This is a genomic window from Micromonospora sp. NPDC047465 (assembly GCF_040643125.1).
Lineage (GTDB): Bacteria > Actinomycetota > Actinomycetes > Mycobacteriales > Micromonosporaceae > Micromonospora.
Window position 1 is genome coordinate 55185 of sequence record NZ_JBEYTP010000025.1, and the last position, 50792, is coordinate 105976.

61 protein-coding genes and 1 riboswitch are annotated in these 50792 nt (G+C 70.9%); of the genes, 58 read left to right on the top strand and 3 right to left on the bottom strand.

The features are described 5' to 3' along the window. Window positions 1-196: 196 nt before the first annotated feature. The 48 genes from secE (at window position 197) to truA (ending at window position 38120) form a co-directional block, all read left to right on the top strand. A complete protein-coding gene (secE, locus tag ABZ793_RS22125) occupies window positions 197-589 on the top strand; it encodes a preprotein translocase subunit SecE (RefSeq protein WP_357460218.1) in 393 nt (130 codons plus the stop codon). A gap of 38 nt (window positions 590-627) precedes the next feature. Further along, window positions 628-1350, top strand: a complete 723-nt coding sequence (gene nusG, locus ABZ793_RS22130; RefSeq protein ID WP_357460220.1) for a transcription termination/antitermination protein NusG — start codon at window positions 628-630, stop codon at window positions 1348-1350. 184 nt (window positions 1351-1534) lie between these two features. Further along, the gene (gene rplK / locus ABZ793_RS22135) at window positions 1535-1966 is read left to right on the top strand and encodes a 50S ribosomal protein L11 (RefSeq protein WP_350711556.1); all 432 of its coding nucleotides are present in this window, start codon (window positions 1535-1537) and stop codon (window positions 1964-1966) included. Between the two features lie 80 nt (window positions 1967-2046). Further along, a complete protein-coding gene (gene rplA / locus ABZ793_RS22140) occupies window positions 2047-2763 on the top strand; it encodes a 50S ribosomal protein L1 (protein WP_357460223.1) in 717 nt (238 codons plus the stop codon). 80 nt (window positions 2764-2843) lie between these two features. Beyond that, window positions 2844-3677: an ATP-binding cassette domain-containing protein gene (locus ABZ793_RS22145; RefSeq protein WP_357460225.1), complete on the top strand. Its 834-nt coding sequence runs from the start codon at window positions 2844-2846 to the stop codon at window positions 3675-3677. Further along, window positions 3674-4363: a hypothetical protein gene (locus tag ABZ793_RS22150; RefSeq protein WP_357460228.1), complete on the top strand. Its 690-nt coding sequence runs from the start codon at window positions 3674-3676 to the stop codon at window positions 4361-4363. Before ABZ793_RS22145 ends, ABZ793_RS22150 begins: the two co-directional genes overlap by 4 nt. A gap of 336 nt (window positions 4364-4699) precedes the next feature. Then, entirely contained in the window at window positions 4700-5245 is a 546-nt protein-coding gene (gene rplJ / locus ABZ793_RS22155) for a 50S ribosomal protein L10 (protein ID WP_091102532.1), read from the top strand. Between the two features lie 54 nt (window positions 5246-5299). After that, entirely contained in the window at window positions 5300-5683 is a 384-nt protein-coding gene (gene rplL, locus ABZ793_RS22160) for a 50S ribosomal protein L7/L12 (RefSeq protein WP_357460231.1), read from the top strand. 570 nt (window positions 5684-6253) lie between these two features. Further along, window positions 6254-9685, top strand: coding sequence for a DNA-directed RNA polymerase subunit beta (locus tag ABZ793_RS22165; RefSeq protein WP_357460233.1), 3432 nt, complete (start codon window positions 6254-6256; stop codon window positions 9683-9685). A gap of 80 nt (window positions 9686-9765) precedes the next feature. Continuing rightward, the gene (locus ABZ793_RS22170) at window positions 9766-13653 is read left to right on the top strand and encodes a DNA-directed RNA polymerase subunit beta' (RefSeq protein WP_350682017.1); all 3888 of its coding nucleotides are present in this window, start codon (window positions 9766-9768) and stop codon (window positions 13651-13653) included. Window positions 13654-13752: 99 nt separating this feature from the next. Continuing rightward, the gene (locus tag ABZ793_RS22175) at window positions 13753-14124 is read left to right on the top strand and encodes a hypothetical protein (RefSeq protein ID WP_357460237.1); all 372 of its coding nucleotides are present in this window, start codon (window positions 13753-13755) and stop codon (window positions 14122-14124) included. A 416-nt stretch (window positions 14125-14540) separates the two neighbouring features. Next, the gene (locus tag ABZ793_RS22180; protein WP_357460299.1) at window positions 14541-14888 is read left to right on the top strand and encodes a hypothetical protein; all 348 of its coding nucleotides are present in this window, start codon (window positions 14541-14543) and stop codon (window positions 14886-14888) included. Window positions 14889-15383: 495 nt separating this feature from the next. Further along, entirely contained in the window at window positions 15384-15758 is a 375-nt protein-coding gene (gene rpsL / locus ABZ793_RS22185; RefSeq protein ID WP_007465318.1) for a 30S ribosomal protein S12, read from the top strand. Window position 15759: 1 nt separating this feature from the next. Then, the gene (rpsG, locus tag ABZ793_RS22190; RefSeq protein WP_013735957.1) at window positions 15760-16230 is read left to right on the top strand and encodes a 30S ribosomal protein S7; all 471 of its coding nucleotides are present in this window, start codon (window positions 15760-15762) and stop codon (window positions 16228-16230) included. A gap of 75 nt (window positions 16231-16305) precedes the next feature. Then, window positions 16306-18402 (top strand): elongation factor G, encoded by a 2097-nt coding sequence (gene fusA, locus ABZ793_RS22195; RefSeq protein WP_357460240.1) that lies wholly within the window; start codon window positions 16306-16308, stop codon window positions 18400-18402. 218 nt (window positions 18403-18620) lie between these two features. Beyond that, window positions 18621-19814: an elongation factor Tu gene (gene tuf / locus ABZ793_RS22200; RefSeq protein ID WP_357460242.1), complete on the top strand. Its 1194-nt coding sequence runs from the start codon at window positions 18621-18623 to the stop codon at window positions 19812-19814. A gap of 350 nt (window positions 19815-20164) precedes the next feature. Then, entirely contained in the window at window positions 20165-20473 is a 309-nt protein-coding gene (rpsJ, locus tag ABZ793_RS22205; RefSeq protein ID WP_007073037.1) for a 30S ribosomal protein S10, read from the top strand. Window positions 20474-20484: 11 nt separating this feature from the next. Continuing rightward, complete coding sequence (gene rplC, locus ABZ793_RS22210; RefSeq protein ID WP_357460245.1) at window positions 20485-21150, top strand: 50S ribosomal protein L3; 666 nt, start codon at window positions 20485-20487, stop codon at window positions 21148-21150. Beyond that, complete coding sequence (rplD, locus tag ABZ793_RS22215) at window positions 21147-21797, top strand: 50S ribosomal protein L4 (RefSeq protein WP_357460248.1); 651 nt, start codon at window positions 21147-21149, stop codon at window positions 21795-21797. The genes rplC and rplD overlap by 4 nt, the downstream gene beginning before the upstream one ends. Beyond that, window positions 21794-22096 (top strand): 50S ribosomal protein L23, encoded by a 303-nt coding sequence (rplW, locus tag ABZ793_RS22220; protein WP_076466668.1) that lies wholly within the window; start codon window positions 21794-21796, stop codon window positions 22094-22096. Before rplD ends, rplW begins: the two co-directional genes overlap by 4 nt. A 12-nt stretch (window positions 22097-22108) precedes the next feature. After that, window positions 22109-22948: a 50S ribosomal protein L2 gene (rplB, locus tag ABZ793_RS22225; protein WP_091570064.1), complete on the top strand. Its 840-nt coding sequence runs from the start codon at window positions 22109-22111 to the stop codon at window positions 22946-22948. A 12-nt stretch (window positions 22949-22960) separates the two neighbouring features. Further along, the gene (gene rpsS / locus ABZ793_RS22230; protein ID WP_007073032.1) at window positions 22961-23242 is read left to right on the top strand and encodes a 30S ribosomal protein S19; all 282 of its coding nucleotides are present in this window, start codon (window positions 22961-22963) and stop codon (window positions 23240-23242) included. Window positions 23243-23282: 40 nt separating this feature from the next. Next, window positions 23283-23741 (top strand): 50S ribosomal protein L22, encoded by a 459-nt coding sequence (gene rplV / locus ABZ793_RS22235; protein ID WP_091102565.1) that lies wholly within the window; start codon window positions 23283-23285, stop codon window positions 23739-23741. Beyond that, on the top strand, window positions 23741-24595 hold the full coding sequence (gene rpsC, locus ABZ793_RS22240) for a 30S ribosomal protein S3 (RefSeq protein WP_350711535.1): 855 nt from the start codon (window positions 23741-23743) through the stop codon (window positions 24593-24595). The genes rplV and rpsC overlap by 1 nt, the downstream gene beginning before the upstream one ends. Window positions 24596-24598: 3 nt before the next feature. Continuing rightward, window positions 24599-25024, top strand: coding sequence for a 50S ribosomal protein L16 (gene rplP, locus ABZ793_RS22245; protein WP_073834927.1), 426 nt, complete (start codon window positions 24599-24601; stop codon window positions 25022-25024). Beyond that, complete coding sequence (gene rpmC, locus ABZ793_RS22250; RefSeq protein ID WP_007073028.1) at window positions 25024-25260, top strand: 50S ribosomal protein L29; 237 nt, start codon at window positions 25024-25026, stop codon at window positions 25258-25260. Before rplP ends, rpmC begins: the two co-directional genes overlap by 1 nt. Then, complete coding sequence (rpsQ, locus tag ABZ793_RS22255) at window positions 25257-25532, top strand: 30S ribosomal protein S17 (protein WP_088998356.1); 276 nt, start codon at window positions 25257-25259, stop codon at window positions 25530-25532. Before rpmC ends, rpsQ begins: the two co-directional genes overlap by 4 nt. A gap of 97 nt (window positions 25533-25629) precedes the next feature. After that, entirely contained in the window at window positions 25630-25998 is a 369-nt protein-coding gene (rplN, locus tag ABZ793_RS22260) for a 50S ribosomal protein L14 (RefSeq protein ID WP_007073026.1), read from the top strand. After that, a complete protein-coding gene (rplX, locus tag ABZ793_RS22265; RefSeq protein WP_172896341.1) occupies window positions 25995-26315 on the top strand; it encodes a 50S ribosomal protein L24 in 321 nt (106 codons plus the stop codon). Before rplN ends, rplX begins: the two co-directional genes overlap by 4 nt. Next, window positions 26315-26884, top strand: a complete 570-nt coding sequence (rplE, locus tag ABZ793_RS22270; RefSeq protein WP_350681992.1) for a 50S ribosomal protein L5 — start codon at window positions 26315-26317, stop codon at window positions 26882-26884. Before rplX ends, rplE begins: the two co-directional genes overlap by 1 nt. 1 nt (window position 26885) lies before the next feature. Beyond that, the gene (locus ABZ793_RS22275) at window positions 26886-27071 is read left to right on the top strand and encodes a type Z 30S ribosomal protein S14 (RefSeq protein ID WP_007073023.1); all 186 of its coding nucleotides are present in this window, start codon (window positions 26886-26888) and stop codon (window positions 27069-27071) included. Window positions 27072-27144: 73 nt separating this feature from the next. Next, window positions 27145-27552 (top strand): 30S ribosomal protein S8, encoded by a 408-nt coding sequence (gene rpsH / locus ABZ793_RS22280; protein WP_013288624.1) that lies wholly within the window; start codon window positions 27145-27147, stop codon window positions 27550-27552. Between the two features lie 16 nt (window positions 27553-27568). Next, window positions 27569-28111, top strand: coding sequence for a 50S ribosomal protein L6 (gene rplF, locus ABZ793_RS22285; RefSeq protein WP_350711533.1), 543 nt, complete (start codon window positions 27569-27571; stop codon window positions 28109-28111). Further along, the gene (gene rplR / locus ABZ793_RS22290; RefSeq protein WP_091102576.1) at window positions 28108-28497 is read left to right on the top strand and encodes a 50S ribosomal protein L18; all 390 of its coding nucleotides are present in this window, start codon (window positions 28108-28110) and stop codon (window positions 28495-28497) included. Before rplF ends, rplR begins: the two co-directional genes overlap by 4 nt. A 33-nt stretch (window positions 28498-28530) precedes the next feature. Further along, window positions 28531-29145 carry a 30S ribosomal protein S5 gene (rpsE, locus tag ABZ793_RS22295; RefSeq protein ID WP_067359624.1) on the top strand — a complete coding sequence of 205 codons (615 nt, stop codon included), beginning with the start codon at window positions 28531-28533 and terminating at the stop codon, window positions 29143-29145. Then, the gene (gene rpmD, locus ABZ793_RS22300; RefSeq protein ID WP_007073018.1) at window positions 29145-29327 is read left to right on the top strand and encodes a 50S ribosomal protein L30; all 183 of its coding nucleotides are present in this window, start codon (window positions 29145-29147) and stop codon (window positions 29325-29327) included. The genes rpsE and rpmD overlap by 1 nt, the downstream gene beginning before the upstream one ends. After that, on the top strand, window positions 29327-29770 hold the full coding sequence (gene rplO / locus ABZ793_RS22305) for a 50S ribosomal protein L15 (RefSeq protein WP_350711532.1): 444 nt from the start codon (window positions 29327-29329) through the stop codon (window positions 29768-29770). Before rpmD ends, rplO begins: the two co-directional genes overlap by 1 nt. 235 nt (window positions 29771-30005) lie before the next feature. Further along, window positions 30006-31334, top strand: a complete 1329-nt coding sequence (gene secY / locus ABZ793_RS22310; RefSeq protein ID WP_350711530.1) for a preprotein translocase subunit SecY — start codon at window positions 30006-30008, stop codon at window positions 31332-31334. Further along, complete coding sequence (locus ABZ793_RS22315; protein WP_357460255.1) at window positions 31335-31988, top strand: adenylate kinase; 654 nt, start codon at window positions 31335-31337, stop codon at window positions 31986-31988. A gap of 93 nt (window positions 31989-32081) precedes the next feature. Beyond that, the gene (gene map / locus ABZ793_RS22320) at window positions 32082-32933 is read left to right on the top strand and encodes a type I methionyl aminopeptidase (RefSeq protein ID WP_350711527.1); all 852 of its coding nucleotides are present in this window, start codon (window positions 32082-32084) and stop codon (window positions 32931-32933) included. A 432-nt stretch (window positions 32934-33365) separates the two neighbouring features. After that, the gene (gene infA, locus ABZ793_RS22325) at window positions 33366-33587 is read left to right on the top strand and encodes a translation initiation factor IF-1 (protein WP_007073013.1); all 222 of its coding nucleotides are present in this window, start codon (window positions 33366-33368) and stop codon (window positions 33585-33587) included. A gap of 93 nt (window positions 33588-33680) precedes the next feature. Next, window positions 33681-33794: a 50S ribosomal protein L36 gene (rpmJ, locus tag ABZ793_RS22330; protein WP_012184307.1), complete on the top strand. Its 114-nt coding sequence runs from the start codon at window positions 33681-33683 to the stop codon at window positions 33792-33794. Between the two features lie 263 nt (window positions 33795-34057). Continuing rightward, window positions 34058-34438, top strand: a complete 381-nt coding sequence (gene rpsM, locus ABZ793_RS22335; protein ID WP_007073012.1) for a 30S ribosomal protein S13 — start codon at window positions 34058-34060, stop codon at window positions 34436-34438. Window positions 34439-34456: 18 nt separating this feature from the next. Continuing rightward, entirely contained in the window at window positions 34457-34864 is a 408-nt protein-coding gene (rpsK, locus tag ABZ793_RS22340; RefSeq protein WP_007073011.1) for a 30S ribosomal protein S11, read from the top strand. 14 nt (window positions 34865-34878) lie between these two features. Then, entirely contained in the window at window positions 34879-35505 is a 627-nt protein-coding gene (gene rpsD / locus ABZ793_RS22345) for a 30S ribosomal protein S4 (RefSeq protein WP_350711525.1), read from the top strand. 98 nt (window positions 35506-35603) lie between these two features. After that, entirely contained in the window at window positions 35604-36626 is a 1023-nt protein-coding gene (locus ABZ793_RS22350; RefSeq protein ID WP_091079335.1) for a DNA-directed RNA polymerase subunit alpha, read from the top strand. 34 nt (window positions 36627-36660) lie between these two features. Beyond that, window positions 36661-37221, top strand: coding sequence for a 50S ribosomal protein L17 (gene rplQ / locus ABZ793_RS22355; RefSeq protein WP_350711523.1), 561 nt, complete (start codon window positions 36661-36663; stop codon window positions 37219-37221). A gap of 68 nt (window positions 37222-37289) precedes the next feature. Continuing rightward, on the top strand, window positions 37290-38120 hold the full coding sequence (truA, locus tag ABZ793_RS22360; protein ID WP_357460259.1) for a tRNA pseudouridine(38-40) synthase TruA: 831 nt from the start codon (window positions 37290-37292) through the stop codon (window positions 38118-38120). Between the two features lie 278 nt (window positions 38121-38398). Here truA and ABZ793_RS22365 read toward each other — a convergent pair whose 3' ends face one another. Next, window positions 38399-39250, bottom strand: coding sequence for a hypothetical protein (locus ABZ793_RS22365; RefSeq protein WP_357460261.1), 852 nt, complete (start codon window positions 39248-39250; stop codon window positions 38399-38401). Between the two features lie 649 nt (window positions 39251-39899). Here ABZ793_RS22365 and ABZ793_RS22370 point away from each other — a divergent pair. The 3 genes from ABZ793_RS22370 to ABZ793_RS22380 are packed head-to-tail and all read left to right on the top strand — an operon-like array spanning window position 39900 to window position 43222. Continuing rightward, complete coding sequence (locus tag ABZ793_RS22370) at window positions 39900-40505, top strand: methyltransferase (protein ID WP_357460263.1); 606 nt, start codon at window positions 39900-39902, stop codon at window positions 40503-40505. A 41-nt stretch (window positions 40506-40546) separates the two neighbouring features. Then, entirely contained in the window at window positions 40547-42226 is a 1680-nt protein-coding gene (locus tag ABZ793_RS22375; RefSeq protein WP_357460265.1) for an ATP-binding cassette domain-containing protein, read from the top strand. Between the two features lie 33 nt (window positions 42227-42259). Beyond that, complete coding sequence (locus ABZ793_RS22380; RefSeq protein ID WP_357460268.1) at window positions 42260-43222, top strand: aldo/keto reductase; 963 nt, start codon at window positions 42260-42262, stop codon at window positions 43220-43222. Window positions 43223-43583: 361 nt separating this feature from the next. Here ABZ793_RS22380 and ABZ793_RS22385 read toward each other — a convergent pair whose 3' ends face one another. Then, window positions 43584-44009 (bottom strand): DUF559 domain-containing protein, encoded by a 426-nt coding sequence (locus tag ABZ793_RS22385; RefSeq protein ID WP_357460270.1) that lies wholly within the window; start codon window positions 44007-44009, stop codon window positions 43584-43586. After that, complete coding sequence (locus ABZ793_RS22390; protein ID WP_357460272.1) at window positions 44006-44491, bottom strand: hypothetical protein; 486 nt, start codon at window positions 44489-44491, stop codon at window positions 44006-44008. The genes ABZ793_RS22385 and ABZ793_RS22390 overlap by 4 nt, the downstream gene beginning before the upstream one ends. A 122-nt stretch (window positions 44492-44613) precedes the next feature. After that, window positions 44614-44722: riboswitch (TPP riboswitch) on the top strand. Between ABZ793_RS22390 and thiE the strand changes: the two genes are divergently transcribed. From thiE to thiC, 7 genes are all read left to right on the top strand, one after another. Further along, complete coding sequence (gene thiE / locus ABZ793_RS22395; protein ID WP_357460275.1) at window positions 44717-45343, top strand: thiamine phosphate synthase; 627 nt, start codon at window positions 44717-44719, stop codon at window positions 45341-45343. Its footprint overlaps the riboswitch before it by 6 nt. Next, window positions 45337-46491, top strand: coding sequence for a glycine oxidase ThiO (gene thiO / locus ABZ793_RS22400; protein ID WP_357460277.1), 1155 nt, complete (start codon window positions 45337-45339; stop codon window positions 46489-46491). The genes thiE and thiO overlap by 7 nt, the downstream gene beginning before the upstream one ends. Further along, complete coding sequence (thiS, locus tag ABZ793_RS22405) at window positions 46482-46682, top strand: sulfur carrier protein ThiS (RefSeq protein WP_132230919.1); 201 nt, start codon at window positions 46482-46484, stop codon at window positions 46680-46682. Before thiO ends, thiS begins: the two co-directional genes overlap by 10 nt. 4 nt (window positions 46683-46686) lie before the next feature. After that, on the top strand, window positions 46687-47457 hold the full coding sequence (locus ABZ793_RS22410; protein ID WP_357460280.1) for a thiazole synthase: 771 nt from the start codon (window positions 46687-46689) through the stop codon (window positions 47455-47457). Between the two features lie 95 nt (window positions 47458-47552). Further along, entirely contained in the window at window positions 47553-48293 is a 741-nt protein-coding gene (locus ABZ793_RS22415; RefSeq protein WP_357460282.1) for a thiamine phosphate synthase, read from the top strand. Beyond that, entirely contained in the window at window positions 48290-49078 is a 789-nt protein-coding gene (thiD, locus tag ABZ793_RS22420) for a bifunctional hydroxymethylpyrimidine kinase/phosphomethylpyrimidine kinase (RefSeq protein ID WP_357460285.1), read from the top strand. Before ABZ793_RS22415 ends, thiD begins: the two co-directional genes overlap by 4 nt. A gap of 17 nt (window positions 49079-49095) precedes the next feature. After that, window positions 49096-50688: a phosphomethylpyrimidine synthase ThiC gene (gene thiC, locus ABZ793_RS22425; protein WP_357460287.1), complete on the top strand. Its 1593-nt coding sequence runs from the start codon at window positions 49096-49098 to the stop codon at window positions 50686-50688. The last annotated feature ends 104 nt before the right edge of the window (window positions 50689-50792 follow it).

The following is a 50792-nucleotide window of genomic DNA, read 5'->3' on the forward strand; positions in this document are numbered from 1 at the left end:
GTTCCCGTGGGTCGCGCCGCCGTAGGGCGGCGTCCGGCCCGTGGTGGTGGCATCGGCGGGGTGGTTCCGAGGCATTCGGGTCCGTCCGGCCGGTCCACCGGCCGCGGCCCGTCGCGGGACGGTTGGTCCGGCCGGCGTGACCAAGCGCTGCGCACGCCCACCGCGTGCGACCCGACATCCCGCGACGGAGGGCGAAGTGGCCGACAAGAAGCGGCGCGGCGAGGACGCCGGCGACGACCGTCTGCACGACGAGGTCGTCGACGACGTGGCCGACGACGACGCCACCGACGCCGAGGAACCGGTCTCCCGGGGCGGCACCGCGACGCGGTCGCGGGCGAAGGCCGAGTCGGCCGACAGCCGGCCCAAGACCAAGACGGACACCGATCGCGTCGGTCTGTTCGGTCGCATCGCCCGATTCATCCGCGAGGTCGTGGCCGAGCTGCGTAAGGTCATCTGGCCGACCCGCAAGGAGCTGCTGACCTACACGGCCGTGGTGGTCGCCTTCGTCGCGGTGATGCTGACGATCGTGGCCGGCCTGGACTTCGCCTTCGCGAAGGGCGTGCTGTGGGTCTTCGGCAACCCCAGCTGACCGGCCGACTAAGCCGATAGTGACGGAAGTGAGCGAGCGTGCCTGAGTACGACGAGACCGCCGAGACCACGGACGAGCAGTCCACGGTGGCGACGGCGGCTGGTGACGAGTCGGTCGAGGCCGCCAGCGAGCCGGAGTTCCCCACCACCGAGCCCGCCCCGGACGAGGACTACGACCCGGTCGCCGAGCTGCGGCAGAAGCTGCGTTACGCGCCGGGCGACTGGTACGTGGTGCACTCGTACGCCGGCTACGAGAACAAGGTCAAGACCAACCTCGAGACCCGGATCACGAGCCTCGACATGGAGGACTACATCTACCAGGTCGAGGTGCCGACCCGGGAAGAGGTCGAGGTCAAGAACGGGAAGCGGTCGCAGGTGCAGGCCAAGGTCTTCCCGGGCTACATCCTGGTCCGGATGGAGTTGACCGCGGAGTCCTACTCCTGCGTGCGCAACACGCCGGGCGTGACCGGCTTCGTGGGCGCGACGGACCGGGCCGACCGCCCGGCCCCGCTCTCCCTCGACGAGGTGCTGAAGTGGCTGGCGCCGGCCGTCGAGACCGAGCAGAAGAAGGCCAAGCCCGAGATCAAGGTCCTCGACTTCGAGGTCGGCGACTCGGTCACCGTCACCGACGGTGCCTTCGCCTCGCTGCCGGCGACGATCAGCGAGATCAACGCCGACCAGCAGAAGCTCAAGGTGCTCGTGTCGATCTTCGGCCGCGAGACGCCGGTGGAGCTTAACTTCAACCAGGTCGCCAAGATCTGAGGTCCCGGTCGCCGGCGGTGGGCAGCAGCCCGCCGTCGGCGTACTCGTTCCACCCGCCCGTGCGACCTCGGCGGGAGGGGCGGCGGGACGCTGCGCTACCCTAGAACGTCGCCGCTGTCGCATCGCGCTGACCGTGCGCGCCCGCGGCCGGCACCTTTCCCAGTTTCAAGCCCCAGGAAGAGACATGCCTCCGAAGAAGAAGCTCGTCAAGACTTTCACGCTTCAGCTGCCGGCGGGCCAGGCCACCCCGGCGCCGCCGGTCGGCCCCGCGCTCGGCCAGCACGGCGTGAACATCATGGAGTTCTGCAAGTCCTACAACGCGCAGACCGAGTCCCAGCGGGGCGACATCGTCCCCGCCGAGATCAGCGTCTACGAGGACCGCAGCTTCACGTTCGTGCTGAAGACCCCGCCCGCCGCCCGGCTGCTGATCAAGGCCGCCGGCGTGCAGAAGGGCTCGGGCGTCCCGCACAAGGAGAAGGTCGGCTCGGTCACCCGCGCCCAGGTACGCGAGATCGCCGAGAAGAAGATGGCTGACCTCAACGCCAACGACGTCGACCAGGCTGAGAAGATCATCGCCGGCACCGCCCGGTCGATGGGCCTCAACGTCACCGACTGACCCCGGTCACCGCCAGATCCAGTTCGTGGGAGGGCGCGCGGACGCCGCGGCCCGCCATAGACCACAGGAGTTACCAGAACATGCAGCGCAGCAAGAGCTACCGCAAGGCCGCCGAGGTCGTCGACCGGTCCAAGCTCTACACCCCCGCCGAGGCCGTGAAGCTGGCCAAGGAGACCACCAACGTCAAGTTCGACGCCACGGTCGAGGTCGCGATGCGCCTCGGCGTCGACCCCCGCAAGGCGGACCAGATGGTCCGTGGCACGGTCAACCTGCCGCACGGCACCGGTAAGACCGCCCGCGTGATCGTCTTCGCCGCCGGCGCGAAGGCCGAGGAGGCCGCCGCCGCCGGTGCGGACGAGGTGGGCACCGACGAGCTGGTCGCCCGGATCCAGGGTGGTTGGCTCGACTTCGACGCGGCGATCGCCACGCCGGACCAGATGGCCAAGATCGGCCGGATCGCGCGGATCCTGGGCCCGCGCGGTCTCATGCCGAACCCGAAGACCGGCACGGTGACCATGGACGTCACCAAGGCCGTCTCGGACATCAAGGGCGGCAAGATCACCTTCCGGGTGGACAAGCACTCCAACCTGCACCTGATCATCGGCAAGGCCTCGTTCTCCGAGGCCCAGCTGATCGACAACTACGCGGCGGTCCTCGACGAGGTCCTGCGGGCCAAGCCGTCCGCCGCGAAGGGCAAGTACCTCAAGAAGGTCACCCTCACCACCACCATGGGCCCGGGCGTCCCGGTCGACCCGAACCTGGTGAAGAACCTGCAGGAGGCCCCGGCCGAGGGCTGAGCACCCGCAGCACCCGTGACGGGGCGTCGCCACATCGTGGCGGCGCCCCGTTCCCTTTCCGCTGTGGCATGCTCGGCCGGGTGCGACTGGAGAACGTCTGGCTGCGGTACCGGCGGCGCGGGCCGTGGGTGCTGCGGGAGACGGATGTGCGGGTCGGTTCCGGTGAGGTCGTGGTCGTGCTCGGCCGCAACGGCGTGGGCAAGTCGACCTTGCTCCAGGTGGCGGCCGGGGTGCTGCGGCCGAGCCGGGGGCGCGTGATCGACCGCCCCCGACACGTCGGGTGGGTCCCGGAGCGTTTCCCGGCCGACCAGCCCTTCACCGTCGAGCGCTACCTGACCGCCATGGGTCGGGTCGCCGGCCTCGATCCGGCGGCGACGGGCCGGGCGGTCGACCACTGGACCGACCGGCTGGGCCTGGCCCGGTTCCGCCGAATCCGGCTGCCGGAGCTGTCCAAGGGCACCGCCCAGAAGGTCGGCCTGGCCCAGGCGATGCTGCGTACCCCCGGCCTGCTGGTGCTCGACGAGCCGTGGGAGGGCCTCGACGCCGCCACCCGGGAGCTGGTGCCCGCGGTGATCGCCGAGGTGTTGGCAACGGGCGGGTCGGTGCTGGTCAGCGACCACCGCGGCGAGATCGCCCGACTGCCCGGCGCCCGCCGCTGGACGGTGGCCGACGGCACGGTCACCGAGGGCGCGCCGCCGGCCGACGCGGCGATGGCGGTGGTCGAGGTCGCGGTGCCGGCCGCGCGGGTCGCCGGCACCGTCGCCCGGTTGCGCGCCGAGGGCCATCACGTCCTGCGCGTACGCCCCGGGGCGCCGACCCCCTCAGGCACGCCGGACGGGGTCGCGATCGCCGAGGGGGCGGCGGAGGCCGGCGTGGCGGAGCCGACCGGTCCGGCCACCGGGGGAGCGGGGTGACCGCCCTGCTCCGGCTGCGGCTGGCCGGCTTCCTACGGACGGGGCGGGCGTTGGCGCCGCTGCTCGCGGGCCTGGTGGCCCTCGGCGTCCTCTACGGCGGCGGCCGGGCCCAGCCGGGAGAGGCGTACGGCGTCTCGGCGGTGGTGCTCTTCCCGGTGCTGGCCTGGCAGACCAAGGTGCTGCTGGACGTGGAGCCCGACGTGCAGCGCCGGTTGGCCCAGGCGCTGGTCGGGGTGCGCTGGGAGCGGCTGGCCGGCCTGCTCGCCGCCGGCGTGGCCGGGCTCGGCACGGTGGTCGTCGCGCTGGTCTTCCCCTGGCTGGTCGGCGGAGTCGCCGGCCCCGTGGGGCCGGACGACCGCTCGGTGCCCCTCGGCCTCGCCGTCGGCCTGTGGGCGCACCTGCTGGCCGTACCCGCGGCGGTGGCGCTCGGGGCGCTGGCCAGCCGCGCCTGCGCGGGCAGCGCCGGCTACGGCGTCGCCGTGCTCGCGCTCGGCGGGGTCGGCGCGGTCGCCCTCGGCCTGACCGGCTCGGTGGCGCCGTGGCTGGCGCCGCCGGTGATGGCGACCGCGCGGGCCGCCGCCGGCGCCCTGGCCGCGTCGACCGTGGCGCTGCTGACCGGCTGGGCCGTGGCGTGGAGCGCGGCCGCCGGGGCAGCCTACCTGTGGCGGCGTCGCACCCGGCCCTGACCGGGGCCCGCTCCCGGTGCAAGAGGGGGTGACGCGGTGCACCCGGGGGCGATTTGGTGGTCAGGGCACTCTTCGCGTAACCTTGGCGCGAAGTTCCACCCAGAGACCGCTGGTCACCGTGCCCCGGCACGGTCGAAGGTCCCGCGACGACGGGCGACCCGCGCAGGGCGGTAAGCGAAAATCGGTGCTGAGCACGGTCCGCCGACTGTGCCCGTGTCCCGGCCCTCGCCCCGTGCGCCCTGCGCCGGGGCTTTCTCGTTCTCGTGATGCCTCCGCTCCCGTCGAACGCTCCGGCCGACGACGGTGACCAGCCTCGAGCAACGAGAGAGGAGGGACATGGCGGACAAGCCGATCCGGGCCGACAAGGCCACGGCCGTCGCTGAGCTGACCGAGAGCTTCCGCAACGCGGGTGCCACGGTGCTGACCGAGTACCGCGGTCTGACGGTTTCCCAGCTCACCCAGCTGCGGCGCTCGCTCGGTAAGGAGACCAGCTACACGGTCGCGAAGAACACGCTCGCGAAGCGTGCCGCGTCCGACGCTGGCATCTCCGGTCTCGACGAGATGTTCACCGGTCCTACCGCGCTGACTTTCGTTTCGGGCGACGTCGTCGAGGCGGCGAAGGGCCTTCGCGACTTCGCGAAGGCCAACCCGAAGCTCGTCATCAAGGGCGGTGTCTTCGAGGGCAAGGCCATTTCCGCGGCCGAGGTCACGAAGCTCGCCGACCTGGAGTCCCGTGAGGTGCTGCTGGCCAAGCTGGCCGGCGCGATGAAGGGCAACCTGAGCAAGGCCGCGGCCCTGTTCCAGGCCCCGCTCTCCAAGGCCGCCCGTGCGGCGGCCGCCCTGGCGGACAAGCGCGAGAAGGAGGGCGCCGAGGCGGCCTGAGGCCCCGCGGCGCACCCAGTTCTTACCTAACAGATTCAGGAAAGGACGCCAGACATGGCGAAGCTCAGCACCGACGAGCTGCTCGACGCGTTCAAGGAGATGACGCTGATCGAGCTCTCCGAGTTCGTGAAGCAGTTCGAGGAGACCTTCGAGGTCACCGCCGCGGCTCCGGTCGCCGTCGCCGGCCCGACCGGCCCGACCACGGCCGCTCCGGTCGAGGAGGAGAAGGACGAGTTCGACGTCATCCTCGAGGCTGACGGCGGCAAGAAGATCCAGGTCATCAAGGTCGTGCGCGAGCTGACCGGCCTGGGCCTCAAGGAGGCCAAGGACCTGGTCGAGGCCGCTCCGAAGGCCGTCCTGGAGAAGGCCAACAAGGAGACCGCCGAGAAGGCCAAGGCCAAGCTCGAGGGTGAGGGCGCCAAGGTCACCCTCAAGTGACCTGAGGTCGACCAGGCGCGCGTCCGGCTCACGTGAGCCGGGGCACACCGCGTCACGGCGGGCGGTGATCCGACAGTGGATCGCCGCCCGCTGTCTTGGTGGCCGGGTCGCAGCGCGGTGAGCAGGGCGTCCACGCCTGGCGTCGCCGCGTACGCGGTGTGTGGCGGTAGCCCCTGGGTGGGAAAGACGGGGCGACCCGGATGCCGGCCCTTGACGCGGCCCCGGGCTGACAGGCACGCTGACACCAGCAAGACCTTCCGCGCTTGCAACGGCCACCACTTGGGTAATGGCAGCGGCAGCACCATCGGCCGCGACACCCGAGCGGCCCGGCAGGAACGTCGCGTTCCGAGCGGCCCGGTGAGACCCGGTTCCAGGGGTCCCGAGGCGCGTTCCGCGACGACCTGCGGGGTGGGCTGGACAGCGGTTAGCCTCTCGGCTACACTGCTAGTTTGCGCTGCCTTCCGACTTGACCCCTGTTCGGAAATGTCCGTTTACGGATAATTCTGGCGGGGTCATTGGAGTGCACGCGTACCAGCCGTTCTGCAGCACCGGTCCTCGGAAGGACGCATCTTGGCAGCTTCCCGCCCTGCGAAGACCAGTCGTACGTCGAGCGCATTCGCTCCCCGCCGAGTCTCATTCGGCAGGATCACCGAACACCTCGAGGTCCCCAACCTCCTCGCCATCCAGAACGAGTCCTTCGACTGGCTCGTCGGCAACGAGGCTTGGCAGGGCCGGTCGGCGGACGACCCGCACGCACGCTCGGGTCTCGCGGAGATCCTCGACGAGATCAGTCCCATTGAGGACTTCTCCGGCACCATGTCGCTCTCCTTCTCGGCTCCGCGCTTCGACGAGGTCAAGGCCTCGATCGAGGAGTGCAAGGAGAAGGACCTGACCTACTGCGCCCCGCTGTTCGTGACCGCGGAGTTCACCAACAACACCACCGGCGAGATCAAGAGCCAGACGGTGTTCATGGGTGACTTCCCGATGATGACGCCGAAGGGCACCTTCATCATCAACGGCACCGAGCGCGTCGTGGTCAGCCAGCTCGTCCGGTCCCCGGGCGTCTACTTCGACAAGCAGCCGGACAAGACCTCCGACCGCGACCTCTCCAGCGTCAAGGTCATCCCCAGCCGGGGTGCCTGGCTGGAGTTCGACATCGACAAGCGCGAGACGGTCGGCGTTCGCATCGACCGCAAGCGCCGGCAGGCCGTCACGGTGCTGCTCAAGGCCATCGGTTGGTCGGCCGAGCGGATCCGCGAGCGGTTCGGCTGGTCCGAGCTGATGATGACCACGCTCGAGAAGGACCACATCGCCGGCCAGGACGAGGCGCTCCTCGACATCTACCGGAAGCTCCGCCCTGGCGAGCCGCCGACCCGCGAGAACGCCCAGACCCTGCTCGACAACCTCTTCTTCAACCCGAAGCGGTACGACGTCGCCAAGGTCGGTCGTTACAAGTTCAACAAGAAGCTCGAGCTGGACGTGCCGATCACCACCGGCACGCTGACCGAGGACGACATCGTCGCCACCGTGGAGTACCTCTGCCGGCTGCACGCCGGTGAGGAGGGCTACGAGGCCGACGACATCGACCACTTCGGCAACCGGCGCCTGCGTACGGTGGGCGAGCTGATCCAGAACCAGGTCCGGGTCGGGCTGTCCCGGATGGAGCGGGTCGTCCGCGAGCGGATGACCACCCAGGACGTCGAGGCGATCACGCCGCAGACCCTGATCAACATCCGCCCGGTCGTGGCGGCGATCAAGGAGTTCTTCGGCACCTCGCAGCTGTCCCAGTTCATGGACCAGACGAACCCGCTGGCGGGCCTGACCCACCGGCGCCGGCTGAGCGCGCTCGGCCCGGGTGGTCTGTCCCGGGAGCGGGCCGGCTTCGAGGTCCGCGACGTGCACCCGTCCCACTACGGCCGGATGTGCCCGATCGAGACGCCGGAAGGCCCGAACATCGGCCTCATCGGCGCGCTGTCCACCTTCGCCCGGGTCAACCCGTTCGGCTTCATCGAGACGCCGTACCGGAAGGTCGTTGACGGTCGGGTCACCGACCAGATCGACTACCTGACCGCGGACGAGGAGGACCGGTTCGTCAAGGCGCAGGCCAACGCGCCGCTGACAGCCGACGGGACGTTCGCCGAGGACCGCGTCCTGGTCCGTCGTAAGGGCGGCGAGACCGAGGACGTCCCGCCGGCGGCCGTGGACTACATGGACGTGTCGCCGCGGCAGATGACCTCGGTCGCGACCGCGATGATTCCGTTCCTCGAGCACGACGACGCCAACCGGGCGCTCATGGGCGCGAACATGCAGCGCCAGGCGGTGCCGCTGGTCAAGGCCGAGTCGCCGCTGGTCGGCACCGGCATGGAATACCGTGCCGCGGTCGACGCCGGTGACGTGGTGGTCGCCGAGGTCGGTGGCGTCATCGAGGACCTCTGCGCCGACTACATCACCATCCACCAGGACGACGGCCACCGCCGCACGTACCTGCTGCACAAGTTCCGCCGCTCCAACGCCGGCTCCTGCGTCAACCAGAAGCCGGTGGTCTTCGAGGGCGACCGTGTCGAGGCCGGCCAGGTCATCGCCGACGGTCCGTGCACCGACGAGGGCGAGATGGCGCTCGGGCGCAACCTGCTCGTGGCGTTCATGACCTGGGAGGGGCACAACTACGAGGACGCGATCATCCTGTCGCAGCGCCTCGTGCAGCAGGACGTGCTCACCTCGATCCACATCGAGGAGCACGAGGTCGACGCCCGGGACACCAAGCTGGGCCCGGAGGAGATCACCCGCGACATCCCGAACGTCAGCGAGGAGATGCTCGCCGACCTCGACGAGCGCGGCATCATCCGGATCGGCGCCGAGGTCGTCCCCGGCGACATCCTGGTCGGCAAGGTCACGCCCAAGGGCGAGACCGAGCTGACCCCGGAGGAGCGGCTGCTCCGCGCGATCTTCGGTGAGAAGGCGCGCGAGGTCCGCGACACCTCGCTGAAGGTGCCGCACGGCGAGACCGGCACGGTCATCGGCGTGCGTACCTTCTCCCGCGAGGACGGCGACGAGCTGCCGCCGGGCGTCAACGAGCTGGTCCGGGTCTACGTCGCCCAGAAGCGGAAGATCCAGGACGGTGACAAGCTCGCCGGCCGCCACGGCAACAAGGGCGTCATCTCCAAGATCCTGCCGATCGAGGACATGCCGTTCCTGGAGGACGGCACGCCGGTCGACATCGTGCTCAACCCGCTGGGTGTGCCGAGCCGGATGAACATCGGCCAGGTGCTGGAGACCCACCTCGGCTGGGTGGCCAAGACCGGTTGGAAGGTCGAGGGCGACGACGCCGAGTGGAAGCGCCAGCTCCGCTCGATCGAGGCCCACGAGTCCGAGGCGGACACGAACGTGGCCACCCCGGTCTTCGACGGCGCCCGTGAGGAGGAGATCTCCGGTCTGCTCGCGTCGACCCTGCCCAACCGGGACGGCAAGCAGCTGATCGGCTCCAGTGGCAAGGCGCGGCTGTTCGACGGCCGCTCCGGCGAGCCGCTGCCGGACCCGATCGCGGTCGGCTACATCTACATCCTGAAGCTCAACCACCTGGTCGACGACAAGATCCACGCCCGGTCGACCGGCCCGTACTCGATGATCACGCAGCAGCCGCTGGGTGGTAAGGCGCAGTTCGGTGGCCAGCGCTTCGGTGAGATGGAGTGCTGGGCGATGCAGGCGTACGGCGCCGCGTACGCCCTGCAGGAACTGCTGACGATCAAGTCCGACGACGTCCTCGGCCGGGTCAAGGTCTACGAGGCGATCGTCAAGGGCGAGAACATCCCCGAGCCGGGCATCCCCGAGTCGTTCAAGGTGCTGCTCAAGGAGCTGCAGTCGCTGTGCCTCAACGTCGAGGTGCTCTCCAGCGACGGTGTGGCCCTCGAGATGCGCGAGACCGACGACGAGGTGTTCCGGGCCGCGGAGGAGCTGGGCATCGACCTGTCCCGGCGCGAGCCGAGCTCGGTCGAAGAGGTCTGAGGTGAGCGGTCGGGGGCCGGCTCGCCGGCTCCCGACCCCACCCACTAGCTAGCAGTACAGACGACGACATAGGGGACATAGTGCTCGACGTCAACTTCTTCGACGAGCTGCGCATTGGCCTCGCCACCGCCGACGACATCCGTCAGTGGTCGCACGGCGAGGTCAAGAAGCCTGAAACGATCAACTACCGCACCCTGAAGCCGGAAAAGGACGGGCTCTTCTGCGAGAAGATCTTCGGTCCGCAGCGGGACTGGGAGTGCTACTGCGGTAAGTACAAGCGGGTCCGCTTCAAGGGCATCATCTGCGAGCGCTGCGGCGTCGAGGTGACCCGGTCGAAGGTCCGCCGTGAGCGCATGGGCCACATCGAGCTCGCCGCTCCGGTGACCCACATCTGGTACTTCAAGGGCGTGCCGAGCCGGCTGGGCTACCTGCTGGACCTCGCCCCCAAGGACCTCGAGAAGATCATCTACTTCGCCTCGTACGTCGTGACGAGCGTGGACGCCGAGGCGCGTCACCGCGACCTCTCGACGATCGAGAACGAGATCCTGGCCGAGAAGCGGCAGGCCGAGAACAGCCGCGACTCGGAGATCGAGAAGCGGGCCGCCAAGCTCGAGGCCGACCTGGCCGAGCTGGAGGCCGAGGGTGCCAAGGCGGACGTCCGGCGCAAGGTCAAGGAGGGCGGAGAGCGCGAGATGCGCCAGATCCGCGACCGGGCCCAGCGCGAGATCGACCGCCTGGACGAGGTGCTCGACACCTTCCGCAAGCTGGAGCCGAAGCAGCTGGTCACCGACGAGCTGCTCTACCGCGAGCTGCGGGACCGGTTCGGCGAGTACTTCACCGGCGGCATGGGCGCCGAGGCCATCAAGGCGCTGGTCCAGAACATGGACCTCGACGCCGAGGCCGAGAGCCTGCGCGAGACCATCCGCTCCGGCAAGGGCCAGCGGAAGATCCGGGCGCTCAAGCGGCTCAAGGTCGTCGCGGCGTTCCTGAACACCCGCAACTCGCCGCTCGGCATGGTGTTGGACTGCGTCCCGGTCATCCCGCCGGACCTGCGCCCGATGGTGCAGCTCGACGGTGGCCGCTTCGCGACCTCCGACCTGAACGACCTGTACCGCCGCGTGATCAACCGGAACAACCGCCTCAAGCGGCTGATCGACCTCGGCGCGCCCGAGATCATCGTCAACAACGAGAAGCGGATGCTCCAGGAGGCCGTCGACGCGCTGTTCGACAACGGCCGTCGCGGCCGGCCGGTCACCGGCCCGGGTAACCGCCCGCTCAAGTCGCTGTCCGACATGCTCAAGGGCAAGCAGGGCCGGTTCCGCCAGAACCTGCTGGGCAAGCGCGTCGACTACTCCGGCCGTTCGGTCATCGTGGTCGGCCCGAAGCTCAAGCTGCACCAGTGCGGCCTGCCCAAGCAGATGGCGCTGGAGCTGTTCAAGCCGTTCGTGATGAAGCGGCTGGTGGACCTCAACCACGCGCAGAACATCAAGTCCGCCAAGCGGATGGTCGAGCGGCAGCGGCCGGTCGTGTGGGACGTGCTGGAAGAGGTCATCGGCGAGCACCCCGTCCTGCTGAACCGGGCGCCGACCCTGCACCGGCTGGGCATCCAGGCCTTCGAGCCGCAGCTGGTCGAGGGCAAGGCCATCCAGATCCACCCGCTGGTCTGCACCGCGTTCAACGCCGACTTCGACGGTGACCAGATGGCGGTGCACGTGCCGCTGTCCGCCGAGGCCCAGGCCGAGGCGCGGATCCTGATGCTGTCGTCGAACAACATCCTCAAGCCGGCCGACGGCAAGCCGGTCACCATGCCCACCCAGGACATGGTCATCGGCCTCTACCACCTCACCCACCTCACCGCCGGTGAGCGGGGCGAGGGCCGGGCGTTCAGCTCGGACGCCGAGGCCCGGATGGCCTTCGACAACGGCGAGCTGCACCTGCAGGCTCCGGTGAAGATCCGGCTGCGCGGCGTGGTCGGGGTCGACAACGGCGCCGGCGCCGAGCCGTGGACCGCCCCGGAGGGCTGGGTCGAGGGCGACCCGCTGACCGTGGAGACCACCCTCGGCCGGGTGCTGTTCAACGAGACGCTGCCGCAGGGCTACCGCTTCGTGAACTACGAGATCCGCAAGGGTCAGCTCTCCGCGATCGTCAACGACCTCGCCGAGCGCTTCCCCAAGGTGGCGCTGGCCGCCACCCTGGACGGGCTCAAGGAGGCCGGTTTCCACTGGGCCACCTGGTCCGGCGTGACGATCGGCATGGAGGACGTCATCGCTCCGCCGCGCAAGCGGGAGATCCTGGAGCGGTACGAGAAGGAAGCCGACCGGATCGACAAGCAGTACCAGCGTGGTCTGATGACCGCCGAGGAGCGCCGCGGCGAGCTCATCGAGATCTGGACCAAGGCGACCAACGAGGTCGCCAAGGAGATGGACACCGCGCTGCCGCAGGAGAACCCGCTGTGGAAGATGATCAACTCGGGTGCCCGCGGTAACCTCCTCCAGCTCCGGCAGATCGCGGCGATCCGTGGTCTGGTGGCCAACCCGAAGGGTGAGATCATCCCGCGGCCCATCAAGGCCAGCTACCGGGAGGGTCTCTCCGTGCTGGAGTACTTCATCTCCACGCACGGTGCCCGGAAGGGTCTCGCGGACACCGCCCTGCGTACCGCCGACTCGGGTTACCTGACCCGTCGTCTGGTGGACGTCTCGCAGGACGTGATCATCCGCGAGGAGGACTGCGGCACCGACCGCGCCATCCCGATGCAGATCGGCGAGCGGATCGACGGCAAGCTGGTCGTGCACGAGCACGCCGAGACCAGCGTGCACGCCCGGACGCTGGCCGACGACATCAAGGGGCCGGACGGCACCGTCGTCGCCGAGCGGGGCCAGGACATCAACTCGATCCTGGTCGACAAGATTGTCGCCGCCGGGGTGGAGACGGTCCGGGTTCGCAGCGTGCTCACCTGCGAGTCGAAGCTGGGCGTCTGCGGCGCGTGCTACGGCCGCTCGCTGCCGACCGGCAAGACCGTGGACGTCGGCGAGGCGGTCGGCATCATCGCCGCCCAGTCGATCGGTGAGCCGGGTACGCAGCTGACGATGCGTACCTTCCACACGGGTGGTGTCGCGGGTGAGGACATCACCCAGGGTCTGCCCCGTGTCCAGGAGATCTTCGAGGCCCGGGTCCCGAAGGGCAAGGCGCCCATCGCCGACACCCCGGGTCGGATCCGGATCGAGGACGGCGAGCGGTCGCGGAAGATCATCGTGGTGCCGGACGACGGCAGCGACGAGATCGTCTACGACAAGATCTCCAAGCGGGTCCGGCTGCGGACCCACGACGGCGACCACGTCGAGGTCGGCGAGAAGCTCACCGAGGGCACCATCGACCCGCACGAGCTGCTGCGCATCCTCGGCCCGCGCGCGGTCCAGGTCCACCTGACCCAGGAGGTCCAGGAGGTCTACCGCTCGCAGGGTGTGCTCATCCACGACAAGCACATCGAGATCATCATCCGCCAGATGCTCAAGCGGGTGACGGTCATCGACTCCGGCTCGACCGAGTTCCTGCCGGGCGTGCTGGTCGACCGGGCGCTGTTCGAGTCGGAGAACCGCCGACTCGTCTCCGAGGGCGGCGAGCCCGCCGCCGGGCGCCCGGTGCTGATGGGTATCACCAAGGCCTCGCTGGCCACCGACTCCTGGCTCTCGGCGGCCTCCTTCCAGGAGACCACCCGGGTGCTGACCGACGCGGCGATCAACTCGCGAAGCGACTCGCTCGTCGGCCTCAAGGAGAACGTGATCATCGGTAAGCTCATCCCGGCCGGTACGGGCATCAGCAAGTACCGCAACGTCCGGGTCGAGCCGACCGAGGAGGCGAAGGCCAAGGTCTACTCGATGACCGGCTACCCCGAGACCGACTACGGCTTCGGGCCGGCCAGCGGCCAGGCGGTTCCGCTGGACGACTTCGACTTCGGGTCGTACCGCTAAACAGCACGGACGACGAGGCCCCCGGCAGCCGCCGGGGGCCTCGTCGCGTCCCGGGGATCGGCCGGCCCGATCCGGCGGGGCCGGGGCATGATGGAGGGCATGACGACCGCACCCGGGCAGGCGCCCGTCGCCCCGCCGGTGCCGCCGCGCCACCCGCTCGACCCGGACCCGGCCCGGGCCACCAAGGCGAAGGCGGTCTTCGCGCTGGGCCTGATCGGCGCGCTGACCGGCCTGTTCGTCGGCGGCGTGGTGCCCGCCACGGTGGCGCTCCAGCTCGCCCGGCAGGCGCGCCGCGAGGCGTACGCGTCGGGGGGCTTCCTGACCGGCGCGGCCTGGCTGCGCCAGGGGGAGCGGCTGGCCTGGGCGGGCCTGATCCTGGTCGCGGTCACCGTGGTGGCCGCGGTGGTGGTCGGGGTGGTCCGCCTCGCCGACGCGCCCTACGGGCAGGACTTCGCGCCGAACGTGGACTGACCGCCCGGGGGAACGGGTCCCGCCGGGAGCGGGCCGTCCGCCCGCCGGCGGTAGCCTGGCCCGGTGTCCGTCGCGCGGCGGTGGACGCCGAGACGTCGACAGGAGGACCCGTGACGGAACCGGCGCGCTTCCCGGGCAGCGACCCCGCGGCGCCCCCCGCCACGCACCCGGACGCCGCCCCGTCCGACGCGGGGCAGTGGGCACGGCCCGACGCGGCTGCCCCGCCCGCCCCGACGGGACACACGCCACCGCCCGCGTCCGGCGGCTGGGGCGCGCCTCCGGGCCCGGGTCCCGGCGCGCCTCCGGGTCCCGGCTGGGGTGGCGGCTCCGCCCTCCCGGCCCGGACGCCTCCGCCGCCGCGGGAGCCGGGCCGGCCGCCGAAGCGGGTCGAGGCGGTCGCCGGCACGCCGTTCGGCGTGGTGCACCTGGACGTGCCCCCGGTCACCTCCGGCCTCGCCCTCGGTTCGCTGGTGGCCGGGATCGTCTCGATCCTCGTCGCGCTGCTGGTGGTCTGCCTCGGCGCGGTCGCCGGCATGGGTGGCGCCTGGGCGGCCGGCGCCTTCACCGTGCTGGGCGTGCTGGCGGGGGCGGGCGCGGTCGTCGCCGGCCTGTTCGGGCTGCGGCAGATCCGCCGTGCGGCGCCGCCGCCGGCGGTCCGGTTCACCGGGCGGGGGCTGGCGGTGGCCGGCGTGAGCTGCGGCGGGGCGGGCCTGCTGCTCAGCCTGCTCGGGCTGGGGCTGGCGTTGCTGGTGGCGCTGGCGTGACGCGGAACCGCGACGGCCGGGCGTGAGCGGGGCCGCCCCGGGGTCGACGGGTCGGTTCCTGGGGAAGCCGGTACACTTGTGACCGTAGGTGCCCATCACGGGCGGGCAGGCGCGACGGGTTCGATCGGCGGGCGGGTGAGACGCTACGCCGGCCACTCCGTTTTGACCTGGGCGCTTGTGGTAGGTACTCTTTCCCCTTGTGCCCGGGCAAGCCCGGGCGACTCGTGCGTGCGCTGGATCCGGCGATCCGGAGATCGCGTGGGAGCACGACAAAGCCAAAGATCCGGCGCGCGGCCTGCCGTGTGCCGGTGAAAGACCCCGGTCGACACGCGTGAGCGCCGACGCCGGGACCGTGAGCTGGGCGACACGCCCGACCGCGGGTGCCGGGACCTCCGCGAGGTGGCCCTGGTCGGAATGTAGGAGAGCCGGTCATCAGGTCGGCTACGGCAGAAGGCGCGGCCGCCACACAGCGGCCGAAGGGAGCGGAGAAGCCCGGTGCCCACCATTCAGCAGCTGGTCCGAAAGGGCCGTCAGGCCAAGACGACCAAGACGAAGACCCCGGCGCTCAAGGGGTCTCCCCAGCGGCGCGGCGTGTGCACCCGCGTGTACACCACCACCCCGAAGAAGCCGAACTCGGCGCTCCGCAAGGTCGCTCGTGTCAAGCTCAGCAGCCAGATCGAGGTGACCGCCTACATCCCGGGCGTCGGCCACAACCTGCAGGAGCACTCGATCGTGCTCGTCCGCGGCGGCCGTGTGAAGGACCTCCCCGGCGTGCGGTACAAGATCGTTCGCGGCTCGCTGGACACCCAGGGTGTCCGCAACCGCAAGCAGGCTCGCAGCCGTTACGGCGCGAAGAAGGAGAAGAGCTGAGATGCCGCGTAAGGGACCCGCTCCGCGGAAGCCGCTGGTCGCTGACCCGGTGTACAACTCGCCGCTGGTCACCCAGCTGGTGAACAAGATCCTGCTGCGCGGTAAGCGCCAGCTCGCCGAGCGCATCGTCTACGCGGCCCTCGAGGGCTGCCGCGAGAAGTCCGGCACCGACCCGGTCGTCACCCTCAAGCGGGCGATGGACAACGTCAAGCCGACCCTCGAGGTGCGCAGCCGCCGCGTCGGTGGCGCCACCTACCAGGTCCCGGTCGAGGTCCGCCCGGCCCGGGCGACCACCCTGGGCCTGCGCTGGCTGGTCACCTACTCCCGCGCCCGTCGCGAGAAGACCATGGTCGAGCGGCTGATGAACGAGCTGCTGGACGCGAGCAACGGCCTCGGTGCCGCCGTCAAGCGGCGCGAGGACACGCACAAGATGGCCGAGTCCAACAAGGCCTTCGCGCACTACCGCTGGTAACACCCTGGTTCCGGCGTCCGCGTGACGCCGGAACCGCCACCAGTTGTGTCGAGACGACGATAAGTAGGGATTGAAGTGGCCGCCGCAGACGCGCTCGCCAACGTACGCAACATCGGCATCATGGCCCACATCGATGCTGGTAAGACCACCACCACCGAGCGGATCCTGTTCTACACCGGTATCACGTACAAGATCGGCGAAACCCACGAGGGTGGCGCCGTGATGGACTGGATGGAACAGGAGCAGGAGCGCGGTATCACCATCACCTCCGCCGCCACCAAGTGCGAGTGGAAGGGCCACACGATCCAGATCATCGACACGCCCGGCCACGTCGACTTCACGGTCGAGGTCGAGCGGTCGCTGCGGGTGCTGGACGGTGCGGTCGCGGTCTACGACGGTGTCGCCGGCGTGGAGCCCCAGACGGAGAACGTCTGGCGGCAGGCGGACAAGTACAACGTCCCCCGGATGTGCTTCGTCAACAAGCTCGACCGGACCGGCGCCGACTTCTTCCGCTGCGTGCAGATGATGATCGACCGGCTCAACGCCACCCCGCTCGTGCTCCAGATCCCGATCGGCGCCGAGTCCGACTTCATCGGCGTGGTCGACCTTATCGAGATGCGGGCGCTCACCTGGCGCGGGGAGACCCAGAAGGGTGAGGACTACACGGTCGAGGAGATCCCGGCCCACCTCGCCGACTCCGCCGCCGAGTGGCGCGAGAAGCTGATGGAGACCCTGGCCGACGTCGACGACGCGGTGATGGAGAAGTACCTGGAGGGCGAGGAGATCTCCGTCGAGGAGATCAAGGCCGCCATCCGTCGGGCCACCATCGGCGGCAAGGCCAACCCGGTCCTCACCGGCACCGCCTTCAAGAACAAGGGCATCCAGCCGATGCTCGACGCCGTCGTCGCGTACCTGCCGTCGCCGCTGGACATCCCGGCGATCGAGGGCACGGCCACCGACGGCGAAACGCCGATGCAGCGGAAGCCGTCCAAGTCGGAGCCGTTCTCGGGCCTCGCCTTCAAGATCCAGACGGACAAGCACCTCGGCAAGCTCACCTACGTCCGGCTCTACTCCGGCACGCTCGAGTCCGGCTCCCAGGTGGTCAACTCCACCAAGGACCGCAAGGAGCGGATCGGCAAGATCTACCAGATGCACGCCAACAAGCGGGAAGAGCGCAGCTCGGCCCAGGCGGGCGACATCATCGCGGTGCAGGGTCTCAAGCAGACCACCACCGGTGACACCCTGTGCGACCCGGCGAACCCGGTCATCCTGGAGTCGATGACCTTCCCGGAGCCGGTCATCGAGGTCGCCATCGAGCCGAAGACCAAGGCCGACCAGGAGAAGCTCAGCACCGCCATCCAGCGGCTGGCCGAGGAGGACCCGACCTTCCGCGTCAAGCTGGACGACCAGACCGGCCAGACGGTCATCTCCGGCATGGGCGAGCTGCACCTGGACATCCTGGTCGACCGGATGCGCCGCGAGTTCAACGTCGAGGCGAACATCGGCAAGCCGCAGGTGGCGTACCGCGAGACCATCCGCCGCAAGGTGGAGAAGGTCGAGTACACCCACAAGAAGCAGACCGGTGGTTCCGGCCAGTACGCCCGGGTGATCATCAGCCTGGAGCCGCTGCCGCTGGGCAACGACGCCCCGACCTACGAGTTCGCCAACGCCGTGACCGGTGGCCGCATCCCCCGGGAGTTCATCCCGTCGGTGGACGCGGGCGCGCAGGACGCCATGCAGTACGGCATCCTCGCCGGCTTCCCCCTGGTGGGCGTCAAGCTCACCCTGGTGGACGGCCAGTACCACGAGGTCGACTCGTCGGAAATGGCATTCAAGATCGCCGGCTCGATGGCGATGAAGGAGGCGGCCCGCAAGGCCGACCCCGCGCTGCTCGAGCCGATGATGGCCGTTGAGGTCACCACTCCCGAGGAGAACATGGGTGACGTCATCGGCGACCTCAACTCCCGCCGTGGCATCATCCAGGCGATGGAGGAGCGCAGCGGCGCCCGCGTCGTCCGGGCCCTGGTGCCGTTGTCGGAGATGTTCGGCTACGTCGGCGACCTGCGGTCGAAGACCCAGGGCCGGGCTAGCTACAGCATGCAGTTCGACTCCTACGCCGAGGTTCCGGCCTCGGTCGCGAAGGAGATCATCGCCAAGGCGACGGGTGAGTGACCTCACCTGACGTGCTCCGTTGATCCGGGGCGGTCGCGGGAGGGCTCCCCGCCCGCGACCACCTCGGTCGGGATGCGTGAGACCGGGCCTGTAGGCTTCATCGCCGCAGAACCCACCAAAGCTCTCCGGCCGCCAGGCCGGAAAGGCTGTCGACAGAGTCCTAAGCGCCGACCGGCGCGCCGGGGCGAACGAACCAAGAAGTCCACAGGAGGACACCAGTGGCGAAGGCGAAGTTCGAGCGGACTAAGCCGCACGTCAACATCGGCACCATTGGTCACATCGACCACGGTAAGACGACGCTGACGGCGGCCATCACCAAGGTCCTGCACGACCAGTTCCCGGACCTCAACCCGTACACGCCGTTCGACGCGATCGACAAGGCGCCGGAGGAGAAGGCCCGCGGCATCACGATCTCCATCTCGCACGTCGAGTACCAGACCGAGGCGCGGCACTACGCGCACGTCGACTGCCCCGGTCACGCCGACTACATCAAGAACATGATCACCGGTGCCGCGCAGATGGACGGCGCGATCCTGGTGGTCGCGGCGACCGACGGCCCGATGCCGCAGACCCGCGAGCACGTGCTGCTGGCCCGCCAGGTCGGCGTGCCGTACATCGTCGTGGCGCTCAACAAGAGCGACATGGTCGACGACGAGGAGCTCCTGGAGCTCGTCGAGCTCGAGGTCCGCGAGCTGCTCTCGTCGCAGGAGTACCCGGGTGACGACCTGCCGGTCGTCCGGGTCTCGGCGCTGAAGGCCCTCGAGGGTGACCCCGAGTGGACCGGCAAGCTGCTGGACCTGATGACCGCTGTCGACACCGCGATCCCGCAGCCGCAGCGCGAGACCGAGAAGCCGTTCCTGATGCCGATCGAGGACGTCTTCACGATCACCGGTCGTGGCACCGTCGTCACCGGTCGCGCGGAGCGCGGCGTGCTCAAGCCGAACGAGGAGGTGGAGATCGTCGGCATCCGCGAGAAGTCGATGAAGACCACCTGCACCGGCATCGAGATGTTCCGCAAGCTGCTCGACGAGGCCCGCGCGGGCGAGAACGTCGGTCTGCTGCTGCGTGGCATCAAGCGCGAGGACGTCGAGCGCGGCATGGTCGTCATCAAGCCGGGCACCACGACCCCGCACACGGAGTTCGAGGCGACGGTCTACATCCTCTCGAAGGAGGAGGGCGGCCGGCACACCCCGTTCTTCCAGAACTACCGTCCGCAGTTCTACTTCCGGACCACGGACGTCACCGGTGTCGTCACGCTCCCCGAGGGCACCGAGATGGTCATGCCGGGTGACAACACCACCATGACGGTGAAGCTGATCCAGCCCATCGCCATGGAGGAGAACCTCAAGTTCGCGATCCGCGAGGGTGGCCGCACCGTCGGCGCCGGGTTCGTCACCAAGATCATCAAGTGAGCTAGGTAACCCCGATTAGACCCGCCGCCGGTCGTGCGGCATACTAGTCAGGTTGCGTAACGACAGTTCGCTGCCCGTGTTCGGCTTTCGTCGAACCTCCGGGCTGTAGGACAGTCGGGCGTAGGGTGGTTGGCGGCCCGTCCGCCAGCCACCCTCGCACGGCGTTCAGGTCGCGGTAGTGCGATCGGCGCCTTGACCCACCGCGCGGTCAGAATCGCTCCGGAGTCCCGGGGCGGAGCCTGGCCCGAGGGCGCGACACGCCCGACCGCGGGGGTCGGCGAAGTGGGCCTGTACCAGCCGGTACAGGCGCCCGCAACACAGCGGCATCGAGAGAAGGAACAGAAGCCACCATGGCGGGACAGAAGATCCGCATCCGGCTCAAGGCCTATGACCACGAGGTCGTCGACTCCTCGGCTCGGAAGATCGTCGAGACGGTGACGCGTACCGGGGCGCAGGTCGCAGGCCCGGTGCCGCTGCCCACGGAGATCAACCGTTTCTGCGTTATCCGCTCGCCGCACAAGTACAAGGACTCGCGCGAGCACTTCGAGATGCGCACGCACAAGCGGCTGATCGACATCATCGACCCGACCCCGAAGACGGTCGACTCGCTCATGCGCCTCGACCTGCCGGCTGGCGTCGACATCGAGATCAAGCTGTAGGGACCGGACAAATGGACAGGCAAGTCAAGGGGATCCTGGGCGCAAAGCTCGGCATGACCCAGGTCTGGGACAACAACCGCGTTGTCCCGGTGACCGTGGTTCAGGCCGGCCCGTGCGTCATCAGCCAGGTTCGTAGCGCCGACAAGGACGGTTACTCCGCGGTCCAGCTGGCGTACGGCACGATCGACCCACGCAAGGTCAAGAAGCCGATCAGCGGGCACTACGCGAAGGCCGACGTCGCGCCGCGCCGGCACATCGTCGAGCTGCGCACCGCCGACGCGGCGGACTACTCGCTCGGCCAGGAGATCACGGTCGAGGAGTTCCCGGCCGGTGTCTCGATCGACGTGACCGGCAAGACCAAGGGCAAGGGCTACGCCGGCCCGATGAAGCGTCACGGCTTCCACGGTCTGCGCGCCAGCCACGGTGTCGAGCGCAAGCACCGCTCGCCGGGCTCCATCGGCGCCTGCGCCACCCCGGGTCGTGTCTTCAAGGGCACCCGGATGGCCGGCCGGATGGGTGGCGTGCGCTACACCGTCCAGAACCTGACCGTCCAGGCGGTCGACACCGAGAACAACCTCCTGCTCGTCCGCGGCGCCATTCCCGGCCCCAAGGGCGCGCTGGTCCTGGTCCGCACCGCGGCCAAGACCAAGGTGAAGAAGGGCGGTGTGGCCAAGTGACCACCGTTGACGTCCTCTCCGTCGAAGGCAACAAGAGCGGCTCCGTCGAGCTGCCCGCCGACATCTTCGACGTCCAGGCCAACGTCGCGCTGATGCACCAGGTCGTGGTGGCCCAGCTCGCGGCGGCCCGGCAGGGCACGCACAAGGTCAAGACCCGCGGCGAGGTCGCCGGTGGCGGCAAGAAGCCGTACAAGCAGAAGGGCACCGGTCGTGCCCGGCAGGGCTCGATCCGCGCGCCGCAGTTCGCCGGCGGTGGCGTGGTGCACGGTCCCGTGCCGCGCGACTACAGCCAGCGCACCCCGAAGAAGATGAAGGCCGCCGCCCTGCGTGGCGCCCTGTCGGACCGGGCCCGCGCCGGGCAGGTGCACGTCGTCGAGGCGTTCGTCTCGGGCGAGAAGCCGTCGACCAAGGCCGCCCTGGCCACGCTGGCCAAGCTGACCGACGCCCGCCGGGTGCTGGTCGTGCTGAGCAGCACCGACGAGCTGAACTGGGTGTCGCTGCGCAACGAGCCGCGGGTGCACCTGATCGAAGCCGGCCAGCTCAACACGTACGACGTGCTGGTGGCCGACGACGTGGTCTTCACGAAGGACGCCCTGGACGAGTTCCTCGGTGTTCCCGCCGAGACCACCGAGGAGGGTGGCAAGTGAGCACGATCGCCGACCCGCGCGACATCATCGTGGCGCCGGTCGTCTCGGAGAAGAGCTACAGCGAGCTGAACCGCAACTGGTACACCTTCCTGGTGCACCCGGACGCGAACAAGACCGAGATCAAGATCGCTATCCAGCAGATCTTCAACGTCCGCGTCCTGACGGTCAACACGCTCAACCGCGAGGGCAAGCGCAAGCGGACCCGCACCGGGTTCGGCAAGCGCAAGGACACCAAGCGGGCGATGGTGAAGCTGGCTGACGGTGACCGTATCGAGGCCTTCGGCGGCCCGGTCAGCTGAGGGGTGTAGACAATGGCTATCCGTAAGTACAAGCCGACGACGCCGGGCCGGCGTGGCTCGAGCGTCGCCGACTTCGCCGAGATCACCCGGTCGACGCCCGAGAAGTCGCTGCTGGCCCCGCTGCCGAAGAAGGGCGGACGCAACGCCCACGGCCGGATCACCACGCGGCACCACGGTGGCGGTCACAAGCGCCAGTACCGTCTGATCGACTTCAAGCGGGTCGACAAGGACGGCGTGCCGGCGAAGGTCGCCCACATCGAGTACGACCCGAACCGCACCGCGCGCATCGCGCTGCTGCACTACGCCGACGGCGAGAAGCGCTACATCCTCGCGCCGAAGGACCTGAAGCAGGGCGACGCGGTCGAGTCCGGGCCGGGCGCCGACATCAAGCCGGGCAACAACCTGCCGCTGCGCAACATCCCGGTCGGTACCACCATCCACAACGTGGAGCTGCGCCCGGGCGGCGGCGCCAAGCTGGCCCGCTCGGCCGGCGTCGGCATCCAGCTGCTCGGCCGCGAGGGCGCGTACGCGACCCTGCGCATGCCGTCCGGTGAGATCCGGCGGGTCGACGTCCGCTGCCGCGCCAGCATCGGCGAGATCGGCAACGCCGACCAGTCGAACATCAACTGGGGCAAGGCCGGCCGGATGCGGTGGAAGGGCAAGCGCCCGACCGTCCGTGGTGTCGCGATGAACCCGGTCGACCACCCGCACGGTGGTGGTGAGGGTAAGACCTCCGGCGGTCGCCACCCGGTCAACCCGCAGGGTAAGCCCGAGGGCCGCACCCGTCGTAAGGGCCAGCCGAGTGACCGGCTGATCGTCCGCCGCCGCTACGCCACGCGTAAGCGCGGCTGAGGGAGATAAGACATGCCTCGCAGCCTGAAGAAGGGCCCGTTCGTCGACGACCACCTGCTCAAGAAGGTGGAGACGCAGAACGACAAGGGCTCGAAGAACGTCATCAAGACCTGGTCGCGGCGCTCGACGATCATCCCGGAGATGCTGGGTCACACGATCGCCGTGCACGACGGACGCAAGCACGTCCCGGTGTTCGTGACCGAGGCGATGGTCGGGCACAAGCTCGGCGAGTTCGCGCTGACCCGCACGTTCAAGGGTCACGAGAAGGACGACCGGAAGAGCCGTCGGCGCTGACGCCGCGGGCATACGGATAGAGGAACAAGGGGTTACAGCGATGCCAGGAAAGGGCGACGCTCCGGTGCTTCCGGGCGCGCGGGCGGTTGCGCGGCACGTGCGCATCTCGCCGATGAAGGCGCGCCGGGTGGTCAACCTCGTCCGCGGCCTGCCCGCGAAGGAGGCGCTCACGGTGCTGCAGTTCGCGCCGCAGGCTGCGAGCGAGCAGGTGTACAAGGTGCTCGCGAGCGCGATCGCCAACGCGGAGAACAACGAGCGGCTGGACCCCGACGCGCTGCTCGTCAGCGAGGCGTACGTGGACGAGGGCCCGACCATGAAGCGGTTCCAGCCGCGGGCGCAGGGCCGGGCGTACCGGATCCGCAAGCGCACCTGCCACATCACCGTCGCGGTCGAGGCCGTGGCGCCGGCCGCGCCGAAGAAGGCCGCGGCGAAGAAGGCGGCCCCGGCGAAGCAGGCGGAGCCGGCTGAGACGCAGAGCAAGACGGAGGGCGCCGAGTAATGGGTCAGAAGGTTCACCCGCACGGGTTCCGGCTCGGCATCTCGACCGACTGGAAGTCCCGCTGGTTCGCGGACAAGCTCTACAAGGACTACATCGGCGAGGACGTCAAGATCCGCCGCATGATGTCCAAGGGCCTCGAGCGTGCCGGCATCTCCAAGGTCGACATCGAGCGCACCCGGGACCGGGTCCGCGTCGACATCCACACCGCCCGGCCGGGCATCGTCATCGGCCGCAAGGGTGCGGAGGCCGACCGGATCCGCGGCGAGCTCGAGAAGCTGACCGGCAAGCAGGTCCAGCTGAACATCATCGAGGTGAAGAGCCCCGAGTCGGACGCGCAGCTCGTCGCCCAGGGCGTCGCCGAGCAGCTGTCCAGCCGGGTCAGCTTCCGTCGGGCGATGCGCAAGGCCATGCAGTCCGCGATGAAGAACCCGGTCTGCAAGGGCATCCGGGTCCAGGTCTCGGGCCGTCTCGGCGGCGCCGAGATGAGCCGGACCGAGTTCTACCGCGAGGGCCGGGTCCCGCTGCACACGCTGCGGGCCAACATCGAGTACGGCTTCTTCGAGGCCCGTACCACCTTCGGCCGGATCGGCGTGAAGGTCTGGATCTACAAGGGCGACGCGGTGCCGGGTCGGGAGACCCCGGCCGAGGCTCCGTCGCGCCCGCGCCGTGAGCGCGGCGACCGCCCCGAGCGGCCGCGCCGTGGTCGGTCCGGCTCGTCCGGCACGACCGCCGGCGGCACCGAGACCGGCCGGGCCGCCGCGACCACCATCGCGCAGCAGGCCGAGACGCCGAGTGGTGACGCGGTGGATCCCGCCGCCGTCTCCGCCGCGGCAGAAACGCAGCAGGAGGGCTGACAGATGCTGATGCCGCGCAAGCCCCCGAAGGGCTTCCGCAAGCCGCACCACCCGGACCGCCACGGCGCGTCCAAGGGTGGTAACCGGGTGGTGTTCGGCGAGTTCGGGATCCAGGCTCTCGAGCCGGCGTACGTGACCAACCGCCAGATCGAGTCGGCCCGTATCGCGATGACCCGCCACATCAAGCGTGGTGGCAAGGTCTGGATCACGATCTTCCCGGACCAGGCCCTCACCAAGAAGCCGGCCGAGACCCGGATGGGTTCCGGTAAGGGTTCGCCCGAGTGGTGGGTCGCCAACGTGAAGCCGGGGCGGGTCCTCTTCGAGATGTCCTTCCCCAACGAGCAGATCGCGCGAGAGGCGATGCGTCGCGCGATCCACAAGCTCCCGATGAAGTGCCGCATTGTTACGCGCGAAGTGGGTGAATCCTGATGGCAGCGGGCGTTAAGGCCTCCGAGCTGCGTGAGCTCTCCGAGGAGGAGCTGGTCACGAAGCTGCGCGAGGCCAAGGCGGAGCTGTTCAACCTCCGCGTGCAGGCCGCAACCGGGCAGCTGGACAACAACCGGCGGCTGCAGGTCATCCGTCGGGAGATCGCCCGGATCTACACGATCATGCGTGAGCGCGAGCTGGGTCTCTCGGCCGCGCCGACTGAGGTGACTGCATCATGAGCGAGAACACCACCGCCGCCGCGCGGGCCCGCCGCAAGGTGCGTGAGGGCCTCGTGGTCAGCGACAAGATGGAAAAGACCGTCGTCGTCGAGGTCGAGGACCGGGTCAAGCACGCGCTGTACGGCAAGATCATGCGCCGTACCAGCAAGCTGAAGGTGCACGACGAGCAGAACACCGCCGGCATCGGCGACCGGGTCCTGATCATGGAGACCCGGCCGCTGTCCGCCACCAAGCGGTGGCGGCTCGTGGAGATCCTGGAAAAGGCCAAGTAGCGAAGGCTCAAGCTCGCCCGGCGTCAGTCGGGCGCGGGTTCCGCCAGGCTCCGGCCGCCTCGCGCGGCCGGAGAACCGGCAGACATAGGAGATAGACGTGATTCAGCAGGAGTCGCGACTGCGCGTCGCCGACAACACGGGTGCTCGGGAGATCTTGTGCATCCGGGTTCTCGGTGGCTCCGGTCGGCGCTACGCGAGCATCGGCGACGTCATCGTGGCCACCGTCAAGGACGCGATCCCGGGTGCCGGTGTGAAGAAGGGCGACGTCGTCAAGGCTGTCGTCGTTCGCACCGCCAAGGAGAAGCGGCGGCCGGACGGTTCGTACATCCGCTTCGACGAGAACGCCGCCGTCATCATCAAGGACGGCGGGGACCCGCGCGGCACCCGTATCTTCGGCCCGGTGGGTCGGGAGCTGCGGGACAAGCGGTTCATGAAGATCATCTCTCTCGCGCCGGAGGTGTTGTGACCGTGAAGGTCAAGAAGGGCGACACGGTCGTCGTCATCGCCGGCAAGGACAAGGGTGCCAAGGGCAAGGTCATCGCGGCCTACCCGCGGCAGGACAAGGTCCTGGTCGAGGGCGTGAACCGGGTCAAGAAGCACACCCGCATCAGCACCACCCAGCGTGGCGCCAAGACCGGTGGCATCGTCACCCAGGAGGCCCCGATCCACGTCTCGAACGTGCAGGTCCTGGACTCCGACGGCAAGCCGACCCGCGTCGGTTACCGGATCGACGAAAACGGCCAGAAGGTCCGCATCGCGCGTAGCACCGGTAAGGACCTGTGATGACCACGGCTACCGAAACCAAGACCATGCCGCGCCTCAAGGAGCGGTACCGCAACGAGATCGTGGCCCAGCTGCAGGAGCAGCACAAGTACGGCAACCCGATGCAGGTGCCGCGGCTGGTCAAGATCGTCGTCAACATGGGTGTCGGCGAGGCCGCCCGGGACGCCAAGCTGATCGACGGCGCCGTCCGGGACCTGGCCACCATCACCGGCCAGAAGCCGCAGGTGCGGCGGGCGACCAAGTCCATCGCGCAGTTCAAGCTCCGCGAGGGCATGCCGATCGGCGCGAAGGTGACCCTCCGGGGTGACCGGATGTGGGAGTTCCTGGACCGGCTGCTGTCGATCGCGCTGCCGCGTATCCGCGACTTCCGCGGTCTCGACGGACGCAAGCTCGACGGGCACGGCAACTACACGTTCGGTCTGACCGAGCAGTCGGTGTTCCACGAGATCGACCAGGACAAGATCGATCGGCAGCGGGGCATGGACATCACGGTGGTCACGACCGCCACGACCGACGACGAGGGCCGGGCGCTGCTCAAGCTCCTGGGCTTCCCGTTCAAGGAGAACTGAGATGGCCAAGAAGGCGCTGATCCTCAAGGCGGCCGCGAAGCCGAAGTTCTCGGTTCGCGCGTACACCCGCTGCCAGCGGTGCGGGCGTCCCAAGGCGGTCTACCGCAAGTTCGGTCTCTGCCGGGTGTGCATCCGGGAGATGGCCCACCGCGGTGAGCTGCCCGGCGTGTCCAAGGCTTCCTGGTAATAGCTATTGCTCTTCGCCGTAGGCCCGGGGCTCACCGCCCCGGGAACCCCGGCGAGAAAGGCTGACGAATTCCATGACGATGACCGACCCGATCGCAGACATGCTCACGCGTCTGCGTAACGCCAACCAGGCGTACCACGACCGGGTGACGATGCCCTACTCGAAGATCAAGGCGAACATCGCCGAGGTCCTCAAGGCCGAGGGTTACATCGCCACCTGGTCGGTCGAGGAGCCCGAGGAGGGCGCCGTCGGCAAGCGACTGGTCGTCGAGCTGAAGTACGGCCAGAACCGGGAGCGGAGCCTGGCCGGCATCAAGCGCGTGTCCAAGCCCGGTCTGCGGGTTTACGCCAAGTCGGACGGGCTCCCGCGGGTGCTCGGCGGGCTGGGCGTGGCGATCATTTCGACGTCCCAGGGGCTGCTCACCGACCGGCAGGCCCGCAAGCGGAGCGTTGGCGGGGAAGTCCTCGCCTTCGTCTGGTAACGGGAGACAGGTAGAAATGTCGCGTATTGGACGTAAGTCGATCCCGGTGCCAGCCGGCGTCGACATCACGATCGACGGGCAGACCGTCAAGGTCAAGGGCCCGAAGGGCGAGCTCTCGCACACCCTGGCCGAGCCGATCACGATCGACCGGGCCGAGGACGGGCAGCTGAACGTCAACCGCCCGAACGACGAGCGCAAGGCCAAGGAACTGCACGGCCTCAGCCGTACCCTGGTCGCCAACATGATCGTCGGCGTCACCGAGGGCTACCGCAAGAGCCTGGAGATCGCCGGCACCGGTTACCGCGTGACCGCCAAGGGCAAGGACCTGGAGTTCGCGCTCGGGTTCTCGCACCCCGTGCTGGTTCCGGCGCCGGACGGCATCACCTTCACGGTGGAGAAGCCGACGCTGTTCCACGTGGCCGGCATCGACAAGCAGCTCGTCGGTGAGGTTGCCGCCAACATCCGGAAGATCCGCCCGCCGGAGCCCTACAAGGGCAAGGGCGTGAAGTACCAGGGCGAGGTCATCCGCCGCAAGGCTGGAAAGGCAGGTAAGAAGTGAGCGCCACGCTGCTCAAGCGCCGCCGCGGCGTCGCCGCCAAGCGTGCCGTCGGGCGTGCGCGCCGGCACTTCCGGGTCCGCAAGAACATCAGCGGCACCGCCGAGCGTCCCCGCCTCGTGGTCACCCGCTCCCTGCGGCACATCGTCGCCCAGATCGTGGACGACACCAAGGGTCACACCCTGGCGTCGGCCTCGACCCTGGACGCCTCGCTGCGCGGCTCGGAGGGCGACAAGAGCGCCCTGGCCGGCAAGGTCGGCGCCCTGCTCGCCGAGCGGGCCAAGGCCGCCGGCATCTCCAAGGTCGTCTTCGACCGCGGTGGCAACCGGTACGCGGGGCGGGTCGCCGCGCTTGCCGACGCCGCCCGCGAAGCCGGGCTCGAGTTCTAGAAACCCCGTCACGAGAGAGAAGGAAGGCTGCTGATGCCAGGTCAACAGCGCCGTGGCGGCGGGTCCGGTGGCAACGAGGGTGGTCGCCGCGACAACCGCCGTGAGGGCGGCCGCGGAAACGCGCCCGTCGAGAAGACCCCGCACCTCGAGCGGGTCGTCGCGATCAACCGCGTCGCCAAGGTCGTGAAGGGTGGTCGTCGCTTCAGCTTCACCGCCCTGGTGATCGTGGGCGACGGCGACGGCACCGTCGGTGTGGGCTACGGAAAGGCCAAGGAGGTGCCCGCGGCGATCGCCAAGGGTGTCGAGGAGGCCAAGAAGCACTTCTTCAAGGTGCCGCGGATCGGCGCCTCGATCCCGCACCCGGTGCAGGGCGAGGACGCCGCCGGCGTGGTGCTGCTCAAGCCGGCCTCGGCCGGTACGGGTGTCATCGCCGGTGGTCCGGTGCGTGCCGTGCTGGAGTGCGCGGGTATCCACGACGTGCTCTCCAAGAGCCTCGGCTCGTCGAACCCGATCAACATCGTGCACGCCACGGTGGCGGCGCTGAAGGGGCTCGAGTCCCCCGAGGCCGTCGCCGCCCGTCGTGGCCTGCCGGTCGAGGACGTCGCGCCGGCCGCCATGCTGGCGTCGCGGGCGGGGGTGGCTTCCTGATGGCTCGCCTGAAGGTCACCCAGGTCCGGTCCGAGATCGGGACCAAGCAGAACCAGCGTGACTCGCTGCGCTCGCTCGGTCTCAAGCGGATCAACGACGTGGTGGTCAAGGAGGACCGTCCGGAGATCCGCGGCATGATCTTCGCGGTCAACCACCTCGTGAAGGTCGAGGAGGTCGAGTAATGACGATCAAGGTCCACCACCTGCGCCCGGCGCCCGGTGCCAAGACCGCGAAGACCCGCGTGGGTCGCGGTGAGGGCTCGAAGGGCAAGACCGCCGGTCGCGGTACCAAGGGTTCCAAGGCCCGCAAGAACATCTCGGCGGCGTTCGAGGGTGGGCAGATGCCCATCCACATGCGCCTGCCGAAGATGAAGGGCTTCAAGAACAAGTTCAAGGTGGTCTTCCAGGTGGTCAACCTGGACCGGCTCGCCGAGCTGTTCCCGAACGGCGGCCAGGTCGGCCCGCTGGAGCTCGTCGAGGCCGGCGCGGTCCGCAAGGGCCAGCCGGTCAAGGTCCTCGGCACCGGGGACCTCGGCGGGGTCGCCCTCCAGGTGTCGGCGCACGCGTTCAGCGCGTCGGCCAAGGAGAAGATCGCCGCCGCCGGTGGCACCGTCACCGAGCTGTAAGAGCTGTACGACACATGGCGCCCGCTCAGTTGTCCCAACTGGGCGGGCGCCATGGTCTCCCCGGCACGTGTGCGCCGGGTAACATCGGATTCGGTTTATGTAGCCGGGCACATCTGCCCGGACGGGGATCGGGCTGTTAGAGTCCCTTCCCAGCTATGGATATCGGGCACTCGCCCGGCACCCACCCCGACCCGCCCGGGTTCACCGGCGGCCCGCCGCGCGCAGGAGGAAGAAGTTGCTGTCCGCCTTTCTCAGTGCGTTCCGTACGCCTGACCTGCGCAAGAAGCTGCTGTTCACAGTAGGCATCATCGCGGTCTACCGGCTCGGGGCTACGCTGCCCAGCCCGGGTGTCTCGTACGGCAACGTGCAGAAGTGCCTCGACACCCTGGAGAACGGCTCCACCGGGGTCCTCAACCTGCTCAACCTCTTCTCCGGCGGCGCGCTGCTGCAGCTCTCGGTCTTCGCGCTGGGCATCATGCCCTACATCACCGCGTCGATCATCCTGCAGCTGCTGACCGTGGTCATCCCGCGGCTCGAGCAGCTCCGCAAGGAGGGCCAGGCCGGCCAGGCGAAGATCACCCAGTACACCCGCTACCTGACGCTGGGCCTGGGTGTCCTCCAGGCGTCGGCGTTCGTGGCGCTGGCCCGCTCCGGGCAGCTGTTCCAGAACCAGTGCGACCAGTTCCCGATCATCCCCGAGGGCACCGGGATCCCGGACTGGCTGACGCTGTCCCTCCTGGTCATGACGATGACCGCCGGCACCGGCGTGGTGATGTGGCTCGGTGAGCTGATCACCGACCGGGGCGTCGGCAACGGCATGTCCGTCCTGATCTTCACCTCGATCGCGGCTCGGCTCCCGAGCGAGGGCTGGCAGATCAAGCAGACCGGCGGCTGGGGCAAGTTCATCCTCGTCATCGCGCTGGTCCTGGTGGTCATCACCGCGGTCACCTTCATCGAGCAGGCGCAGCGCCGGATCCCGGTGCAGTACGCCAAGCGGATGATCGGCCGGCGCATGTACGGCGGCACCTCGACCTACATCCCGCTGAAGGTCAACCAGGCGGGTGTCATCCCGGTCATCTTCGGCTCGTCGCTGCTCTACCTGCCCCAGCTGGCGCTGCAGTTCTTCGACCAGACCAACCCGGGCAAGACCCAGGCGTGGATCCAGAACAACCTGGTCGACCCGACCAGCCCGATCTACATCTCGGTCTACTTCCTGCTGATCATCTTCTTCACGTACTTCTACGTCTCGATCACGTTCAACCCGACCGAGGTCGCGGACAACATGAAGAAGTACGGCGGCTTCGTGCCGGGCATCCGCCCCGGCAAGCCGACCGCCGACTACCTCGACTTCATCCTCAGCCGGATCACCCTGCCGGGCGCCCTCTACCTGGGCATCATCTCGATCCTGCCGAACTTCTTCTTCATCTGGCTGGACAAGCAGCAGTACCTGAACTTCCCGTTCGGCGGCACCGCTGTCCTGATCATGGTCGGCGTCGGTCTGGAGACCACCAAGCAGATCGAGAGCCAACTCATGCAGCGGAACTACGAAGGGTTCCTGCGGTAGATGAGACTCGTTCTGGTTGGCCCGCCGGGTGCGGGCAAAGGTACGCAGGCCGAGTTCGTCGCCGCGCACCTCTCGGTCCCGAAGATCTCGACCGGTGACATCTTCCGGTCGAACGTCTCCCAGGGCACGCCGCTGGGGATCGAGGCGAAGCGCTACATGGACGCCGGCGAGCTGGTGCCCGACGAGGTCACGATCAACATGGTGCGGGACCGGCTCGCCGAGCCGGACGCCGCCGAGGGCTTCCTGCTCGACGGCTTCCCGCGCACCACGCCGCAGGCCGCCGCGCTGGACAAGCTCCTCGCCGACCTGGGCACCGCGCTCGACCTGGTGCTGGAACTCGTCGTCGACGACGACGAGGTGATCCGGCGGCTCTCCGGCCGGCGTACGTGCCGGGGCTGCGGCAAGATCTGGCACGTCGAGTTCGACGCGACCACCCGCGAGGGCATCTGCGACCGGTGCGGCGCCGAGCTGTTCCAGCGCGACGACGACAAGCCGGAGACCATCGCCACCCGCCTGCGGGAGTACGCGGACAAGACCGCGCCGCTGGTCGACTACTACGGCGCCCAGGGCAAGCTGGTGGGCATCGACGCCACCGGCCCGGTGGAGGACGTCACGCTCCGCGCCATCGACGCCCTGCGGTCGTACGGCGGCTGACGTCCCGCCGGGCTCCGGCGGATAGAGTGCGAGGAGCGGGGTACGTCCGACGTGCCCCGCTCTTCGGCTTCGGCAACGAAAGGTAACGGCTCCATGCGTCGTCCCCAGCTGGACATCCAGCTGAAGACCCCTGACCAGATCGAGAAGATGCGGGCCGCCGGGCTGGTGGTCGCCGAGGCGCTGCGTCGGATGCGGGAGGCGGTCGCCCCCGGGGTCAGCACCGCCGACCTGGACGCCATCGCCGAGTCGACCATCCGCGAGGCCGGTGCCGTCCCCTCGTTCAAGGGCTACCACGGCTTCCCGGCATCGATCTGCTCGTCGGTGAACGAGCAGGTCGTGCACGCCATCCCGGCGCCGCAGCAGGTGCTCCGCGACGGGGACCTGATCTCGATCGACTGCGGCGCGGTGCTCGACGGCTGGCACGGCGACGCCGCGATCACGGTCGGCGTGGGCGAGGTCGACCCGGCGCTGCTCAAGATGGCCGAGGTGGCCGAGGACGCCATGTGGGCGGGCATCGCCGCCGCCGCCCGCGGGGCGGCCAGCGGCAAGGGCCGGCTCACCGACATCTCGCACGCCGTGGAGAACGCCGTCCGCAAGGGCGGCCGGTACGGCATCGTCGACGGCTACGGCGGCCACGGCATCGGCACCGAGATGCACCAGGACCCGCACGTGCTCAACCACGGACGCCCGGGCAAGGGCCCCCGCCTGGTGCCGGGCATGGCGCTGGCGATCGAGCCGATGATCACGATGGGCTCGCCCCGGACGGTGGAGCTCTCCGACGGCTGGACCGTGGTCACCCGGGACCGGTCGATGGCGGTGCACGTCGAGCACACGATGGCGCTGCTCCCGGACGGCGTCTGGGTGCTGACCGCGCCGGACGGCGGTCGCGCCCGGCTCGGCGAACTCGTCACCTCCCGCCAGCCCGCCGACTCGCCGGCCGTCTGATCCGACGAGGGTCGGCCGGAGCCGCCCGTGCACGGACGAGCGGTCGCCGCGGGCGTACGGGGAAGCGGGACGCCCTCGTCACCGGCCCGCCGGCGCCCGCCGTCCCCGCGACGCGGGAGTTCGCGACGCCGGCGGGCCCTGTCCCGCTCCTGGCCGAGGCGCCCGCCGGACCGGAACAGGCCGGGCGGGTGACCCGGATGCCTGATTGTCGCCTTTCGGGTGGTCCGACGCTCCCGAGGGTGGCCGGTTTGGCGACGGCCCGCAGGCGGGCGTAGACTTTCTGATCGGCGCACAGCGTCCACTCCGGCATGCCCACCCCGCGCTTCGGTGGGAGTCGGAGCCGCGGCTGGCGCGGGCTCCTGATCTTGATCAGTCGCCCGTGTAAGACGTTGTGGGCCGTCCGGAGTAACCGACGTCAGGACAGCGGAGGACATGCCGAAAAAAGACGGAGCCATCGAGATCGAGGGTCGGGTCATCGAGCCCCTGCCGAACGCAATGTTCCGCGTGGAGCTCGCGAACGGTCACAAGGTGCTGGCTCACATCAGCGGCAAGATGCGGCAGCACTACATCCGCATCCTGCCGGAGGACCGGGTCGTCGTCGAACTCTCGCCGTACGACCTGACCCGCGGGCGCATCGTCTACCGCTACAAGTAAGCCTGACGACGGCCGGGACGTCCCCGTGTCCGTCTTCGACGTCCGGTGTCGCGCCTCGGCGCGTCGTCGGGCCAGATGGGAAGTAAGGCAACCGTGAAGGTCAAGCCGAGCGTCAAGAGGATCTGCAACAAGTGCCGGGTCATCCGTCGGCACGGCCGGGTCATGGTCATCTGCACCGACCCGCGCCACAAGCAGCGCCAGGGCTGAACCAGTTCCGACCGGCCGTGTGACAACGGTCGGTCGTAATCGGTCCGGGCCGCGGATCCAGACAACGAATCAATTGCTCGTCCCAGCCGCGAGCGGTGCGCGTCGCGTACCTCTTCGTGGTTGACCCCCGGTCGGAGGCCGGGGCCCGCTCGGGCAGCGACCGTTTCCGGTCGCCGGCGCACGACGCCGGAGGCGGAACGGTCGGTAGCGGGGTGGGACGGGTCCACACCTCCGCCAGAACACCACGAGGAGCACGCCCGCACATGGCACGTCTAGTCGGCGTCGACCTCCCCCGCGAGAAGCGGATGGAGATCGCGCTCACCTACATCTTCGGCGTGGGTCGGACCCGCGCCCTGGAGACGCTCGCCGCCACCGGCATCTCGCCGGACAAGCGCGCCCGGGACCTCACGGACGAGGAGCTGGTCCAGCTCCGCGACCACATCGAGGCCAACTACAAGGTTGAAGGCGACCTGCGCCGCGAGGTCGCCGCTGACATCCGCCGCAAGGTCGAGATCGGCTGCTACGCCGGCATCCGGCACCGCCGGGGCCTGCCCGTGCGTGGCCAGCGGACCCGGACCAACGCGCGGACCCGCAAGGGCCCGAAGCGGACCGTGGCCGGCAAGAAGAAGCCCGGCAAGAAGTAAATAGGAGCGCACAGACTTATGCCACCGAAGGCTCGTGCCGGAGCCGCTGTCAAGAAGGTCCGGCGCAAGGAACGCAAGAACGTCGCCCACGGGCAGGCGCACATCAAGAGCACCTTCAACAACACCATCGTGTCCATCACGGACCCGACCGGTGCGGTCATCTCCTGGGCCTCCGCGGGCCAGGTGGGCTTCAAGGGCTCCCGCAAGTCGACCCCGTTCGCCGCGCAGCTCGCCGCCGAGGCCGCCGCGCGCCGGGCGATGGAGCACGGCATGCGCAAGGTCGACGTGTTCGTCAAGGGCCCCGGCTCCGGCCGGGAGACCGCCATCCGTTCGCTGCAGGCCGTGGGCCTGGAGGTCGGTCAGATCTCCGACGTGACCCCGCAGCCGCACAACGGGTGCCGTCCGCCGAAGCGTCGCCGGGTCTGAGAGGTTAGAGAGAGATGGCTCGTTACACCGGTGCTGACTGCCGCCGTTGCCGGCGGGAGAAGATGAAGCTGTTCCTCAAGGGCAGCAAGTGCGATGGCCCGAAGTGCCCGTTCGAGTCCCGGCCGTTCCCGCCCGGGCAGCACGGCCGCGGCCGCACGAAGGAGACGGAGTACCTGCTCCAGCTCCGTGAGAAGCAGAAGGCCCGCCGTGTCTACGGCGTGCTGGAGAAGCAGTTCCGCGGTTACTACGAGGAGGCCGTGGCCAAGCAGGCCAAGACCGGTGAGGTCCTCCTGCAGATCCTCGAGTCGCGGCTGGACAACGTGGTCTACCGGGCCGGCTACGCCAAGTCCCGGGACATGGCCCGTCAGCTGGTCAAGCACGGTCACTTCACGGTGAACGGCAAGAAGGTCGACATCCCGTCGTACCGCGTCAAGGAGCACGACATCATCGAGGTCCGGGGCAAGAGCAAGGAGCTCACCCCGTTCATCGTGGCGCAGGCCGAGGCCGGCTCGCGGTCGGTTCCGGCGTGGCTCGAGGCGATCCCCAGCCAGATGAAGATCCTCGTGCACTCGCTCCCGGCCCGCCAGGTCATCGACACGCAGGTCCAGGAGCAGCTGATCGTCGAGCTCTACTCCAAGTAGTCGGAGCTCGTTGCGGTGGCCCGCCCGACACGGGCGGGCCACCGGAACAGTTTGTCGTGGGCGTCATATGGCGGGCGCCCCGGAAGAGAAGAGAAGACATGCTCATCAGCCAGCGACCGACCCTCTCCGAGGAGTCGATCAACGAGACCCGGTCCCGGTTCACCATCGAGCCGCTGGAGCCGGGCTTCGGCTACACCCTGGGCAACTCGCTGCGGCGTACGCTGCTGTCGTCGATCCCGGGTGCGGCGGTCACCTCGATCAAGATCGACGGTGTGCTGCACGAGTTCACCACGATCCCCGGTGTCAAGGAGGACGTGGTCGAGCTCGTCATGAACATCAAGGAGCTCTGCGTCAGCTCCGAGCACGACGAGCCGGTCAGCATGTACCTGCGCAAGCAGGGCCCCGGCGACGTGACCGCGGGTGACATCCAGCCGCCGGCCGGCGTCTCGGTGCACAACCCCGACCTGAAGCTCGCCACCCTCAACGGCAAGGGCCGGCTCGACATGGAGCTGACCGTCGAGCGGGGTCGCGGCTACGTCACGGCGGCGCAGAACAAGCAGGCCGGTGCCGAGATCGGCCGGATCCCGGTCGACTCGATCTACTCGCCCGTGCTCAAGGTGACCTACCGCGTCGAGGCGACCCGCGTTGAGCAGCGGACGGACTTCGACCGGCTGATCATCGACGTCGAGACCAAGCCGTCGATGGGCCCGCGTACCGCGCTGGCCTCGGCCGGCTCGACGCTGGTGGAGCTGTTCGGTCTGGCCCGGGAGCTGGACGAGACCGCCGAGGGTATCGACATCGGGCCGTCCCCGCAGGACGCCCAGCTCGCGGCGGACCTGGCGCTGCCGATCGAGGAGCTGGACCTGACCGTCCGCTCCTACAACTGCCTCAAGCGCGAGGGCATCAACTCCGTTGGTGAGCTCATCGGGCGTACCGAGGCCGACCTCCTCGACATCCGCAACTTCGGTCAGAAGTCGATCGACGAGGTCAAGATGAAGCTCGCCGGGATGGGTCTGGGGCTGAAGGACTCGGCCCCGAACTTCGACCCGGCGCACGTCGTGGACACCTTCGGCGAGGCCGACTACGACACCGACGACTACCGCGAGACCGAGCAGCTCTAGTCCGCGCTGCCGCCACACCTGAGGAGCACCAAGCATGCCCACGCCCACCAAGGGCCCCCGCCTCGGCGGCAGCCCCGCGCACGAGCGGCTGATGCTGGCCAACCTGGCCACCGCGCTGTTCCAGCACGGCAAGATCCAGACCACCGAGACGAAGGCCCGGCGGCTGCGTCCGCTGGCCGAGCAGCTCATCACCAAGGCCAAGCGCGGCGACCTGGCGTCCCGCCGGCGGGTGCTGGGTGTCGTCAAGGACAAGGACGTGGTCTACGCCCTGTTCGACCAGATCGCGCCCCGGTACGCCAACCGCAACGGTGGCTACACCCGGATCGTGAAGACCGGTCCGCGCAAGGGTGACGCCGCGCCGATGGCGATCATCGAGCTGGTCGAGGAGCTTCAGGTCGCCGAGCCGAAGGCGAACAAGAAGACCGCCGCCCGCAAGGCCGCGCAGCAGGACAAGGTCGAGGCGCTCGCCCCGGCCGAGGAGGCCCCGAAGTCGAACTCGGGCGACCAGGACGCCGAGGCGCCCGTGTCGGCGTCCGGCGACACCGCCGCCGCCCGCGAGGACAGCGACGAGGCCGGCGAGAACGACAAGGCCTGATCCAGGCCACCGTCGGGCCCGGCACCCCTCGTGGGGTGCCGGGCCCGACCCGTGAGGCGGAGGTACGAGTGGACGAGCGCACCCGGCTGCGGCTGGACGTCGCGTACGACGGCACCGGCTTCTCCGGCTGGGCCGCCCAGCCGACGCGGCGTACGGTCGCCGGGGTGCTCGTGGAGACCCTCGACCTGTTGCTCGGCGCGGGGACGGCGACGGGGCTGACCGTGGCGGGCCGCACCGACGCCGGGGTGCACGCCACCGGGCAGGTCTGCCACGTGGACCTGCCCACCGCCGTGTGGCGGGAGCACGAGGGGCGGCTGCTGCGCCGGCTGGCCCGGCTGCTCCCCACCGACGTGCGGGTACGGGCGATGACCGAGGTGCCCGCCGACTTCGACGCCCGGTTCTCGGCCACCTTCCGTCGGTACGAGTACCGGGTCACCGACGCGCCGTGGGGCGCCGAGCCGCTGCGCCGGCACGAGGTGCTGGCCTGGCCGAAGCCGCTCGACCTGGACGCGCTGAACGCCGCCGCGGCGGGGCTGGTGGGGGAGCACGACTTCGCCGCGTACTGCCGGCGCAAGGAGAACGCCACCACGCTGCGCGAGGTGACCCGGCTGGACTGGCGGCGGGACCCCGACGGGCTCCTCGTGGCCACCGTGCAGGCCGACGCGTTCTGCCAGGCGATGGTGCGCAGCCTGGTCGGCGCGATGCTGGTCGCGGGGGACGGGCGCCGTCCGGTCGGGTGGCCGGGCAGCCTGCTCACCCGCCGGGAACGCTCCAGCGAGGTGACCGTGGCTCCGGCGCACGGGCTGACCCTGGTCGCCGTGGGCTACCCCGACGACCCGGCCGAGTACGCCCGCCGCGCCGAGGCGACCCGCCGGCTGCGCGTCCCCGTGGAGGGTTGACCGCAGGGAGGCGTCGACGTACGCCATCTCGGCGGCTCGGCCCCGACCGGGCCCGGCTGCCGGCCGTTGCCCCCGGGCCTGCTCGGGGGCGGCCGGTGCGACGCGCGCCAGTCGGGTCGTGATTCCAGGGCGGGTCAGGTACGCCGTTCCGCACGACCGGATGCTGGCGCTGCTGCGGACGCGCCGGGTCGACCTGGGCGGGTGACCCCGTCTGGCTGCCGAAGGGAACGGGTGCGCGGCCCGCTGGCCCGCGCACCCGTCCACACCCCCAGGGCTCGTCACTCGCCCGGCAGGTCGCTCCCGTCCTGCGTGCCGGTGCGGTCCGCGCCCTCGTCGGTCGGCTGGCCGGCCGTTCCACCGTCCGCCCGGCGCTCCAGCACACCCTGGTTGAGGTGCAGCTCGATCATGTCGAAGAGGATCTCTCTGGCCTTCGTGTCACCCGACCTGATCGTCCCGCCGTCGGCGCGGACGACCACCGCGTACGCGAGGTAGTGGCCGCGCACCTGCCAGCCGACCCGCGCCGGCGCGGTGGCGATCGCCTCGGTGCCCTTGTCGGCCGGCATGCCCCGGAACCGGCCCTGCCGCTCGTCGAGCATCTGCCGGATCCGGTCGCGGGCGCGTTCGGCGCTGGCATGGTCGGTCAGGTTGAACAGGCCGGCGGTCACCAGGTGGTCGCCGTCGGGCGTGCGCAGAGTGGCCCGGACCACCTGGTTGCAGCCGAGCCGGACCAGCAGGTCGGCGACCTCCCCGGTGGCCGCGACCGCGCAGCTGGCGCTGGAGTGGGTCTTCAGCACCCGGTACGCGGGCTGCCCGTCGGCGACGACGAGCTGCGTGCCGGGGAACAGCTCCTTGGCCGTCAGCGGCGCCTGGTCGGTGTCCCGGGAGTCGAGGTCGTGCGCCCCGGCCTCGGCCGACTCGGCCACCTGGGGCTGGCCGGTGGGCGTGGTCTGCGGCGTCTGGTCGCGCTCGACCAGCAGGGCGGCGGCGCCGAGGCCGCAGAGCGCGAGCAGCACGAGCACGGCCGCGCCGCCGACCAGCACCTGCCACAGCCGGCCGCCCCCGCCCCGCTGCGGCACGGGGCGCTCGGCGGCCACGGGTGCCTCGACCGCCACGGGTGCCTCGGTGGCCACGAGCGTATCGGCCGCTACGGCCGGCTCGGCCGGTGCCGGCGACACCTGCACGTCCGGCGGGGCCTGCGGGGCCTGCGCGTCCGGCGGGGCCTGTGGAGCCGGTGGGGCAGGCGCGGCTTGTGGAGCCGGTGGGGCGGGCGCGGCCTGCGGGTCCGGTGGGGCTGGCAGGGCCTGCGGGTCGGGCGGTACCTCTGCCTGTGGCACTGACGGGGCGTGCGGCGCTGGTGGTGGCGTCTGCGGCGTCTGCGGCGTCTGCGGCGTCTGCGGCGTCTGCGGCGCCTGTGGTGCCTGTGGTGCTGGCGCGTGCTGCGCGGGGGACACCGGGGCCGAGGCGCGGACCGGCTCCGGCTCGGCGGGGGGCGGCGCGACCCGGTTGGGCCGGGGCAGCGACGGCGTCGGGAAGCGGGACGGGGAGGGGCCGGCCGGCGGACCGGCACCGAGCACCGAGCGGCCGGACCGGGGCTCCGGGTACTCCATGAATGCTTCCTCATCGGACTCGTACCGATACACCATGTCGCCCAGGGTAGGAGGCATTGTCCCTTTAGGGGGTAATAACGGGAAATTGGGTGCCTGAGTATTTCGTGTCGTGCTGTGTCCGCTCCTCGGCCCCGGACCGGCCGGTGGCGAGGGCGGTGCGAGAATTGCCGGCGTGACCGGCGACCACTACTTCACCGCTGCACCCGCGACTGCCGCCCACCCGCGTGAGGTCGAGTTCGCCGTCGCCGGCCGCGACTACACCCTGACCTCCTCCGGTGGGGTCTTCTCCGCGGCCCGCCTCGACCCCGGCACGGCGGTGCTGCTGCGCAAGGCGGAGCTGCCGCCCGCCGACACGGCCGGCGCCCTGCTCGACCTCGGCTGTGGCTTCGGGCCGATCACCTGCGTGCTGGCCACCTCGGCGCCGTCGGCGACCGTCTGGGCCGTCGACGTCAACGAGCGGGCCCGGGAGCTGACCGCCGCCAACGCGGCGCGGGTCGGCGCGGCCGACCGGGTACGCGTCGCCGCGCCGGACGACGTGCCCGCCGACGTGACGTTCGCCCAGCTCTGGTCCAACCCGCCGATCCGGGTCGGCAAGGACGAGCTGCACCGGATGCTGCTGCGCTGGCTGCCCCGGCTCGCCCCGGACGGCGTCGCCTGGCTGGTGGTCGCCCGCCACCTCGGCGGCGACTCGCTGCACCGCTGGCTGGCCGACCAGGGCTGGCAGGTCGAGCGGCACGCCAGCCAGAAGGGCTACCGGGTGCTGCGCGTCACCCGGTAATTGGTTGGGCCGCCCGGCGGGTGCTCGGGCAGGATGCCGGCGTGGGATACGTGGACGTGGCAGCCGTCGGGCATCTCCTCCCCGACGGGCGGGAACTCTTCACCGACGTCTCGTTCCGGGTCGGTGAGGGCGCCAAGGTGGCCCTGGTCGGGCCGAACGGCGCCGGCAAGACGACGCTGCTGCGGATGGTCGCCGGCGACCTGCCGGTGAAGACCGGCGCGATCGCGCGGGCCGGCGGGCTGGGCGTGATGCGCCAGTTCATCGGCATGATCGGCGACGAGTCCACACTGGCCGACCTGGCGCTGTCGCTCGCCCCGCCGGCGCTGCGCGACGCCGGCCGCCGGCTCGCCGAGACCGAGGCGGCCATGCGGGCGGCCGAGGTCCGCGGCAAGTACAGCACCGCCGCCGGCAAGGCCCAGCTGGCGTACGCGGACGCGCTCGCGGCCTGGGGCGAGGCCGGTGGGTACGACGCCGAGGTGCTCTTCGACACCGTCGCCACCATCGTGCTCGGCCTGCCGTGGGACGGCGCCCGGGAGCGACCCGTCCGGACCCTCTCCGGCGGCCAGCAGAAGCGCTTCGCCCTCGAACTGCTGTTGCGCGGCCCCGACGAGGTGCTGCTCCTCGACGAGCCGGACAACTTCCTCGACGTGCCGGGCAAGCGCTGGCTGGAGGGGCGGCTGCGCGAGTCGGCCAAGTCGGTGCTCTACGTCTCGCACGACCGGGAGTTGCTGGCGCACACCGCCGACCGGGTCGTCGCCGTGGAGGGCGGCAGCGCCTGGGTGCACCCCGGCGGCTTCGCGAGCTGGCACTCCGCGCGCGTGGCCCGGCACGCCCGCCTCGACGAGCTGCGCAAACGCTGGGACGAGGAACACCAGAAGCTGCGCGAGCTGATGCTGATGTACAAGCAGAAGGCCGCGTACAACGACGGGATGGCCTCGCGCTACCAGGCCGCGCAGACCCGGTTGCGCAAGTTCGAGGAGGCCGGGCCACCGCCCGTACCGCCGAAGGACCAGGACATCCGGATGCGCCTGACCGGCGGGCGGACCGGCAAGCGCGCGGTGGTCTGCGAGCAGCTGGAACTCGACGGCCTGACCTACCCGTTCGACCTGGAGATCTGGTACGGCGACCGGGTGGCGGTGCTCGGCGCCAACGGCACGGGGAAGTCGCATTTCCTCCGGCTGCTCGCCCGCGGCGGCAGCGACCCCGACCCGGCCAACGGCCCGGTCGACGGCGCGGCGGCGCTCGCGCCGGTCGCGCACGACGGGGTGGCCCGGCTCGGCGCGCGGGTGCGCCCCGGGCACTTCTCGCAGACCCACGACCGGCCGGAGCTGATGGCGAAGACCCTCGTGGAGATCCTCTGGCGGGGGGACGACCACCGGGCCGGCATGGACCGGCACGCGGCGATGGCGGCGCTGTCCCGCTACGAACTGGCGGGGCAGGGCGACCAGCGCTTCGGCACCCTCTCCGGCGGGCAGCAGGCGCGGTTCCTGGTGCTGCTGCTGGAACTGTCCGGCGCGACGCTGCTGCTGCTCGACGAGCCCACCGACAACCTCGACCTGGCGTCGGCGGAGGCGCTGGAGGCCGGACTGACCGCGTTCGAGGGAACTGTGGTCGCGGTGACCCACGACCGCTGGTTCACCCGCTCGTTCGACCGGTTCGTCCTCTTCCGCGGCGACAACGAGGTGGTGGAGACCCCCGAGCCGGTCTGGGACGTTGGCTGAGGCGTCCCCGGGCGGCGGACCGGCCGGCATAGGGTGGATCTCGTGACTGAGATGACCTACCGCCGGTTGGGCGACTCCGGGCTCGTGGTGTCCGTCGTCGGCATCGGCTGCAACAACTTCGGCCGCAAGCTCGACCTCGACGGGACCCGGGCGGTGGTCGACGCCGCGCTGGACGCCGGGATCAATTTCTTCGACACCGCCGACATCTACGGCGAGCCGCAGGGCGGCTCCGAGGAACTGCTGGGCCAGGCGCTCAAGGGCCGCCGCGACGACGTGGTGGTGGCCACCAAGTTCGGCATGGACATGCACGGCCTCAACGGCCCCGACTTCGGCGCCCGGGGCGCGCGGCGCTACATCGCCCGCGCCGTGGAGGCGTCGCTGCGCCGGCTCGGCACCGACCACATCGACCTGTACCAGATGCACGAGCCCGACCCGGGCACCCCGATCGACGAGACCCTCGCCGCGCTGGACGACCTGGTCCGCGCCGGCAAGGTGCGCTACCTGGGCAACTCCAACTTCGCCGGGTGGCAGATCGCCGACGCGGACTGGGTGGCGTCGTCCAACGGCCGGTCCCGGTTCATCAGCGCGCAGAACCACTACAGCCTGCTGGAGCGCTCCGTCGAGGCCGAGGTGGTGCCGGCCTGCGAGCGGTTCGGCCTCGGGCTGCTGCCGTTCTTCCCGCTGGCCAACGGGCTGCTGACCGGCAAGTACAAGCGCGACCAGGCCCCGCCCGCCGGCAGCCGCCTCGCCGGAGGCGGCCGGTACGCCCAGCGCCTCGCCGCCGCCGACTGGGACACCATCGAGGCGATCGAGGCGTACGCGAACGAGCGGGGACTGTCGATGCTCCAGGTGGCCATCGGCGGGCTGGCCGCCCTGCCGGCGGTGACCTCGGTCATCGCCGGCGCCACCACGCCTGAGCAGGTGCGCTCCAATGCGGAGGCGGGCGCCTGGCAGCCCGCCGACGAGGACGTCGACGCCCTCCGCGCCATCCTCTGACCCACCCCGGCACCGCCCCGGGCACCGCGTCGCGATGCCCGGGGCGGTGTCGACGTCCATCCGTCCCCGCGCGCGCCTCGCGCCGCGCGGGCTCGGTGGAACGCCATGGGTGTCACCCGGCCCCGCAGACACCCACCACGTTCCACCGAGCGTCGGGTCGCATCGCGCACGGCGTGCCGCCGGCCGTGCGCGGCGGCGGCCCGACGCGTGCCGGATGCTCAGCGGGTGGAACGTCGTGGGTGTCACGGGGGAGGCGGAAGACGCACACCATGGTGCTCCGCCGCTCTGGCGCGCCAGCTCGCCGGTCAGGAGCCGGGAGGGCGTCGGTGTGAGGAGCGGGCCGGGGCAGGGGCGGGGCGGGTCAGGGGGCGGGGTGGCGCTCGCGGAGGGCCTGGGCGACCAGGGCGACGGTACGGTCGGGGTGCCGGAGCACGTCGTCGGCGGTGAAGCGGAGGACGACCCAGCCCACCGCGCGCAGGGCGTTGAGGCGGGCGACGTCCTGTCGGAAGTGGGTGCGTTCGCGGTGGTGGTCGCCGTCGTACTCCACCGCGACGCGCAGCCCCGGCCACGCCAGGTCCACCCGGCCGACGAAGCGGCCCGCGGCGTCGCGCACGTCGTGCTGAGCGGTCGCGGGCGGCAGCCCCGCGTCGAGCAGGAGCAGCCGGAGGCGGGTCTCCATCGGCGACTCGGCCAGCGGCTCCGCCAGCGCCAGTACCTCTCGCAGTAAGGGCAGGCCGGGCCAGCCGGGCCTCGCGTCGGCGTATGCGCGCAACGTGGGCAGCTTCACCACCCGGCGGTGCAGCAGCGCGTCGACGGCGACCAGGGCCTCCTCCCGGGGGGGCCTGGCGGCCCAAATCGAAGGCGCTGCGCAGGGCAGTGGTGACGGGCAACCCCGCCGAAGCGGGTGCGGTCGGACTCCGGCACCACCGACCGGGTCACCCGCAGCCGCGGGTGCGCGCGCATCCGCGCGGCGCGCGGCAGCAGCACGGCGACCGGCGTGTCCCGGTCGAGAAGGTCGACGCCCCAGAGGTACGCGGCGCTGCGGCCGGCGATCACCCCGCCGGTCGGCAGCGCCAGCGCGACCGCGTCGCACCACATCCGGTGGTCGTCCGCCCGGTAGCCGTCCCGGTGCACGTGGACGTCGGGGAGGAGCCGCCGCCAGGACCGCCCGCGCAGCATCGTCCAGGTGAGTAGGCCGTCGGCGACGGCGGCACTGCCCAGGAAGGGGCGGAACGCCAGGCGTGGGGGAACTCGGGCGAGGGAGGGCATCCGGACAGCATGGCGTGACCGCGTGGTCACGCGCCGCCCCGATCGTCGGCTTCGGACGGTCGGTGTGAAATCCGCGTCCCGCCCTTGGCGGATCCGGCGATCCGTCGTACGGTGACACGCGCAAGTGACCCACGGGAGCCCGGTGCACCGGGCTGAGAGGGGGGCTGAGAGCCCCCGACCGTCGAACCTGATCCGGGTAATGCCGGCGCAGGGAGGAGTGTTGCCGTGCCGTCCCTTGGGCGACTGCATCTGATCACCGACACCCGACCCGGGCGGGATCCGCTGGCCGTGCTGCGGGCCGCCCTCCCGGTGGCCCGCGCGGAGCTGGTCGTGCAGGTCCGCGTCAGCGACGACGCCACCGACCGGGAGGCGTACGACCTGGCTCGCCGGGTGGTCGCGCTCTGCGCGCCGTACGACGTCCCCTGCCTCGTCAACGACCGGCTGCACGTGGCGCTGGCGGTGGGCGCCGCCGGCGGGCACGTCGGCGCGGCGGACCTGCCGGTCGGGGCGGCCCGCCGGGTGCTCGGCGCGACCGCCGTGCTCGGGGCCACCGCCCGCGAGCCGGGGACGGCCGCCGAGGCGGTCGCCGCCGGAGCCAGCTACCTGGGCGTGGGTCCCTGCCACGCCACGAGCACCAAGACCGGCCTGCCGGCGCCGATCGGGCCGGCCGGGGTGCGCGCCGTCACCGCCGCCGTGGACGTGCCGGTGGTCGCGATCGGCGGGGTGACCGCCGCGAACGCGCCCGCGCTGCTGGCCGCCGGGGCGTACGGGGTGGCGGTGGTGGGGGCGCTGTCCGGGGCGGCCGATCCGGCCCGGGCGACGGCGGAACTGCTGGGAGCGCTGGGGTGCTGAGCCGGCCGGACGTCGCCGTGGTGGGGGCGGGACCGGTCGGGCTGGCGATCGCCTGGCGCTGCGCCTCGCGGGGGCTCCGCGTCGTCGTGCACGATCCCGCCCCGGGCTCCAGCGCGTCGCACGTCGCCGCCGGGATGCTCGCCCCGGTCGCCGAGGCGTACTTCGGCGAGCACGAGCTGACCGGGCTGCTGACCGCCTCCGCCGCCCGCTGGCCGGCCTTCGCCGCCGAGCTGACCGCCGCCGCCGGCGTGGACGTCGGCTACCGGACCGAGGGCACGCTGATGGTCGGGCTCACCGCCGACGACCTGGCCGAGGCGCGCCGGCTGTGGGCGTACCAGCAGGGTCTCGGGCTGCCGGTGACGCCGCTGCGCCCCTCGGCGCTGCGGGACCGCGAGCCGGCGTTGGCGCCCCGGGTGCGCGGCGGTGCGCTCGCCGCCACCGACCACCAGGTCAACCCGCGCCGGCTGGTGCCGGCGCTGCGCACGGCCGCCGAACGGGCCGGCGCCACGCTGGTGCCCGCCGCCGTGCGCCGGCTCTCCGACGTGGACGCGCGCGTCACGGTGGTGGCGGCCGGCTGCGGGGCGGCGGCCCTGACCGGGCTGCCGGTGCGGCCGGTGAAGGGCCAGGTGCTTCGGCTCCGCGCGCCCGGCGGCGGCGCGCCGGGCTTCCGGCACGTCATCCGGGGGTACGCCGACGGCGAGCACGTCTATCTCGTGCCCCGCGACAGCGGGGAGGTGGTGGTGGGCGCCACCGTCGAGGAGCGCGCCGACACCGACGTCTCCGCCGGGGCGGTGCTGCGCCTGCTCCGCGCCGCCGTCGACCTGCTGCCGGAGCTGGCCGAGTACGACCTCGTCGAGACCCTCGCCGGCCTGCGCCCCGGCACCCCGGACAACGCCCCGATCCTCGGCCCGCTGCCCGGCCGGCCGGGCGTGCTCGCCGCCACCGGTCACCACCGGCACGGCATCGTGCTCACCCCCCTCACCGCCGACCTGATCGCCGACCTGGTCGTCACCGGTAAGGCGGACCCGATGCTCGCCCCCTTCACCCCGGACCGGTTCGCGCCGGCCGCCACCGCCGATCCGGCCGGCACGGACGCCGACGGCCGCTCCGGCGCCTTCGCACCCGAGGAGGAGCACACGTGGAACTGACGGTGAACGGCGCCGGGCGCAGCCTGCCCGGCGGCTCGACCGTGGCGGACCTGGTCCGCGCGGTCACCGACCAGCAGCGCGGCCTCGCCGTCGCGGTCAACGGGGAGGTCGTGCCGCGTACCGGCTGGCCGGCGACCGTGCTGCGCGACGGCGACCGGGTCGAGGTGCTCAGCGCCGCCCAGGGCGGGTGACGCGGTGAGCCTCGATCTGGGCGGCGTGCGCCTCACGTCCCGGCTGATCCTCGGCACCGGCGGCGCGGCCAACCTGCGCGTGCTGGAGGACGCGATCCGCGCCTCCGGCACCGAACTGGTCACCCTGGCCCTGCGCCGCGTCGACACCGCCCCCGGCACCGCCGTCGGGCTGCTGGACCTGCTCGACCGGTGCGGGGTGCGGCTGCTGCCGAACACCGCCGGCTGCTACACGGCGGGCGAGGCGGTCAAGGTGGCCCACCTGGCCCGGGAGGCGTTCGGCACCGACTGGGTGAAGCTGGAGGTGATCGGCGACGAGCGCACGCTGCTGCCCGACGGGGTGGAGCTGTTGCGCGCCGCCGAGGAACTCGTCGCGGACGGGTTCGTGGTGTTGCCGTACACGTCGGACGACCCGATTCTGGCGCGGCGGCTGGCCGACGTCGGCTGCGCCGCGGTGATGCCGGCGGGCGCGCCGATCGGCTCCGGCCTGGGCGTGTCGAACCCGCACCACATCCGGCTGATCCGGCAGAGCGTCGACGTGCCGGTGATCCTGGACGCCGGCATCGGCACCGCCTCCGACGCGGCGCTGGCGATGGAGCTGGGCTGCGACGCGGTGCTGCTGGCCAGCGCGGTCACCCGGGCCGCCGACCCGGTGGCGATGGCCACCGCGATGCGGTACGCGGTCGAGGCGGGGCGGCTCGCGTACGGGGCGGGCCGGATCGCCCGCCGCTTCCACGCCCTGGCGTCCACCCCCGACGACGGACGGCCGGACCTGTGACCCGCACCGGTCCCGTTCCGGCGGATCCTGGTACGGAAGCGCCCCTGGCGGGGCCGTCTCCCACCAAGATCCCGCGTGGGCCGTCCGGCGTCGTCGTGCTGACCGACCGGTGGCAGGCGCGGCGGCCACTGGCCGAGGTCGTCGCGCGGGCCGTCGCCGGGGGAGTGCGGTGGGTGGTGCTGCGGGAGCGGGACCTGCCCCGGGCCGAGCGCGCCGATCTCGCCGTCGAGCTGCGTGCGATCCTCGCCGAGGTCGGCGGCACGCTGGTGGTGGCCGGCCCGGACCCGCTCGACGGGGACGCGGTGCACCTGCCGTCGGCCGGCCCGTACCCGCCGCCGCGCCTCGGCCTGGTCGGCCGCTCCTGCCACGACGAGGCCGAGTTGGGCCGCGTCACCAGCGAGGACTACACGACCCTGTCGCCGGTCTTCCCCAGCCGCAGCAAACCCGGCTACGGCCCACCTCTGCGCCCCGAGGGGCTCCCGGGGTTGATCGAGGCCAGCCCTGTGCCGGTCCTCGCGCTGGGCGGGGTGGAGACCCCGGAGCACCTGCACGCCTGCATCGCGGCCGGAGCGGCGGGAGTGGCGGTGCTCGGCGCGATCATGCGCGCCGACGACCCGACCGAGGTCGCCGCCACGCTCACCGCCGCCTTCCGGTCGGTGGTCTCCCCGCCGCCTCGTACCGCGCGGGACCGCGTGGAGGTCTCCGGTACGGGGCGGCGGCCGACCGTGCCCACGGAGGGATCAGGCCTGACCGCCCGGAGTGGGCGCGGCAGGCCGCAGCCCCCAGGCGCCACCATGCCGCGGCTCCCGACCCCAACCACCCTGGGGGGCCGATGACACCCACCACCGTGCTCACCATCGCCGGCTCGGACTCCGGCGGCGGCGCGGGCATCCAGGCCGACCTCAAGGTCTTCGCCGCCCTCGGCGCGTACGGCACCAGCGTGATCACCGCGGTCACCGCGCAGAACACGAGGGGCGTCGACGCCGTCCTGCCGCTGCCGCCGCGCACGGTCACCGAGCAACTCGACAGCGTGCTCGCCGACTTCGCCGTGCGGGCCGTCAAGACGGGCATGCTGGCCACCCCGGCCATCGCCGACGCGGTCGCCGACGCCGCCCGGGACGGTCGGCTGCCGAACCTCGTCGTCGACCCGGTGCTCGTCGCCACCAGCGGGCACCGGCTGGGCGCGGTCGCCGCAGTCGAGCGGCTGCTGCCGTACGCCCGGGTGGCGACGCCGAACTGCGCGGAGGCGGCGGTCCTCCTCGGACGCCCGGTGACCACGGCCGAGGAGATGGTGGCCGCCGCCGAGGCGCTGGCCGTCGGCGGGCCGGAGCACGTGGTGGTGACCGGCGGCGACGTGGACCGCGACGGCGAGGCGGTCGACGTGCTGCACGGCGACGGGGTCACCACGCTGCTCCGCGCGCCCCGGGTCGCCACCCGGCACAACCACGGCACGGGGTGCTCGTTCTCGGCGGCGGTCGCTGTCCGGCTGGCGCTGGGCGACCCGGTGCCGACGGCGGTCGCCGCCGCCAAGGAGTACGTCTTCCGCGCGCTGACCGGCGGGCGGGACTGGGAGTTGGGCGCGGGACGCGGCCCGCTGGACCACTTCGGGTGGTCCGCATGAGCACAGGGGAGGCAGTCATGCAGGCACGTCGCAAGGTCCACGTGGAGGGGTCCCGGCCCGATGTCCGGGTGCCCTTCGCCGAGGTGGAGCTGACCGGCGACAACGCGCCGGTCCGGCTCTACGACACCTCCGGACCGGGGTCCGACCCGGAGGTCGGGCTGCCGCCGCTGCGCGGGCCGTGGATCGCCGAGCGCGGGGACGTGGCCCCGGTGCGCGGCGCGGGCACGCCGCTGGCCGGGGCGCACGGGAAGCGCCCGACGCAGCTCGCGTACGCCCGGGCGGGGGTCGTCACGCCGGAGATGGAGTTCGTGGCGATCCGGGAGGGCATGGCGCCGGAGTTCGTCCGGGACGAGATCGCCGCCGGGCGGGCGGTGCTGCCGCTCAACGTCAACCACCCCGAGTGCGAGCCGGCGATCATCGGCAAGGCGTTCCTGGTCAAGGTGAACGCCAACATCGGCACCTCGGCGGTCACCTCCTCGGTCGCGGAGGAGGTGGAGAAGCTGACCTGGGCGACCCGGTGGGGCGCGGACACGGTGATGGACCTGTCGACGGGCAAGCGGATCCACGAGACCCGTGAGGCGATCGTGCGGAACTCGCCGGTGCCGATCGGCACCGTGCCGATCTACCAGGCGCTGGAGAAGGTCGGCGGCGACCCGGTGAAGCTGAGCTGGGAGGTGTTCCGGGAGACCGTCGTCGAGCAGGCCGAGCAGGGCGTCGACTACATGACGGTGCACGCGGGGGTGCTGCTGCCGTACGTGCCGCTGGCCGTGGACCGGGTCACCGGGATCGTGTCGCGGGGCGGCTCGATCATGGCGGCCTGGTGCCTGGCGCACCACGAGGAGAACTTCCTCTACACGAACTTCGCCGAGCTGTGCGAGATCCTGGCCCGCTACGACGTGACGTTCTCGCTCGGCGACGGGCTGCGCCCCGGCTCGATCGCGGACGCCAACGACGAGGCGCAGTTCGCCGAGCTGCGCACCCTGGGCGAGCTGACGAAGGTGGCCTGGGAGCACGACGTCCAGGTGATGATCGAGGGCCCGGGACACGTGCCCATGCACAAGATCAAGGAGAACGTGGACCTCCAGCAGGAGTGGTGCCACGAGGCGCCGTTCTACACGCTCGGCCCGCTGACCACGGACATCGCCCCGGCGTACGACCACATCACCTCGGCGATCGGCGCCGCCATGATCGGCATGTTCGGCACCGCGATGCTCTGCTACGTGACCCCGAAGGAGCACCTCGGGCTGCCGGACCGCGACGACGTGAAGGCCGGCGTGATCGCGTACAAGATCGCGGCGCACGCGGCCGACCTGGCCAAGGGGCACCCCGGCGCGCAGGCGTGGGACGACGCGCTCTCCAAGGCGCGGTTCGAGTTCCGGTGGGAGGACCAGTTCAACCTCTCGCTGGACCCGGAGACCGCCCGGTCGTACCACGACGCGACCCTGCCCGCCGAGCCGGCGAAGACGGCCCACTTCTGCTCGATGTGCGGACCGAAGTTCTGCTCCATGAAGATCACCCAGGAGCTCAAGGAGTACGCGGCGCGCGGCATGAAGGACAAGTCGGCGGAGTTCGTCTCCTCGGGCGGCCGGGTCTACCTGCCGCTGGCCTGACCCGAAGCGGCGGGGGGGGCGCCCCCGGCGGGGGGGGGCGGGCCCCCGCCCGGGGGGGCGCCCCCGCCGGGGGGGGCGGCCGCGGGGCGGGGCCCCCCACCCCC

Bases quoted from the DNA above. Each gene is read 5' to 3' on its own strand.
- rplK (WP_350711556.1), top strand. From the start codon at position 1,535: ATGCCTCCGAAGAAGAAGCTCGTCAAGACTTTCACGCTTCAGCTGCCG.
- rplA (WP_357460223.1), top strand. From the start codon at position 2,047: ATGCAGCGCAGCAAGAGCTACCGCAAGGCCGCCGAGGTCGTCGACCGG.
- rplJ (WP_091102532.1), top strand. From the start codon at position 4,700: ATGGCGGACAAGCCGATCCGGGCCGACAAGGCCACGGCCGTCGCTGAG.
- rplL (WP_357460231.1), top strand. From the start codon at position 5,300: ATGGCGAAGCTCAGCACCGACGAGCTGCTCGACGCGTTCAAGGAGATG.
- ABZ793_RS22175 (WP_357460237.1), top strand. From the start codon at position 13,753: ATGACGACCGCACCCGGGCAGGCGCCCGTCGCCCCGCCGGTGCCGCCG.
- rpsG (WP_013735957.1), top strand. From the start codon at position 15,760: ATGCCGCGTAAGGGACCCGCTCCGCGGAAGCCGCTGGTCGCTGACCCG.
- rpsJ (WP_007073037.1), top strand. From the start codon at position 20,165: ATGGCGGGACAGAAGATCCGCATCCGGCTCAAGGCCTATGACCACGAG.
- rplC (WP_357460245.1), top strand. From the start codon at position 20,485: ATGGACAGGCAAGTCAAGGGGATCCTGGGCGCAAAGCTCGGCATGACC.
- rplB (WP_091570064.1), top strand. From the start codon at position 22,109: ATGGCTATCCGTAAGTACAAGCCGACGACGCCGGGCCGGCGTGGCTCG.
- rpsS (WP_007073032.1), top strand. From the start codon at position 22,961: ATGCCTCGCAGCCTGAAGAAGGGCCCGTTCGTCGACGACCACCTGCTC.
- rplV (WP_091102565.1), top strand. From the start codon at position 23,283: ATGCCAGGAAAGGGCGACGCTCCGGTGCTTCCGGGCGCGCGGGCGGTT.
- rpsC (WP_350711535.1), top strand. From the start codon at position 23,741: ATGGGTCAGAAGGTTCACCCGCACGGGTTCCGGCTCGGCATCTCGACC.
- rplP (WP_073834927.1), top strand. From the start codon at position 24,599: ATGCTGATGCCGCGCAAGCCCCCGAAGGGCTTCCGCAAGCCGCACCAC.
- rpmC (WP_007073028.1), top strand. From the start codon at position 25,024: ATGGCAGCGGGCGTTAAGGCCTCCGAGCTGCGTGAGCTCTCCGAGGAG.
- rpsQ (WP_088998356.1), top strand. From the start codon at position 25,257: ATGAGCGAGAACACCACCGCCGCCGCGCGGGCCCGCCGCAAGGTGCGT.
- rplE (WP_350681992.1), top strand. From the start codon at position 26,315: ATGACCACGGCTACCGAAACCAAGACCATGCCGCGCCTCAAGGAGCGG.
- ABZ793_RS22275 (WP_007073023.1), top strand. From the start codon at position 26,886: ATGGCCAAGAAGGCGCTGATCCTCAAGGCGGCCGCGAAGCCGAAGTTC.
- rpsH (WP_013288624.1), top strand. From the start codon at position 27,145: ATGACGATGACCGACCCGATCGCAGACATGCTCACGCGTCTGCGTAAC.
- rplF (WP_350711533.1), top strand. From the start codon at position 27,569: ATGTCGCGTATTGGACGTAAGTCGATCCCGGTGCCAGCCGGCGTCGAC.
- rpsE (WP_067359624.1), top strand. From the start codon at position 28,531: ATGCCAGGTCAACAGCGCCGTGGCGGCGGGTCCGGTGGCAACGAGGGT.
- rpmD (WP_007073018.1), top strand. From the start codon at position 29,145: ATGGCTCGCCTGAAGGTCACCCAGGTCCGGTCCGAGATCGGGACCAAG.
- rplO (WP_350711532.1), top strand. From the start codon at position 29,327: ATGACGATCAAGGTCCACCACCTGCGCCCGGCGCCCGGTGCCAAGACC.
- ABZ793_RS22315 (WP_357460255.1), top strand. From the start codon at position 31,335: ATGAGACTCGTTCTGGTTGGCCCGCCGGGTGCGGGCAAAGGTACGCAG.
- map (WP_350711527.1), top strand. From the start codon at position 32,082: ATGCGTCGTCCCCAGCTGGACATCCAGCTGAAGACCCCTGACCAGATC.
- infA (WP_007073013.1), top strand. From the start codon at position 33,366: ATGCCGAAAAAAGACGGAGCCATCGAGATCGAGGGTCGGGTCATCGAG.
- rpsM (WP_007073012.1), top strand. From the start codon at position 34,058: ATGGCACGTCTAGTCGGCGTCGACCTCCCCCGCGAGAAGCGGATGGAG.
- rpsK (WP_007073011.1), top strand. From the start codon at position 34,457: ATGCCACCGAAGGCTCGTGCCGGAGCCGCTGTCAAGAAGGTCCGGCGC.
- rpsD (WP_350711525.1), top strand. From the start codon at position 34,879: ATGGCTCGTTACACCGGTGCTGACTGCCGCCGTTGCCGGCGGGAGAAG.
- ABZ793_RS22350 (WP_091079335.1), top strand. From the start codon at position 35,604: ATGCTCATCAGCCAGCGACCGACCCTCTCCGAGGAGTCGATCAACGAG.
- rplQ (WP_350711523.1), top strand. From the start codon at position 36,661: ATGCCCACGCCCACCAAGGGCCCCCGCCTCGGCGGCAGCCCCGCGCAC.
- ABZ793_RS22390 (WP_357460272.1), bottom strand. From the start codon at position 44,491: ATGCCCTCCCTCGCCCGAGTTCCCCCACGCCTGGCGTTCCGCCCCTTC.
- thiD (WP_357460285.1), top strand. From the start codon at position 48,290: ATGACACCCACCACCGTGCTCACCATCGCCGGCTCGGACTCCGGCGGC.
- thiC (WP_357460287.1), top strand. From the start codon at position 49,096: ATGCAGGCACGTCGCAAGGTCCACGTGGAGGGGTCCCGGCCCGATGTC.